The sequence below is a fragment of the Flavobacterium microcysteis genome, from assembly GCF_006385255.1.
GTDB lineage: Bacteria > Bacteroidota > Bacteroidia > Flavobacteriales > Flavobacteriaceae > Flavobacterium > Flavobacterium microcysteis.
This window is the reverse complement of record NZ_VFJE01000052.1, coordinates 288,357-346,027: the sequence shown is the minus strand read 5'-3', so window position 1 is coordinate 346,027 and position 57,671 is coordinate 288,357. Positions and strand designations below refer to the sequence as shown.

Annotated in this window: 48 protein-coding genes (2 of these 48 cut by a window edge); 31 read left to right on the top strand and 17 right to left on the bottom strand. The window is 36.3% G+C overall.

Translation table 11 applies throughout. The features are described 5' to 3' along the window. From rpsA to FJA49_RS07100, 3 genes are all read left to right on the top strand, one after another. On the top strand, window positions 1-777 hold the 3' portion of the coding sequence (gene rpsA / locus FJA49_RS07110; protein ID WP_140000291.1) for a 30S ribosomal protein S1. 996 nt of this gene lie to the left of the window's left edge; only the last 777 of its 1,773 coding nucleotides appear in the window; the start codon falls outside the window, past its left edge; it ends in the stop codon at window positions 775-777. Between the two features lie 147 nt (window positions 778-924). Beyond that, window positions 925-1,488 carry a fasciclin domain-containing protein gene (locus tag FJA49_RS07105; protein WP_140000289.1) on the top strand — a complete coding sequence of 188 codons (564 nt, stop codon included), beginning with the start codon at window positions 925-927 and terminating at the stop codon, window positions 1,486-1,488. Window positions 1,489-1,652: 164 nt separating this feature from the next. Continuing rightward, window positions 1,653-2,216: a fasciclin domain-containing protein gene (locus FJA49_RS07100; RefSeq protein WP_140000287.1), complete on the top strand. Its 564-nt coding sequence runs from the start codon at window positions 1,653-1,655 to the stop codon at window positions 2,214-2,216. An 80-nt stretch (window positions 2,217-2,296) separates the two neighbouring features. Here FJA49_RS07100 and pheT read toward each other — a convergent pair whose 3' ends face one another. Further along, window positions 2,297-4,720: a phenylalanine--tRNA ligase subunit beta gene (pheT, locus tag FJA49_RS07095; RefSeq protein ID WP_140000285.1), complete on the bottom strand. Its 2,424-nt coding sequence runs from the start codon at window positions 4,718-4,720 to the stop codon at window positions 2,297-2,299. Window positions 4,721-4,959: 239 nt separating this feature from the next. On the opposite strand from pheT, the gene FJA49_RS07090 reads away from it, so the two are divergent. Then, window positions 4,960-6,903: a KUP/HAK/KT family potassium transporter gene (locus FJA49_RS07090; RefSeq protein ID WP_233590085.1), complete on the top strand. Its 1,944-nt coding sequence runs from the start codon at window positions 4,960-4,962 to the stop codon at window positions 6,901-6,903. 72 nt (window positions 6,904-6,975) lie between these two features. Here the strand turns inward: FJA49_RS07090 and FJA49_RS07085 are convergent, their stop codons facing one another. Together FJA49_RS07085 and recG are read right to left on the bottom strand one after the other, a co-directional pair. Continuing rightward, complete coding sequence (locus FJA49_RS07085; RefSeq protein WP_140000281.1) at window positions 6,976-7,842, bottom strand: bestrophin family protein; 867 nt, start codon at window positions 7,840-7,842, stop codon at window positions 6,976-6,978. Between the two features lie 22 nt (window positions 7,843-7,864). Further along, a complete protein-coding gene (recG, locus tag FJA49_RS07080; protein ID WP_140000279.1) occupies window positions 7,865-9,970 on the bottom strand; it encodes an ATP-dependent DNA helicase RecG in 2,106 nt (701 codons plus the stop codon). A 158-nt stretch (window positions 9,971-10,128) separates the two neighbouring features. On the opposite strand from recG, the gene FJA49_RS07075 reads away from it, so the two are divergent. Further along, the gene (locus tag FJA49_RS07075; RefSeq protein ID WP_140000277.1) at window positions 10,129-11,823 is read left to right on the top strand and encodes a carbamoyltransferase family protein; all 1,695 of its coding nucleotides are present in this window, start codon (window positions 10,129-10,131) and stop codon (window positions 11,821-11,823) included. Window positions 11,824-11,929: 106 nt separating this feature from the next. Here FJA49_RS07075 and FJA49_RS07070 read toward each other — a convergent pair whose 3' ends face one another. Beyond that, window positions 11,930-12,613, bottom strand: coding sequence for an aspartyl/asparaginyl beta-hydroxylase domain-containing protein (locus FJA49_RS07070; protein WP_233590084.1), 684 nt, complete (start codon window positions 12,611-12,613; stop codon window positions 11,930-11,932). Between the two features lie 3 nt (window positions 12,614-12,616). Then, window positions 12,617-13,117, bottom strand: a complete 501-nt coding sequence (locus FJA49_RS07065) for a hypothetical protein (RefSeq protein WP_140000273.1) — start codon at window positions 13,115-13,117, stop codon at window positions 12,617-12,619. Window positions 13,118-13,229: 112 nt separating this feature from the next. On the opposite strand from FJA49_RS07065, the gene FJA49_RS07060 reads away from it, so the two are divergent. Together FJA49_RS07060 and FJA49_RS07055 are read left to right on the top strand one after the other, a co-directional pair. Then, window positions 13,230-15,299: a M1 family metallopeptidase gene (locus FJA49_RS07060; RefSeq protein WP_140000271.1), complete on the top strand. Its 2,070-nt coding sequence runs from the start codon at window positions 13,230-13,232 to the stop codon at window positions 15,297-15,299. 66 nt (window positions 15,300-15,365) lie between these two features. After that, window positions 15,366-16,262 (top strand): patatin-like phospholipase family protein, encoded by an 897-nt coding sequence (locus tag FJA49_RS07055; protein ID WP_140000269.1) that lies wholly within the window; start codon window positions 15,366-15,368, stop codon window positions 16,260-16,262. Window positions 16,263-16,296: 34 nt separating this feature from the next. Here the strand turns inward: FJA49_RS07055 and FJA49_RS07050 are convergent, their stop codons facing one another. After that, window positions 16,297-16,818, bottom strand: a complete 522-nt coding sequence (locus FJA49_RS07050) for a DUF7935 family protein (RefSeq protein WP_140000267.1) — start codon at window positions 16,816-16,818, stop codon at window positions 16,297-16,299. A gap of 284 nt (window positions 16,819-17,102) precedes the next feature. Between FJA49_RS07050 and FJA49_RS07045 the strand changes: the two genes are divergently transcribed. From FJA49_RS07045 to FJA49_RS07035, 3 genes are all read left to right on the top strand, one after another. Then, window positions 17,103-18,437 (top strand): peptide-N-glycosidase F-related protein, encoded by a 1,335-nt coding sequence (locus tag FJA49_RS07045; RefSeq protein ID WP_140000265.1) that lies wholly within the window; start codon window positions 17,103-17,105, stop codon window positions 18,435-18,437. A 292-nt stretch (window positions 18,438-18,729) separates the two neighbouring features. Beyond that, on the top strand, window positions 18,730-21,063 hold the full coding sequence (locus FJA49_RS07040; protein ID WP_140000263.1) for an ATP-dependent helicase: 2,334 nt from the start codon (window positions 18,730-18,732) through the stop codon (window positions 21,061-21,063). A gap of 22 nt (window positions 21,064-21,085) precedes the next feature. Further along, on the top strand, window positions 21,086-21,706 hold the full coding sequence (locus FJA49_RS07035) for an L-threonylcarbamoyladenylate synthase (protein ID WP_140000261.1): 621 nt from the start codon (window positions 21,086-21,088) through the stop codon (window positions 21,704-21,706). A 212-nt stretch (window positions 21,707-21,918) separates the two neighbouring features. Here FJA49_RS07035 and FJA49_RS07030 read toward each other — a convergent pair whose 3' ends face one another. From FJA49_RS07030 to FJA49_RS07015, 4 genes are all read right to left on the bottom strand, one after another. Further along, window positions 21,919-22,758, bottom strand: a complete 840-nt coding sequence (locus tag FJA49_RS07030) for an OmpA family protein (protein WP_140000259.1) — start codon at window positions 22,756-22,758, stop codon at window positions 21,919-21,921. A gap of 75 nt (window positions 22,759-22,833) precedes the next feature. Next, the gene (locus FJA49_RS07025; RefSeq protein ID WP_140000257.1) at window positions 22,834-23,829 is read right to left on the bottom strand and encodes a glycosyltransferase family 2 protein; all 996 of its coding nucleotides are present in this window, start codon (window positions 23,827-23,829) and stop codon (window positions 22,834-22,836) included. A gap of 12 nt (window positions 23,830-23,841) precedes the next feature. Continuing rightward, the gene (locus FJA49_RS07020; RefSeq protein ID WP_140000255.1) at window positions 23,842-24,285 is read right to left on the bottom strand and encodes a type I restriction enzyme HsdR N-terminal domain-containing protein; all 444 of its coding nucleotides are present in this window, start codon (window positions 24,283-24,285) and stop codon (window positions 23,842-23,844) included. 25 nt (window positions 24,286-24,310) lie between these two features. Beyond that, the gene (locus FJA49_RS07015; protein ID WP_140000253.1) at window positions 24,311-25,069 is read right to left on the bottom strand and encodes a phosphatase PAP2 family protein; all 759 of its coding nucleotides are present in this window, start codon (window positions 25,067-25,069) and stop codon (window positions 24,311-24,313) included. A gap of 265 nt (window positions 25,070-25,334) precedes the next feature. On the opposite strand from FJA49_RS07015, the gene FJA49_RS07010 reads away from it, so the two are divergent. From FJA49_RS07010 to FJA49_RS06980, 7 genes are all read left to right on the top strand, one after another. Continuing rightward, on the top strand, window positions 25,335-26,159 hold the full coding sequence (locus FJA49_RS07010) for a helix-turn-helix domain-containing protein (protein ID WP_140000251.1): 825 nt from the start codon (window positions 25,335-25,337) through the stop codon (window positions 26,157-26,159). Window positions 26,160-26,319: 160 nt separating this feature from the next. Beyond that, window positions 26,320-26,679: a hypothetical protein gene (locus FJA49_RS07005; RefSeq protein ID WP_140000249.1), complete on the top strand. Its 360-nt coding sequence runs from the start codon at window positions 26,320-26,322 to the stop codon at window positions 26,677-26,679. Window positions 26,680-26,880: 201 nt separating this feature from the next. Further along, entirely contained in the window at window positions 26,881-27,885 is a 1,005-nt protein-coding gene (gene holA, locus FJA49_RS07000; RefSeq protein WP_140000247.1) for a DNA polymerase III subunit delta, read from the top strand. A gap of 158 nt (window positions 27,886-28,043) precedes the next feature. Beyond that, window positions 28,044-28,799 (top strand): LuxR C-terminal-related transcriptional regulator, encoded by a 756-nt coding sequence (locus FJA49_RS06995; RefSeq protein WP_140000245.1) that lies wholly within the window; start codon window positions 28,044-28,046, stop codon window positions 28,797-28,799. A gap of 206 nt (window positions 28,800-29,005) precedes the next feature. Then, window positions 29,006-29,494, top strand: a complete 489-nt coding sequence (locus FJA49_RS06990; protein ID WP_140000243.1) for a hypothetical protein — start codon at window positions 29,006-29,008, stop codon at window positions 29,492-29,494. A gap of 98 nt (window positions 29,495-29,592) precedes the next feature. Then, window positions 29,593-30,093, top strand: a complete 501-nt coding sequence (locus FJA49_RS06985) for a hypothetical protein (protein WP_233590083.1) — start codon at window positions 29,593-29,595, stop codon at window positions 30,091-30,093. A 109-nt stretch (window positions 30,094-30,202) separates the two neighbouring features. Then, on the top strand, window positions 30,203-30,697 hold the full coding sequence (locus FJA49_RS06980; RefSeq protein ID WP_140000241.1) for a hypothetical protein: 495 nt from the start codon (window positions 30,203-30,205) through the stop codon (window positions 30,695-30,697). Between the two features lie 178 nt (window positions 30,698-30,875). Here FJA49_RS06980 and FJA49_RS06975 read toward each other — a convergent pair whose 3' ends face one another. Further along, window positions 30,876-36,731 carry a GEVED domain-containing protein gene (locus tag FJA49_RS06975; protein ID WP_140000239.1) on the bottom strand — a complete coding sequence of 1,952 codons (5,856 nt, stop codon included), beginning with the start codon at window positions 36,729-36,731 and terminating at the stop codon, window positions 30,876-30,878. Between the two features lie 1,020 nt (window positions 36,732-37,751). On the opposite strand from FJA49_RS06975, the gene FJA49_RS06970 reads away from it, so the two are divergent. The 9 genes from FJA49_RS06970 to FJA49_RS06930 all read left to right on the top strand — a co-directional run bounded on the left by FJA49_RS06970 (window position 37,752) and on the right by FJA49_RS06930 (window position 45,881). Next, window positions 37,752-38,201 (top strand): T9SS type A sorting domain-containing protein, encoded by a 450-nt coding sequence (locus FJA49_RS06970; RefSeq protein ID WP_158629458.1) that lies wholly within the window; start codon window positions 37,752-37,754, stop codon window positions 38,199-38,201. Beyond that, entirely contained in the window at window positions 38,198-40,330 is a 2,133-nt protein-coding gene (locus FJA49_RS06965) for a glycosyl hydrolase family 28-related protein (RefSeq protein WP_140000235.1), read from the top strand. Before FJA49_RS06970 ends, FJA49_RS06965 begins: the two co-directional genes overlap by 4 nt. A gap of 631 nt (window positions 40,331-40,961) precedes the next feature. Then, window positions 40,962-41,597, top strand: a complete 636-nt coding sequence (locus tag FJA49_RS06960) for a hypothetical protein (RefSeq protein ID WP_140000233.1) — start codon at window positions 40,962-40,964, stop codon at window positions 41,595-41,597. A gap of 22 nt (window positions 41,598-41,619) precedes the next feature. Continuing rightward, window positions 41,620-42,273 carry a hypothetical protein gene (locus FJA49_RS06955; RefSeq protein ID WP_140000231.1) on the top strand — a complete coding sequence of 218 codons (654 nt, stop codon included), beginning with the start codon at window positions 41,620-41,622 and terminating at the stop codon, window positions 42,271-42,273. 498 nt (window positions 42,274-42,771) lie between these two features. After that, entirely contained in the window at window positions 42,772-43,164 is a 393-nt protein-coding gene (locus FJA49_RS06950; RefSeq protein WP_140000229.1) for a hypothetical protein, read from the top strand. A 66-nt stretch (window positions 43,165-43,230) separates the two neighbouring features. Then, window positions 43,231-43,776 carry a hypothetical protein gene (locus FJA49_RS06945; protein WP_140000227.1) on the top strand — a complete coding sequence of 182 codons (546 nt, stop codon included), beginning with the start codon at window positions 43,231-43,233 and terminating at the stop codon, window positions 43,774-43,776. Between the two features lie 41 nt (window positions 43,777-43,817). Further along, window positions 43,818-44,384 (top strand): YdcF family protein, encoded by a 567-nt coding sequence (locus FJA49_RS06940; RefSeq protein WP_140000225.1) that lies wholly within the window; start codon window positions 43,818-43,820, stop codon window positions 44,382-44,384. Window positions 44,385-44,388: 4 nt separating this feature from the next. Continuing rightward, a complete protein-coding gene (locus FJA49_RS06935) occupies window positions 44,389-45,513 on the top strand; it encodes a GyrI-like domain-containing protein (RefSeq protein WP_140000223.1) in 1,125 nt (374 codons plus the stop codon). Window positions 45,514-45,698: 185 nt separating this feature from the next. Continuing rightward, window positions 45,699-45,881, top strand: a complete 183-nt coding sequence (locus FJA49_RS06930; RefSeq protein WP_121377184.1) for a CAL67264 family membrane protein — start codon at window positions 45,699-45,701, stop codon at window positions 45,879-45,881. Between the two features lie 53 nt (window positions 45,882-45,934). Here FJA49_RS06930 and FJA49_RS06925 read toward each other — a convergent pair whose 3' ends face one another. After that, the gene (locus FJA49_RS06925; protein ID WP_158629457.1) at window positions 45,935-46,933 is read right to left on the bottom strand and encodes an AraC family transcriptional regulator; all 999 of its coding nucleotides are present in this window, start codon (window positions 46,931-46,933) and stop codon (window positions 45,935-45,937) included. Between the two features lie 117 nt (window positions 46,934-47,050). Between FJA49_RS06925 and FJA49_RS06920 the strand changes: the two genes are divergently transcribed. Further along, the gene (locus FJA49_RS06920) at window positions 47,051-47,779 is read left to right on the top strand and encodes a siderophore-interacting protein (protein WP_140000219.1); all 729 of its coding nucleotides are present in this window, start codon (window positions 47,051-47,053) and stop codon (window positions 47,777-47,779) included. A gap of 30 nt (window positions 47,780-47,809) precedes the next feature. Here the strand turns inward: FJA49_RS06920 and FJA49_RS06915 are convergent, their stop codons facing one another. Beyond that, on the bottom strand, window positions 47,810-48,139 hold the full coding sequence (locus FJA49_RS06915) for a DMT family transporter (RefSeq protein ID WP_056073199.1): 330 nt from the start codon (window positions 48,137-48,139) through the stop codon (window positions 47,810-47,812). 359 nt (window positions 48,140-48,498) lie between these two features. Then, complete coding sequence (locus FJA49_RS06910) at window positions 48,499-49,062, bottom strand: Crp/Fnr family transcriptional regulator (protein WP_140000217.1); 564 nt, start codon at window positions 49,060-49,062, stop codon at window positions 48,499-48,501. Window positions 49,063-49,502: 440 nt separating this feature from the next. On the opposite strand from FJA49_RS06910, the gene FJA49_RS06905 reads away from it, so the two are divergent. The 4 genes from FJA49_RS06905 to FJA49_RS06890 all read left to right on the top strand — a co-directional run bounded on the left by FJA49_RS06905 (window position 49,503) and on the right by FJA49_RS06890 (window position 54,939). Beyond that, window positions 49,503-50,228, top strand: a complete 726-nt coding sequence (locus FJA49_RS06905; protein WP_140000215.1) for a hypothetical protein — start codon at window positions 49,503-49,505, stop codon at window positions 50,226-50,228. Window positions 50,229-50,402: 174 nt separating this feature from the next. Continuing rightward, a complete protein-coding gene (locus tag FJA49_RS06900; RefSeq protein WP_140000213.1) occupies window positions 50,403-50,852 on the top strand; it encodes a GNAT family N-acetyltransferase in 450 nt (149 codons plus the stop codon). 117 nt (window positions 50,853-50,969) lie between these two features. Further along, the gene (gene ettA, locus FJA49_RS06895) at window positions 50,970-52,664 is read left to right on the top strand and encodes an energy-dependent translational throttle protein EttA (protein ID WP_140000211.1); all 1,695 of its coding nucleotides are present in this window, start codon (window positions 50,970-50,972) and stop codon (window positions 52,662-52,664) included. A 223-nt stretch (window positions 52,665-52,887) separates the two neighbouring features. Further along, complete coding sequence (locus FJA49_RS06890; RefSeq protein ID WP_233590082.1) at window positions 52,888-54,939, top strand: ATP-binding response regulator; 2,052 nt, start codon at window positions 52,888-52,890, stop codon at window positions 54,937-54,939. A 2-nt stretch (window positions 54,940-54,941) separates the two neighbouring features. Here FJA49_RS06890 and FJA49_RS06885 read toward each other — a convergent pair whose 3' ends face one another. The 3 genes from FJA49_RS06885 to FJA49_RS06875 form a co-directional block, all read right to left on the bottom strand. Next, window positions 54,942-55,772 carry an endonuclease/exonuclease/phosphatase family protein gene (locus FJA49_RS06885; protein ID WP_140000207.1) on the bottom strand — a complete coding sequence of 277 codons (831 nt, stop codon included), beginning with the start codon at window positions 55,770-55,772 and terminating at the stop codon, window positions 54,942-54,944. A gap of 48 nt (window positions 55,773-55,820) precedes the next feature. Continuing rightward, window positions 55,821-57,074, bottom strand: a complete 1,254-nt coding sequence (locus tag FJA49_RS06880; protein ID WP_140000205.1) for a DEAD/DEAH box helicase — start codon at window positions 57,072-57,074, stop codon at window positions 55,821-55,823. 162 nt (window positions 57,075-57,236) lie between these two features. Next, a protein-coding gene (locus FJA49_RS06875; RefSeq protein WP_140000203.1) for an efflux RND transporter permease subunit crosses the window boundary here: on the bottom strand, window positions 57,237-57,671 show its final stretch. It continues 2,655 nt past the right edge of the window; 435 of the gene's 3,090 nt are visible here — the last part of the coding sequence; its start codon lies beyond the right edge, outside the window — the gene reads right to left on this strand; it ends in the stop codon at window positions 57,237-57,239.

Sequence of the window (57,671 nt, the reverse complement as noted above, 5' to 3'; positions counted from 1 at the left end):
GAAATGTCTTGGTCAACTCACTTAAGAAGTGCTCAGGATTTCGTAAAAGTTGGTGATGAAGTAGAAGCTGTTATCTTGACTTTGGATAGAGAAGATCGTAAGATGTCACTTGGTATCAAGCAATTGACTCAAGATCCATGGACAGATATCACTGCTAAATACCCTGTAGGTTCTAAGCACACAGGTATCGTTAGAAACTTTACAAACTTTGGAGTTTTCGTAGAACTAGAAGAAGGAATCGATGGTTTGATCTACATTTCTGACCTTTCTTGGACTAAGAAAATCAAGCACCCATCTGAATTCGTAAGCGTTGGTGAAAAACTTGACGTAGTAGTATTAGAGTTGGATGTTGAAGGACGTAAATTATCTTTAGGTCACAAACAAACTACTGCTAACCCTTGGGACAAATATGAGGATTCATTCGCTGTTGGAACTATCCACAATGGAGAAATCTCTGAAATCGTTGACAAAGGAGCTACTGTAGAATTCGGTGATGATATCGTTGCTTTCATCCCAACTCGTCACCTTGAAAAAGAAGACGGTAAGAAATTGAAAAAAGGTGAAACAGCTGATTTCAAAGTTATCGAGTTCAACAAAGAATTCAAAAGAGTAGTTGCTTCTCACACTGCTATCTTCCGTGAAGAAGAAGAGAAAAATGTGAAAACAGCTTCTGAGAATACAACAATGTCTTCAAGCAATGCTACTGCATCTACTTTAGGAGATAACAATGATATTCTTGCTGAATTGAAAGCTAAAATGGAAAAAGGAGGGAACTAATCCTGACTGATTTTAATACAAAAGCCTCACAGAAATGTGGGGCTTTTTTATTTATTTTATAATATAATATTAAAATTTTGTTTACATTTGAAATCCTAAAATAAAGGAATTCTGTTCCCAATACGAATGTATTTTTAAAAACTAACTATGAAGACTAATAAAAATCTGGCAATTATCTTTTTTGCATTAATGTTAAGCGTCGCATCTTTTGCACAAAAAGCACAGAAAAAAGCAAATATGAATGCTGTTAACCCAAAGTTTGACGCAACTAAAAATATTACCGATAACCTTACGGCTTCGCAGAATTATTCTTCTTTAGCAAAGGTTTTTAAAGCTGCAGAGTTTGATCAGTTGCTTCGTGAAGAAGGACCGTATACTATTTTAGCACCAAGTAATGATGCTATCAGCAGATCTTCTGAAAATTTGGAATTTATGACTGACCCAAAAAATATACAACGTACTAAATCTATAGCAGCTTACTATATGATTCCTGGGAAATGGTATGCAGCTGATTTCGGGAAATTAATCCGTATGAGCAAAGGAAGAGGTGAAATTAAGACTGCTGATGGTCAGGTTCTTGTAATCACTCTTGAAAACAGCATTATCTATCTGACAGATGGTAAAGGAAATAAAGCAAAACTGGTATTCACAGATGCAATCCAAAGCAATGGAATAATTCACGGTATTGACAAAACTTTTTCTCCTAACTAAATAGAGAAGAAATAACAAATAAAAAAGCCCTGCATCTTGCAGGGCTTTTTTATTTGTTAGGCTTTAGGCCTAAAGCTTTAAGCATAAAGCCTTAAATCAAAAATATTTAAAACCAAAACAAATGTATTTGCGTAAATGCCTGTATAAACAAAAAACATATAATTATGAAAACCACCAAATTTTTATCAATCGCAATCGTATTTACATTGTTATTCGGAACTGCTGCATTTGCACAAAAAGAAAAAACAGTCATGGTTGGAGGTGCTCCAATGTATCCTTCAAAAAATATTATCGAAAATGCAATGAATTCAAAAGACCACACCACGTTGGTTGCTGCCGTAAAAGCAGCGGATTTAGTAACAACATTGCAAGGAAAAGGACCTTTTACCGTTTTTGCCCCAACAAATGAAGCTTTTGCCAAATTGCCAAAAGGAACCGTAGAGATGTTATTAAAACCAGAAAACAAATCAAAACTGCAATCCATCTTAACCTATCATGTGGTTGCTGGAAAAATGAACTCAGCTGATATTGCGAAAGCCATAAAGAAGGGAAACGGAAAGGCTGTGCTCGCCACTGTTCAAGGTGGTAAATTGACAGCCTGGATGGATAGCAAGACGCTTTACATCACTGATGAAAATGGGAATAAATCAAAAGTTACTATTGCTGATGTGAACCAATCCAATGGAGTGATTCATGTAGTCGATACCGTAGTAATGCCAAAAGCATAATTCAAACTAGATACTATTTTTGAATTGTAAATGAAAAATCCCGATACAATCGGGATTTTTCTATTTTTAAAAAGTAAGTCTTAACGAAGAACAGCGCCAAGCTCTGTTTCAAGATTCTGCTTTAATTTGCCCATAATCTTGTCTATTTGAGCGTCTGTCAAGGTTTTTGAGCTGTCCTGAATAATAAAGCTCACGGCATACGATTTTTTGCCTTCCGGAAGGTTTTTACCTTCATATACATCAAACAGATTGATGTCTTTCAGCAACGATTTTTCAGTCTGGCGAGCAATAGTATAAATAGAGTCAAATGCTACATTCTCGTCTACTAAAAGAGCTAAATCTCTTCTTACTTCAGGATATTTCGGAATGTCGGTAAACTTGATTTTGTTTGAAATCAATTTCAATATTGAATTCCAGTTGAAATCAGCAAATAAAACTTCCTGTTTGATATCGAAATGCTTCAGTACCGATTTTTTAACGGTTCCTAATTCTACAATGATATCATTTCCAACAGCAATAGCAATACCTTCTGCAAATACGTCAGATTCAACAGGTTTGTTATTTGTTTTTTCTATACCCAATCTTGACAGGATTCCCATCACATAACCTTTGAATAAGAAAAAGTCGGAAGGCTTTTGAGGCGTATTCCAGCTTTCGCTCAAACGGTTTCCAGTCGTAAATAAGGTAAGGTGCTTATTTTCTGTATATCCGGATGGTAACTTGTGATACGACTTCCCGAATTCAAACAATTTCAAGTCTGAATTTTTTCGGTTGATATTATAAGAAACAGCTTCTAATCCTGAGAATAGGAGTGACTGTCTCATAGCAGACAAATCATTGCTCAACGGATTCATGATTAATACGTTGAATTCTTCACGAAGCATTTCAGATAACTTTACATATTCCGGAGAAGTCAGTGAATTGGCCATCATTTCATTAAACCCTTGTGAGTTTAATTGTGTCGCAATAATATTTTGCACCTTATAATCTTCAGTTCTTGCTGAGTTAGAAACGGTAGCATTGAATTTTTTTGTGAAGTTTACATTATTATAACCGTAAACTCTCAAAATCTCTTCAATTACGTCAATTTCACGTTGTACGTCTACACGGTAAGAAGGAATAATCAGTCCTAATCCGGCATCCGATACACTGTTTACTTTGATGTCAAGCGAAACCAAAATTTTCTTGATCGTTTCTTTTGATAGTTCCTGTCCGATGATTTTTGTCGCTTTTGCGAAATTTAAGAACACAGGGAAATCTTCTATCTTTTTTGGATAGATATCAATAATATCAGAAGTAATTTCACCTCCAGCAACTTCCTGGATTAATAAAGCAGCACGTTTTAATGCATATTCAGTAATGGTTGGATCAATACCTCTTTCAAAACGGAAAGAAGCATCGGTATTCAATCCGTGTCTTTTAGCAGATTTTCTGATAGAAACTGGGTTGAAATAAGCACTTTCCAAGAAAATAGAAGTAGTGTTTTCAGAAACTCCTGAGTTTTTACCACCAAAAACACCAGCAATACACATTGGTCCGTTTTCGTCACAAATCATCAGGTCTTCTTCATGAAGTGTTCTTTCAACATCATCAAGAGTTGTGAATTTTGTTCCGGCTGCCACTGTTTTTACAACTACCTTATTGCCTTTTATTTTAGCAGCGTCAAAGGCATGTAATGGCTGTCCCAATTCATGCATTACATAATTGGTAACATCTACTATATTATTTTTTGGTGTAAGGCCAATAGCTTTTAGTCGGTTTTGAAGCCATTCCGGAGATTGTTTTACAACAATTCCTGAAATAGTCACACCGCAATATCTTGGAGCCATTTTAGCATCTTCAACCTTGATGTCCATTTTTAATGTCCTTTTGTCAACTCTGAAATTGCTGACAGAAGGCGTAATCAATTCCGTATGCGCATTTGTCTGAAGCATACCCGCTCTTAAATCTCTGGCAACTCCAAGGTGACTCATTGCATCAGCACGGTTAGGAGTCAGTCCTATTTCAAATACTTCATCGTTTTCGATATTGAAAACTTTTGATGCTGGTGTTCCGGGAGCATATTTGTCATCAAGAACCATAATTCCGTCATGACTGTTGCCTAAACCTAGTTCATCTTCGGCACAGATCATTCCATGGCTTTCCTGATCTCTGATTTTGCCTTTTTTGATTTGGAACGAATTTCCATCTTTGTCGTATAATGTAGTTCCTATAGTTGCTACAGGCACTTTCTGTCCGGCTGCTACATTAGCTGCACCACAAACAATCTGTACCGGAGCACCAGTTCCTAAATCTACAGTTGTTACTTTTAGGCGATCTGCATTGGGATGCTGAACGCAAGTTAGGACATGACCAACAACAATACCCTCTAAACCGCCTTTTACAGATTGGTATTTTTCAATACCTTCTACTTCCAGACCCAAATCGGTTAGAAGTGATGCGGTTTCATCGGATTTCAATTCCGTTTTGATAAATTGCTTAAGCCAGTTATATGAAATTTTCATTGTTGTTCTTGGTATTATTTTTTGTAAGGATGCAAAGATAGGTTTTTTTGATTTTTCAAAGAATTTTAAAGCTTCTAAATTAAGGAAAAAAGTCTTAAAATTATTGCAAACACAGCAATTATGGGTTGGAAAATAAACGGCTTTGAAGTTCTAAAAATTTTGTTAAAATAATACATGCCTGATTTTAATTTGGATATGGTAATTATTTGTAATTTTGTATCTTTTAAATTGAACTTTCCGTGGGAAAACATATTCACAAATTATCTGCTGCAGGATTATTAGTTACTTTAGGGATTATTTTTGGTGACATCGGAACCTCTCCGTTGTACGTTCTAAATGCGATAGTTGGGAGCGATCCTATTAATTCCAGAGATATCATCGGTGCCATTTCGGCAATTTTTTGGACTCTGACATTACAGACTACCGTAAAATATGTAATTATAACGCTCCGAGCGGATAACAAAGGCGAGGGTGGAATCTTTTCTTTATATACCTTAATAAGAAAGACGAAAGTAAAATGGCTACTTTTTCCTGCTATTATAGGAGGAAGTACACTTTTGGCTGACGGGATTATCACGCCGCCAATTTCGGTTTCTTCAGCAGTTGAAGGTCTTAGGGTAATCAATCCTGATATTCCAACAATTCCTATTGTTATTGCCATTATTACGGTGCTTTTTGGATTACAGCAATTTGGAACCAAGCTTATTGGTAAATTTTTTGGACCAATTATGCTTACCTGGTTCTCGATGCTTGGAATTTTGGGAGCGATTCAGATGGGTACAAATATTAATGTGCTTTCTGCTTTTAACCCGTATCATGCCTACGAGCTTTTAATGAATCATAAACAGGGCTTCCTGATTTTAGGTGCGGTATTTTTATGTACGACGGGAGCAGAAGCATTGTATTCAGACTTAGGACATTGTGGAAAAGAAAACATTCGTGTAAGCTGGATTTTTGTAAAAAGTATGCTTTTGTTGAATTATTTCGGACAAGGTGCATGGCTGATTTCACATGAAGGAAAAACCCTGAAAGAGGCTGGAGTAACAAACCCGTTTTATGCTATCATGCCAGATTGGTTCCTGCCTTTTGGAATTGGTATTGCGACTTTAGCAGCTGTTGTTGCCAGCCAGGCAATGATTAGTGGTTCGTTTACATTGATTAACGAAGCCATTCGTTTGAATTTCTGGCCAAAAGTAAAAATCAAATATCCTACAGAACTAAAAGGACAATTATATATTCCTTCCCTGAACTGGATGTTATGGATTGGTTGCGTGCTGGTAGTTTTATACTTTAAAGAATCGTCAGGAATGGAGGCAGCTTATGGTCTGGCTATCGTAATGACGATGTTGATGACAACTTCGCTTTTAAATTATTACCTGATATTAAAGAGATACAATAAGATTTTCATTGCGGTATTGATTACTACTTATGCCATAATAGAAATTTCATTCCTGATAGCCAACCTTCATAAATTCTCAGACGGAGGTTATATCACGCTGCTCATTGCAATGATGCTTATGGCGACCATGTTTGTCTGGTTCTTTGCCAGAAAAATCAGAAATCGTTATTTGGTTTTTGTCAAACTTTCAGATTATCTGCCGGTATTAGAAGATTTGAGCAAAGATTTGAGCGTGCCAAAATATGCTACAAACCTGGTTTATTTGACCAGTGCCGATCACAGGACTGAAATCGAATCAAAAATCATGTATTCAATTTTGAATAAACAGCCAAAACGTGCCGATATCTATTGGTTTGTTCACGTTCATGTTGTTGATGAACCATATACAATGGAATATCGTGTAAACGAATTTATCCATGATGACGTAATCCGTATCGATTTTAGGCTTGGTTTCCGTGTGGCACCAAGAATCAGCCTGATGTTTAAGAAGGTGGTAGAAGATATGGTGAAGAACAAGGAAGTAGATGTAACCAGCCGTTATGCTTCGTTAAATAAAAACAATATCATTGGCGACTTTAGATTTATATTGATAGAGAAATTTATTTCTTATGATAACGATTTGCCGTTCTATGAAAAATGGATTTTGGACTGCTACAACATCCTAAAGAAAATGGGTCTTTCAGAAGAAAAGGCATTCGGACTGGATTCCAGCTCTGTAACGATTGAATCGTTCCCGCTGCTGATTACGGCTCCTAGAGAAATTTGCCTGACAAGAGTTGATTAACCTTGATAGAATATATAAATAAAAAAGCCGAAGCAATGCTTCGGCTTTTTTATTGTTAGAGAACGGAGAATATTAATAAATCAATTCTTCTACATTCTTTTGGATGTTTTCTGAAATTTTCTGAGTAGGAAGGTCATTTGGATCATTTCCAAAAGGATCTTCAATTTCCTCTGCAATAAGCTCCAAACTCGCCAGTACATAAAAGATAAAAACAACTACAGGAATGACATAATAGCCCAATTGGAAAACGTAGCCAAAAGGTAATGTCAATACATAAGTAAAGATGAATTTTTTGATGAAGGCACTATAGGAATAGGGAATAGGAGTGTTTTTGATTCTTTCACAAGCACCACAGATATCCGTAAAAGATTGTATTTCTGCATTTAGGACGATCAGTTGGTCGCCGGTAATTTTTCCTTCTTCATAAAGCTCATTAACACGCTGTATCATTGTCTTGGCTATCTGGTTAGGCTTGTGCTTATAATGGTCTTGCGATAAGGTTTTATCATCAAAAAGCTCATGACTGATACTTTCCATTTTTAAATGCAGGTTTAGCACAGAAGCATAGGCAGGAATGATTTTTCTGAAAAAATCCTTATCCTCTTTGTCTTTCAGCATTACGGATAGTTTTATAGCCAGATTACGACTATTGTTGACCAAAGCGCCCCATAATTTTCGGCCTTCCCACCAGCGGTCATAAGCCGTGTTGGTTCTGAAAACCAATAAAAGGGAAATGACAAACCCGAGCATGTTGTGCATTATCGTTATATTTTTGACAAGGCTATTGGCAGACAGGTTCCAGTATACTAGTTCGAGATAGGCAATTCCACCGGAATAGAGGGCGATAAGAATCATTATCCAGAAAAGCTTCCGGAAGGTATCGCCCTTATGAAAGTAGAAGATGAACGAGAGCCATTCTTTAGGATTGTATGAGATCATATATATTACGGTTTTAGGGTTCTTAACTTATATAGTTCCAAATATTTTTCTTTTTTGACATTTCGATAAAGGCCTGACGCAGGTTCTGATGTTCCGGCTTTATCATTGGAGCATCGTCTTTTAATAATTTGACAGCACAATGTCTCGCTAATTGCAGGATTTCCCGGTCTTTTACCAAATCAGCTATCTGCAGGTTCAATACGCCACTTTGCTGGGTTCCCATTATATCACCCGGGCCACGAAGTTTTAAATCAACTTCAGCTATTTCAAATCCGTCATTGGTTCTTGTCATAGTTTCCATCCGAATTTTGCTGTCATTGCTTAATTTATGGCCTGTCATTAAAATGCAATAGCTTTGCTCTGCTCCACGACCTACACGTCCTCGAAGCTGATGTAGCTGCGATAAACCGAAGCGCTCTGCACTTTCGATAATCATTACACTGGCATTGGGCACATTCACTCCGACTTCAATAACGGTAGTGGCCACCATAATATTGGTTTTGCCTTGTGAAAAGCGTTGCATTTCGGAATCCTTTTCGGCTGGTTTCATTTTTCCATGCACAATACTCACGCTGTATTTCGGCAATGGGAAATCTCTCGAAATACTTTCGTAACCATCCATCAAATCTTTATAGTCCATGCTTTCAGATTCCTGTATTAACGGATAAACGATATAAATCTGTCTGCCTTTTTCTATTTCGTCACGGATGAATTTCCATACTTTTAATCGGCTGGAATCATATCGGTGTACGGTTTGAATAGGTTTTCTTCCTGGTGGTAATTCATCAATTACAGAAATATCGAGGTCACCATATAAACTCATGGCTAATGTTCTTGGAATTGGTGTTGCCGTCATGACTAAAACATGGGGAGGAATCTCGTTCTTTTTCCAAAGTTTGGAACGCTGTTCTACTCCAAATCGATGTTGCTCGTCAATGATAGCCAGACCTAAATTATGGAATTTTACTTTGTCTTCCAATAGGGCATGGGTACCAATGAGGATATGCAAACTGCCATTTTCTAATTCTTCATGGATAATTTTCCGATCTGAAGTTTTGGTTGAGCCTGTCAGTAATTTTATGTTTATATTCAAAGGTTTAGCTAATTCAACTAATCCGTTAAAATGCTGGTTTGCCAGAATTTCTGTAGGCGCCATAAGACAGGCCTGAAATCCGTTATCGAGAGCCAATAGCATGCTCATCAAAGCCACAATAGTTTTTCCTGAACCTACATCACCTTGCAACAAACGGTTCATTTGTGCCGGATTTCCCATATCGTTTCGAATCTCTTTCAATACTCTTTTTTGCGCATTGGTCAAGTCAAAAGGCAAATGGTTATTGTAGAAATCATTAAAATAGATACCTACTTTTTCAAAGGGATGTCCTTTGATTTTGTTTTTCCGAATCAGGTTTTTTGTAATCAGTTGCAGCTGTATAAAAAACAATTCTTCAAATTTTAATCGGAATTGCGCTTTGGCCAATAAGTCTGGACTTTTGGGAAAGTGAATATTAAACAGTGCGGTGTTTTTTGGAATCAGCTTCAGTTCTTCCAAAAGATAATTAGGCAGAGGTTCCTTAAAGGCTGTATGCGTCTCTAAAAAAAGCTGTTGCATGATTTTATTTACCGTTCTATTTGAAATGCCTCTCTGGGTCAGCTTTTCAGTAGATGGATAAACAGGTTGCATGGCAGAACGAAGATTTTGCTCATGTTCTGCTAGCAATTCCATTTCAGGATGCGCCATATTGAATTGGCCGTTGAAGGAAGTGCATTTCCCGAAAATGACATATACGGTATTCAGTTTCAGATTTTCCCGTATCCATTTTTGTCCCTGAAACCAAACCAATTCCATTTCTCCTGTTTCGTCAACAAAAGTAGCTACTAGCCGTTTTCCCTTTTTTTGCTCAACGGTTTTGATATGGATAATCTTTCCAATAATCTGGACTTCAGCATTGGTACTCTGTAGTTCGTTTATTTTGTAATAACGAGTTCTGTCAATATATCGGTTGGGAAATAAATTTATAAGGTCTCCATATTTGTGAATGCCTAATTCTTTGCGAAGCAATTCACCGCGGGCTGGCCCGACGCCTTTAAGGTATTCAATAGGAGTTTCTAATAAATTGTTTTGCATTGCTATATTAAAACACGAATATAAGCCATTAATTGAAAACTATAAAATGGTATTTTGATTGAAAAAATAGATTCCTCAATCTCGGTTTTGATTTATAAAAGTAAGATTTTGGCTAAAGAAAATGATATATTTGGAATTCAAAAATCGGAATCAAAATTATGGCAAAACCTATATATATCCTGGGAACAGGTCTTTCACATAATGGATCGGCAGTCTTGCTCAAAGACGGGCGTGTTTGCGTTGGTATCGAAAAAGAACGCTTGAGCCGCAAAAAACATGACGGAGGTAATGACACCTTAGCAATACAATATTGCCTGGATGCCGAAGGAATAGGATTAGACGACCTTGCTCTTGTGGTTCAATGTGCCAATTTTGATATTCCGAATCGGGATAATTTTAAAGGCGAGCGAATTTTTTTAGGAAACGAAAACATCAAGATTGTAGATATTTCTCATCACTTGGCTCATGCTTATAGTGCTGTTGGTACATCGCCTTTTTCGGAATGCAATGTTATGGTAATAGATGGCTGCGGAAGCCCATTAGACCAATTTTTAAAACTTCATCCAGAGCAGAAGGAATATATATCGGCTGAATTTTTAAATGAGGTGCGTATGGTTTGCGAAAAAGACAGTTTTTATCATTTCGACGGACAAAAACTAACGCCTTTGATTAAAGATTTCAGCACTATGTCTAATCAGACCGGAAGTTTTTCACTGCCTACAACCCAACATTCCATTGGAGGTTTTTATGCTGCTATTAGCAACTATGTTTTTGGCGATATGGACGATGTGGGGAAACTAATGGGATTGGCCCCTTATGGAAAGTCCGGCTTATATGATTTTGAAGCTTTTGAATTCCAATCAGGAAATTTATTGGTCAATGAAAACTGGAAGACACAATTTGACAACCCGTCAACAGGATATGATTATTTTAAAGAACATTTTGACTATTACGCAAACATTGCGCGCTGGGCACAAGAACAGGTAGAAAAAGCCGTGCTGCAATGCATCCATAACCGATTGGAAAAGTTTCCACATCCAAATCTTTGCTATACCGGCGGAGTAGCGCTTAATGCTGTAGCCAATGCAAAACTGCAGGATTCCGGAGTGGCTCAGGAGATTTATTTTGAACCGGCAGCTGGTGATAACGGTTTGGCATTAGGCTGTGCTTATTATGGCTGGTTGGAATATATGAAAATGCCAAAAATGTCTCATGACGGAAGTACCTGTTTCGGTAAATCGTATTCTGAAGCCGAAATTGATGCTGCATTTCACAAGGAAGAAAACAAGAAATATACTCCGAAAAAAATAACAGATGAAGAGGAGTTGCTCCAGTATTGTGCTGAAAAGTTAAAAGAAGGAAAAACAATAGCCTGGTTCCAATCAGGTTCGGAGTTCGGGCCTAGAGCTTTAGGCAGGAGAAGCATATTGGCACATCCCGGTATTGAAAAAATGAAAGACCATATCAATCTGGATATTAAGTTTCGGGAAGATTTTCGCCCTTTTGCACCAGCTGTATTGAAATCTAAAGTTGGCGAGTATTTTGAATCGGCTCGTTATAGTCCGTATATGATTCTGGTTGACAAGACACGTGCCATTCATCAGCAAGAATTAAAAAATGTAACACATGAAAACGGTTCCGCTCGTGTACAAACTGTAGAAGAAAGCTGGAATCCCAGATTTGCAAAGCTTATTGAAGCCTTTTATAAACAAACAGATATTGCCGTTTTGCTCAATACCAGCCTGAATAAAAAAGGAATGCCAATAGTTGAAACGCCTGAAGAAGCGCTTTATTTGTTTGGGATAACCGACCTTGATGTGCTGGTTATGGAAAATGTGGTGGTCGAAAAGTAATTAATGTTTGTCCTTTGCGACTCTGCGCCTTTGCGAGATAAAATTGCACGCAAAGGCGCAGAGCCGCAGTTGAAAGCTAATACTTAGAATGAACTTCTCTATAAATTTAACCTAAGTTCTTTAATAACTCTAAAGCAGCAGGAGTATTCATACGTTGCAGTTCGGCTATCATTAATTTTTTTTGCTCGTCGCTTATGGTGGCTTCTGGTTTTATAAATCCTTCAGGCTTGGCTTCTTTGAAAAATAAATCATCTGTCCAGCTATTTCGCAAACCATCGATTACCATGTGAATACGATCTTCATTACCCCGATTGGCAACAGAGTGGGTGAAATTAGCATCAATATACCAGCATTCGCCTTCATTCATCACCAATCGATTTTCGTCTAAAATAAATTCGACTTCGCTATTGGTAATTATAGGAATATGCAATCTAAAGCAGCCATCTTCATAACCAAGACAATTATCGCTATGCGGTTTGACTTCTGCACCAACAGCCAGTCGTAGCAAACGGACAGCCGTTTTTTCAAATAACAAACTATCGAGAATTTCCTGAAAATAGGTACAGGAGTTTAAAATTTCAGTAGGGACAAGTTTTTCAGAAACAGGTGAGGCGTAGATCTGGTCTGATTTTCCGCTTTCAGACATTAAGGCAATAGAATTCCATTCGCCAGTATAATCCTTTGCGTTATAATGGGCTGTCCAGTTTTTATCCATAATCTTACTAAGGTCATTCTTAAGCTTTTCAATATCAAAAAGTATTGGAAATTTTATTGAGCGTACTAATTCCATAATTTATTCTCTTAACCATTTTTCCATTACAGGAAAAGCCTTTTTTCCTTCTTTTATTGCGCGTTCTTTTCCATACGTCAGGCCTGCCCATTCCAATAACGGCAATCCGATATAATTTTCACTGCTGAAATTAGAAATCAGCCATTCCGAATTGTCTTTGTAGCCATTAGGATGAAATACAAAATCTACAGGCAATTCCAGATGTTTTACAGCGGCAAAGGACCAAAGCATAGCGGCAATTTCATCACCTTGTGTTGGCCATTCAGGAGCCATTTGTTCAGTTCCTGCAGCGTTTCTTTCAGCTGGTGTAGTAACGGCAAGATGTCCGGCTTCGTGTAGCAGGTCGCCGGGATATTTTAGTTTTTCGTAATCGACATAAATAGTTCCCGGACCAAGAGACAATCCCGGTAGGAAAGTACTGTCGTCCAGTTTTTTTTCGATTATAGCTATTCCGATTCCTTCCAGGAATCGAACCGTTTTTTGCAGTTCGGGGTTTTCAACCATAATGAGTGTAGGTTTATGCGATACAATATAGTAAATCCATCGGAATCCAAATCAAAAAAGTTCTTGAAAAAGGAACTGTAATTCGTAACTTTGGAATCAAGATATTTTTAAAATGAGACGATTACTATATACTTTCCTTCTTGTTCCTTCTTGTCTTTTTTCACAGCAGTTCCAAAAGGTCGATTTCAAAACGTTAAATGCTACACTTGCTTTAGATGCAGCCCATAAAAAAATATCGGGCCATGTAACCTATACTTTTGAAGTGCTTTCTACAATCGATACCATACGGATTGATGCTAAAAACATGGCTTTTTCAAATTTGAAGATTAACAATACCGTTGCGGAATTTAAAAATTCAGGCAAGGAATTGCAGTTATACAAAGGCTTTAAGAAAGGGAAAAATACATTGATGTTTGATTATGAAGCGACTCCAAAGCAGACCTTGTATTTTATAGGAGAAAAGGATCATCTTCAAATCTGGACACAAGGACAGGGGAAATATACCAGCCACTGGCTGCCAAGTTTTGACGATGTAAATGAAAAAGTGGTTTTTGGATTGAGTATTTCGTATGACAAAGATTTTGATGTCTTGTCTAACGGGAAATTAAAAAATATGTCGGATAATGGTACTCAAAAGCTATGGGAATACCAAATGGACAAGCCTATGAGTTCCTATCTGGCCATGCTTGCTATTGGAAAATTTGCAAAACAGACAGAAACAGCTGCTTCCGGAACACCTTTGGAAATGTATCTTTCAAAAGAAGATGCTCCAAAATTTGAATATACTTACAAATACAGCAAAGCTATTTTTGATTTTTTTGAAAAAGAAATAGGATTCAAATATCCATGGGGAATCTATCGTCAGGTTCCTGTAAGAGACTTTTTGTATGGTGGAATGGAGAATACGACATCTACTATTTTTTCTCAGGATTATGTAGTCGATGAAATCGGTTTTAACGATAGGAATTATATCAACGTAAATGCTCACGAATTGGCTCATCAATGGTTTGGTGATGTGATTACAGCAACATCAGGAAAGCATCATTGGCTACAGGAAGGATTTGCAACGTATTATGCTTTACTAGCTGAAAAGGAACTGTTTGGAGAAGACCATTTTAATTGGGAACTTTATGAAATTGCGGAGAGATTGCAGCAGGCTGCCAAAACCGATACGATTCCGTTGCTGAATGAAAAAGCCAGTTCGCTCACGTTTTATCAAAAAGGAGCCTGGGCCTTGCATGTATTAAGAGAAAACATTGGAGCGAAAAACTTCAACAAGGCGGTCAAAAAATATCTTGAAAAATACGCATTCAAAAATGTGAATACCGCTAATTTTCTAGCGGAAATCAATGCCGTTTCGAATTATGATACGAAGAAATTTCAGGAAGTTTGGCTTGAAAAACCAGGATTTGAAGTGACCGAAGCTTTGGGCATATTAAAGAAGAATAAATTTATCCAACAATACCTGAATGTGCTTTCAATGGCTGATAAGCCTTTGGTGGAGAAACAATCCTTTTTTGAGGAAACTATCCAATCGGATGCTTATTATCCGGTAAGGGAAGAAGTCCTTTTCCAATTGCAATCGGTAGATTTTTCTGAGAAGGAAGCTATTGTAAAGCAGGCAATGCTATCGAAAGATATCAAAGTCAGACAAGCTGTGGCAAAAACGCTTAACAAATTTCCGGAATCATTCAGGCCAGATTTTGAAACTTTTCTGGATGACAAATCCTATGTAACAAGAGAAATTACCTTGAATGTCTTATGGTCACAATTTCCGGATGACCGTACTAAATATCTTGATAAGTCTCGTAATTGGGTTGGAATGAATGATAAGAACCTTCGAATTCTTTGGCTTACAATGGCTTTAGCAACAAAAGACTTTGAGCCTGAGAATAAGCCTGCTTATTATGATGAGCTTTTAAGCTATGCCTCGCCTGATTATGAAAGTTCAATCCGCCAGAATGCCATAACCAATCTTTTGTATATAAATACTAATGATACAAACGTTCTGCGTGCGCTTGTCAATCCGTTGACGCATCACAAATGGCAATTTTCAAAATTTGCCAGAGACAAGATACGTGAATTGGTAAAAAAAGAAAGATACCGACTGTACTTTTTAGAACTACTACCTTCCTTGCAGGACAATGAAAAAGCGATCTTAGAGAAATTGTTAAATCCATAGAATTGTTAAAGTTGGTTTCAATTCAACAGAATAGCATTATTTTTAGAAAAAAATCATAGCAGATTTATGCGAGCATTAGTCATTTCAGGAGGAGGAAGTAAAGGAGCATTTGCCGGTGGTGTAGCCCAATACCTTATCAAAGAAAAAAACATTAACTATGATTTGTTTATAGGATCTTCGACCGGAAGTCTGCTGATTCCGCATTTGGCTTTAAATAGGGAAGACAAGATATTTAAGCTGTATACGAATGTTGATATGGACAAAATTTTCAGTGTCAATCCTTTTATCATCAAGCATAAAAAGAACCAAGAAGTAATTACCATCAATCACTTTAATGTGATTATGCAATTCATGAAAGGCAAACGCACTTTTGGGGAGAGCAAAAGCCTTAAGAGTTATATTGAAGATAATTTTTCTAGAGAAGAATTTGACGAATTGCAGAGCTCTTCAAAAGAAATCATTGTGGCGGTAACCAACATCACTAAAAACTGTGTAGAATATAAATCCATATTAGAATGTTGTTATGAAGATTTCTGCGATTGGATTTGGATTTCCTGCAATTATATTCCGTTTATGAGCCTTGTGACCAAAAACCGATTTGAATATGCCGATGGAGGAATTTCGAATGTAATACCGATACAAGAAGCCATTAATCGTGGAGCTACGGAGGTAGATGTAATTGTATTGGAAACAGAACATAATACGGCAGAAAAAGTCATTGGAAAAAATCCTTTTTCGCTGACCATCGATTTGTTTGGAACGATTATCGACCAGGTAGAACGAAAAGATATTATCATTGGCAGGTTGGCTGCGGCGGCAAAAAACGTCAAGCTTAATTTTTATTATACACCGACCAAGCTGACAGATAATCCATTAGTCTTTAATAAGAAAATCATGCTCGACTGGTGGCACCAGGGATATGAATATGCTAAAAATAAGAGCGAAACCATGAGCCAGATATAAATAAAAAAGCCTCGATTTTCGAGGCTTTTTTATTTTACCAAAGTCCGCCGACTTCGTTTTTGATATACGCTAATGCGTTATTGCTTGGCGATTGCTTTTCTAACAATTCATTCAGGACAGCTTCACGCAGTTTGTTAGCGCTGTCAACTTCAGGGCTTAAAGCCGCTTTTCGGACCATTTGAATCGTAGCATTTTTTGCAGTGGTAATAATTGTCCAGCATTCATCCGATAAATAAATCTGCTGTGTAAGGTTATGTTCAAATTCGTTTTCTATATGTAAAACAACAAGATTTTGGTAATCCATCTTATCGCTTGAATTTGGTGCGATGCGGATTAGCAAATTTGATGGGTTGATTCTTTCTAAAAATAAGGCCATTCTTTCATAGGCTTGCAGTCGGATAGGAAGAGCGTTCTTGCTTGCGTCTCTTTGGATGAGGTATCTGCGTCGTCCTTCTTCGTTTTTGGTATGCAGGTTGAAAAAATAATAAGCTACACCTCCGGTTATAACAGCAGGTAATGTGTAGCTCAACAGCTCGATTATTTTTGTAGTGTCCATAGGATTTTATTTAATGAAGGCAAAAATAGAATAAAAAGCGATATAGTGGGTAGTTGATAGTTGATAATGGTTAGTGGATAGTGGAGTTTTGTACAAAACGAATGGATATACAATTCAATAACTGTCTCTTTTACACATAAAAAAATATAACCTTAGTACCTTAGTTCCTCAGGACCTTAGTACCTCTACAACCAGAGTTTCTGTTAAAAATATAATTTTTTATATGTATTTATATTTTTATATTTGAAAATGTAACTTGAATATAAAAAATAATTTAAATTTTTATGAGAAAAACTCTACAATTTTTAATTTTCGGTTTTATGACAGTAACCGGAATAAACGTTCAAGCCCAAAATACACTTACTGTTTTCGAAGAGATTTTATTTTATGATGGATATGCCGGAGTTGTAAATCATCCGACTCCTGAAGGTGTTATCCGCCATAGAAATGATTTGTATGCCAAAAAGATCGATGGGGGATTGTCGGTTCCATATGGCTCAAATATGACTATTGAGGTAATAATTAAAGCATCATGTGATAATTATGACAGGATAGGAAATGTGAATCTTGCTCTAGTGCCAAAAGGATTAATTGGCTACAGTCCTGACAATGTACAACGAATAGAATTGGCCCGTTTTATTACGCCTTTTATGAATAAGAACAGACAGCCGGATCAGGTTCCTTATACATTTTCTGTCAATAACCTGTCAAAAATATTAAATGACCCTAGCTTAAATGCAGCCTATGATTTTTGGATGGAACTAGAAGTTTTTGGAGTGCCTTATGCCGCAAATACCCAGGTAGCCGGATGTTCTGGAAGAAATGATGTCTTTTTTGGTACTTTGAATCTTATTTCAGATGGTGCGCCAACAGCATCACTGCCAACTTTTTTACTTCCTTTGAATTTCAAGAAAAATTTGAACAATTATGATGAAAACGCTACGGATGTAGTTGGTGAAACGGTAAGAACTATCAATTTTAATATTCCTAATCCTATTACAGATGCAAAGTTGTATCTGATAACTTCAAATCATGGAGCCAATGAAAATGGAGAAGAATACAATAGAAGATTGCATTATATCAGATTTGACAATGTTTCTGTTCTAAACTACCGACCTGGCGAACCGACTTGTGAGCCTTATCGAGTTTATAATACGCAAGCCAACGGAATTTATGGATCTTCACCAAGAACACCAGGCCAATGGCAGTCGTTTAGTAATTGGTGTCCGGGTTCAACAATTCCAATCAGGGAAATCTCTGTAGGTAGCCTGGCTGCCGGACAGCATACATTTAAAATTGAAGTACCAGAGGCTGTTTTTGCAAATGGTGAAGGCTATTTTCCGATTTCTGTATATCTACAAGGATTTGGGCCGGCACTTGATGTAAAAAAGTTTACACCAAATGTGTATAGCTTATTGCCAAACCCTACAAGAAATGTCGTAAACATAGAAACGGATCAGGAAGTTAAGAATTATGCTGTTTTTAATCTTTTAGGACAAGAGGTTACAAAAGGAACTGGTAAAATGGTAGACATTTCAAAAGTTGCTCAGGGTACTTATCTTGTTCAGATAGAATTTACAAATAATGAAATCGCTACTCAGAAAATAGTAAAACTATAAATGACTATCGGGAAGTTTATACCAGACAAGTAAGTTCATTTTTCTATACATTAGAAACTTTGCGGCTCTGTGCCTTTGCGTGAAATAATTGCTCGCAAAGGTGCAGAGCCGCAAAGCAATAAAATATAAACTTATTGAAGTTCGTTTTTGATATAAGATTTCAAATAATCAATAAACTATAAATTGAACAGGATAAATTTCAATAGCATAAACAACCGTCTTTTCTTCCAAAATCCGATTATTTTTCTACAATCTAAATGCGTATTTTTGCACTAGTAAAAGAATAATAAAAATGCAGCACTATATAAGCCAGCTTAATGAAGCCCAACAAGCGCCTGTCCTTCAAAAAGAAGGACCTATGATTATTATCGCAGGAGCAGGTTCAGGAAAGACAAGAGTATTGACAATCCGAATTGCATATTTGATGCATCAGGGAGTCGATGCGTTTAATATTCTGGCTTTGACATTTACCAATAAGGCGGCTCGCGAAATGAAAAAGCGTATCTCTGATATAGTAGGTTCAAGCGAGGCAAAAAATCTTTGGATGGGAACTTTCCACTCTGTTTTTGCTAGGATTTTGCGTTCTGAAGCCGATAAGCTTGGCTATCCGTCTAACTTTACTATTTACGACTCGCAGGATTCGGTACGATTGATAGGCTCAATTATCAAAGAAATGCAATTGGATAAAGATGTTTATAAGCCTAAGCAGGTTTTAGGACGAATTTCATCTTATAAAAACAGTCTGATTACTGTTAAGGCTTATTTTAATAATCCGGAATTGCAGGAACAGGATGCGATGTCAAAAAAACCTCGTCTGGGCGAAATCTATCAAAATTATGTGGACCGCTGCTTTAAGGCCGGTGCAATGGATTTTGATGATTTGCTATTGAAGACGAATGAATTATTGAATCGTTTTCCAGATGTTTTAGCAAAATACCAAGATCGTTTCCGTTATATCTTAGTAGATGAGTACCAGGATACTAACCATTCTCAATATCTGATTGTACGTGCTTTATCGGATAAGTTCCAAAATATTTGTGTTGTTGGTGACGATGCACAAAGTATTTATGCTTTCCGTGGAGCCAATATCAACAATATCCTTAATTTCCAGAAAGATTATGATGGTGTAAAAACCTATCGTCTGGAACAAAACTACCGCTCTTCAAAAAATATTGTGGAAGCGGCCAATTCGATTATCGATAAGAATAAAACGAAACTGGATAAAGTGGTCTGGACTGCCAATTCTGACGGACCGAGGATAAAAGTACACCGAAGCCTTACTGATGGTGAAGAAGGAAGATTTGTAGCCAGTGAGATTTTTGAAAAGAAGATGCAGCTTCAGATGATGAACGGTCAGTTTGCCATTTTGTACCGTACTAATGCGCAATCCCGTGCAATGGAAGATGCCCTTAGAAAACGTGATATTCCTTATCGAATTTACGGTGGTCTATCTTTCTATCAAAGAAAAGAAATCAAAGATGTGCTTTGTTACTTGAGATTGGTTATCAATCCAAAAGATGAAGAAGCTTTGGTACGTGTGATTAATTATCCGGCCAGAGGAATAGGCGATACTACAGTTGAAAAACTAACGATTGCGGCAAATCATTACAAGCGTTCGATTTTTGAAGTAATGGAACATATCGACAAGATTGATTTGAAACTGAATTCGGGAACGAGGTCAAGACTTGAAGATTTTGTAACGATGATCAAAAGTTTCCAGGTCATTGATCAGAGCCACGATGCATTTTATCTGGCGGAACATGTTACGAAAAAGACCGGATTGATTCAGGAATTGAAAAAAGACGGTACTCCGGAAGGTATTGCAAGGCTTGAAAATATAGAAGAATTGCTGAACGGTATCAAAGACTTTATTGAAGGGCAGAAAGAAGTTGACGGAGCGAGAGGAGCATTGTCTGAGTTTTTAGAAGATGTGGCTTTGGCTACTGATTTGGATAAAGATACAGGTGATGATGATCGTGTGGCTTTAATGACTATCCACTTAGCAAAGGGACTTGAGTTTCCATACGTTTTTATTGTGGGAATGGAAGAAGATTTGTTTCCAAGTGCCATGAGTGTTAGCACCCGAAGCGAGTTGGAAGAAGAACGTAGGCTTTTTTATGTGGCTTTGACAAGGGCTGAACATCAGGCATACCTGACTTATGCACAATCACGCTATCGTTGGGGAAAACTAATGGACTCTGAACCTTCCCGATTTATTGATGAAATTAAGGGTGAATATTTAGAATATCTGACTCCAACGGAAAACAATTATCGCTATAAGCCGATGATCGATATGGATATTTTTGGCGATGTAGACAAATCAAAGTTGAGGTTGTCAAAACCTATGAATGGTACACCTCCAAAAAGATATGGAGATGAAGAACCAACACCTAATCACAGTATCCGTAAGTTGAAGCCAGTTGCTTCGAATGGACCTTCAAGTGCAAGTGCTGTTTCTGATACTAAATTAAACGTAGGCAATATTGTTATGCATGAACGTTTTGGAAAAGGGCAGGTGCTTAATATTGAAGGAGCCGGTGCAGACAAAAAAGCAGAAATCAAATTTGAAGTAGGAGGCATTAAGAAATTACTGCTTCGCTTTGCAAGGCTTGACATATTGTCGTAACTTTAAAATAAAATGATAGCTAATGGCTCAGTTTATTAAAATATATCCTCAAAATCCAAATGAAAAAGAAATCGCCAAAGTAGTCAAAGTACTGCAAGATGGTGGATTGGTAATTTATCCTACTGATACGGTTTACGGATTGGGATGCGATATCACAAATACAAAAGCTTTGGAGCGCATTGCTAAAATCAAAGGTATCAAATTAGAAAAAGCGAATTTTTCTTTTGTATGCCATGACCTGAGCAATATTTCTGATTATGTGAAACAGATTGATACTTCTACTTTCAAGCTATTGAAAAGGGCATTGCCTGGGCCGTATACGTTTATTCTTCCGGGAAATAATAACTTGCCAAAGGAATTTAAGAAAAAAAGTACCGTGGGTATTCGTGTGCCCGATAATTCAATAGCACTTGAAATTGTAAGACAATTGGGAAACCCTATAGTTTCTACCTCTATCCATGATGATGATGATGTGATTGAATACACCACAGATCCGGAACTGATTTTTGAAAAATGGCAGCATCTTGTTGATGTGGTGATTGATGGCGGTTACGGAGATAATCAAGCTTCTACTATAATTGATTTATCTGGAAGCGAACCTGTAGTTGTAAGGGAAGGAAAAGGCAGTATTGATATTTTATAGTCCGTATTAGTTTTTTCGCAAAACTTTGGCTGTTGCAATAAATAATGCTAAATTAGCAATACCAATTATTAAGAATCCTACTAGTGATAACGATTTATACCATATGCTATTCTTAATTTAAATATTTAATTGGTTATTAATAAAAAAAATTAGGGATACATAAAAAGCAGGCTTTTGGGCCTGCTTTTTCATTTACTCTTTATTATGTTGGCTTATTGTTTTGCCGCCATGTTTTTCATTTCTTTTTCAATCATATCATAGAACTGATCAATTTTTGGCAACACCACGATTCTAGTTCTTCTGTTGATTGATCTGTTTTCAGCTGAATTGTTATCAACTAATGGAATGAATTCGCTTCTTCCCGCTGCAATCAATTGTTTTGGGTTTACGTTTAATTCTTGTAACACACGGATGATTGATGTAGAACGTTTTACGCTCAAATCCCAGTTGTCAAGCAAAACTCCATTTGATTTGTAAGGAACATTATCAGTGTGTCCTTCTACCATACATTCAAAATCAGGCTTGCTGTTTACTACTTTAGCTACTTTAGCCAATACTTCTTTAGCTCTGTCGCTTACAACATAGCTACCACTTTTGAAAAGAAGTTTATCTGCAATCGAGATGAAAACCACTCCTTTTTCAACATTAACCTGAATGTCCGGATCGCTGATTCCCACTGAACTTTTTAGGCTGGTTACCAAAGCCAATGTTACAGAGTCTTTTTTCGTTAAAGCATCTTGAAGGCGTGTAATTTTTAAGTCTTTTTCTTTCAGGCTCTCCAATGATTTTTCAAGATTTTCAGCTCCTTTTGAAGATAAGGTCGTTAGGTTACCCATATTGTTGATCAAATCAGAATTGTTCTTTTTCAAGAAATCGATTTGATGTGCCAATGCATCTCTTTCTGTCAAGCAAGTATTCAGTTTTACTGTGGCAGTGTTTAGTAAATCTTGAATTTCTTTGTTTTTCGCTTCTAATTCAGCAATCTTCTTTTTTGAACCACACGAAGTCAGCGTAAATGCTGCGATCGAAAGTATAAAAATGACTTTTTTCATAGGTCTCGGTTTTAAAATTTTAACAAATTTAAGGATTAAAAATAGGGTTTCAAGTTTAACAAGTATAAACTATTGTTAAAATTTGTTTTCAAAAACCTTGCCTTTTTTGACAAAATAGTGGTAAGTAATACTTTTAATTTTGTAGTAATTGTCGTATTGTTTTGATTCTCTTTTATTTAGAAACTTAAATAATTTCAAATAAAAATAAAAATGTGCTTTAAGTATGGCCCATAGGTGTGTGAACTTGCCTTCAGTCATAAATTTGATTCCGGCGAGTCCGTCTTGTGAAAGACGCACGAAAAGGACAGGGAACAGGCTTTTTTTTGGTAGATTCTTAAGCATCATCCAAAGGGAATTGCGGAAATTCAGGAATGTTTTATGTGGATTAGACTCTTTTAATGTAGCACCGCCCACATGGTATACTGTAGATTTTCCACAATATTTCACTTTTAGATTTTGATTGAAAGCACGCCAGCATAAGTCGATTTCTTCCTGATGTGCAAAAAAGTCTTCATCAAAGCCGCCTAAATTTCTATAGATTTCTTTACGTATAAAGAAACAAGCACCAGATGCCCAGAAGATATCAATACTATCATCGTATTGACCATTGTCTTTTTCAAGTGTTTGAAATATCCTGCCTCTGCAAAAAGGGAAACCATATTTGTCGATAAATCCACCACCAGCTCCTGCATATTCAAACAACTGTTTGTTTTTATAGTCTAATATTTTGGGCTGCACGATAGCCGTTTCCGGTTCGTTGTCAAACAATTCTATAATAGGCTGTAGCCAGTTTTCGGTTACTTCAATATCAGAATTGACCAAAGCATAATATTCTTCCTCTACAAATCGGAGGGCCTGGTTATAACCTTTAGCAAAACCAAAGTTATCCGTATTCTGTATGATCTTGACCGTAGGGAATGTTCTTTTTATAAAAGAAACAGAATCATCTGATGAGGCATTATCGGCTACATAAATTGTAGCTTCCGAAGAAAACCGCACAACAGAAGGCAGAAATTCTTCAAGCAGTTTCTGACCATTCCAATTTAGTATGACGATTGCTGTTTTTTTCATTACGGGTTTTATCTAATTAAAATCAGGAAGCTCCTTCAGGAAATTGTATTTTTCGCTTTGGTAGTCCATTTGGCAAAAATAGTGATTCAGGCCATTGGTTACCATCAAATATTCTGATTCAAGCGCCATATTATAACGTGCTATCTGGTCGAAAGTAGTTTGGTTGATGACAATATCGGCTGATTTGCATTCTACCAGCAGAAACAATTTGCCATTGGGCTGGAATACTACCACATCATAACGTTTTATAAGCCCGTTGAGTTTGATGACTTTTTCTACGTTGATATACGATTTAGGATATTTTTTTTCTTGCAGCAGGTACTGTACCACATGTTGCCGAACCCATTCTTCAGGAGTCAATATGATAAATTTCCGACGAATTTCATCGAATATAGAAATCTTACCTTCTGTATTTTTGAACCGAAACTGATAAGAGTTGAAATTGAGCTGCTGCATGAATGCAAAGTAACAAAATTCTGATTTAAAAATTCATTACAAATCCGGCTCCCAGCTGTTTTCCGTTATAAAACGGAGCCATCATTACCGTTGATTTGGTTTCTTTTTCTCCAAAGAATGTTTTTTTGATAAAGGGATGTAGCCAATAAGCCACCTTGGTACTCAGAATTCCGATTCCAGCTCCGGCAGCAACATCCGTAAGCCAATGGCGGTCATTATAAATACGGAATAATCCGGTTCCGGTAGCTATTGCATAACCTGTAATACCATACCATATAGATACATCTTTGTATTCCTGCCATAAGAATTCAGCTCCGGCAAAAGCAGTAGCGGTATGTCCGGAAGGAAAAGAATTGTTAGAACTCCCATCAGGTCTTTCAACCTTGGTAATGCCTTTTAGGCTCAATACGGTTCCACTCATCAGAAGATAGGAAGTACCCATAATAATTGAACGGTCTTTGAAGTTATGCTTTCCTTTAATCCCTAAAGCGTTCAATCCGTACACAGAGGCAAAAGGCGCATATTGCGTAAAGTCGTCTATGGTTATTTTTTTATCAATGTCTTCATTGACTTCTTCCTTGATTTCAGAATTGAACCCTTTGAGCCAGTCGCTTTCTAGCCCAATAACACCATATCCTATAAGGGCTCCGGGAATGATTAATGCTTTGTAGTTGAATTTCAGACTATCTGGTTTTAAAGCAGGAATAGAATCTGTTGCGTTTTGTTGGGCATAAGTCGCTATCGTATTGCAGAAAATACATAATAGCAGGATTTTTTTAGACATAGTTTATTCAATGAATGTTATTTTCAGATTTAACGCAGTAGAAGTATTTTAATTGAGGACTTAGGGCTTATTTAATCAAATCTTAAGGATAGCATTCAGGAACTTTTTTGGCTCGCTATTTTATAATCTTAAATATTTGTACATTTGACATTGAAATCGAATATTACCTACAAGAAGTGTGAAATATTTTGAATACTATTGAGGTATGTGGTAAAAGTAGGGCAGCCCAGCCTGCAGGGAATAAAGAATAAAGCGGTATATAACTATGAATTATAAGCAATATCCAGTACATCCGGCTCTTAAAAATTGGATACGTTATTTCTGGAGTTATGATGTCTGTACTTCAACTGTAGAGGCATTGCATATTCGTTCTTTTGCTGACCGCTATCCAAGGCTTGTTTTTCAGGATATTTGCTCCTTTTCGCCAATCAAGGATGCTAAGGGAACTGTCAAGCCTATCTGTTATTTGAGTGGCGTGGACACGGAGCCTTCTGATGCATTTTGGGACAGTCAATTTTCTCATTTCGGAGTTAGTTTTCAACCCCATGCCCTGCATCTTCTTTTTGGGATAAACGCTGCTGAACTGACAAACCAAATGCCAGACATCCAACTGCTAGACAAGACTGAAATTCCTACCTTATTGCTGAATGCGAAAAGCCATATTGAAAGAGTATCAATACTTAGCGACTATTTTTATAAAAGAATATCGACTGCAAAAGGTGATATGGTTATTGATCATCTTTTTCAAGGTGATTGGGCCGACCGTTTGGGAAATGAAAAAAATCTGGCGGCAATTGCTTCGCATTATCAGATTTCTGAGCGACAGCTGCAGCGCAAGTTCAAACAAAATGTGGGCGTATCTGCCCGTAAATTTGCAAGGATTGCAAAATTTGAGAAATCACTACCGGCTTTATCTTCGGCAGACTATGGTAGTCTTACCCAGTTGGCCTATGATCTTGAATATGCAGACCAGTCGCATTTTATAAAAGATTTTAAATTATTCTCTGGATTTTCTCCCTATGAATTCGTCAAGCAATCCAGCCTGGGTTCTGAAAGCGCTTCATTTATTTATACAGAAGAATTGACCTGATGTCGTTCTGATACAATTCTGTTAGCATTTCTGATTTTAATTTTGGAAAAGATTTAAGATCTATTCCAGTAATAGATTATCTAAACAATCTTAACGATTAAATCATTAATGCACTATGAAAACAGGAAAAAAGAAAATTACTAGTTTGTTTGTTTTAACCATGATTGCCCTTGCTTTTACAGGATGTTCCAGTGATGATGGAGGATCAGGTACAACACCAATTGCTGGCACACATAAATTGGTTTTGAAGGCAGAAACTTCGGGCTCAACTATCCATCACATTCTTTATGGGTATGATGATGAAATGACTTCGGTATCGGGAATAAGTGAGACTTCATGGACGAGTCCGGAAATCACTCTGCCTGATAATGCAAGTGTAGCGAATTTTACTGCCAACGCAGTAGGAGCAACTGATGCTTCAACATTAAAATTACAGGTATTTGTAGACGGTGTTTTAAAAAAGGAAGAAGTGGGAACGGGTACGATTCTGTCCGTTCGCACCCACCACAACCTCAGATAATCTCATCGTTTTAGTTGGCAGCTACCTACACTGTCATGGTTTTGGAACTTATTGCTATTTTTAGCAATAAGTTCTGTTTTTTTGGACACTACTTAAAATCATTAGAAGAATATTAAATAGCGGAGCTATCGCATTTTTATTTGATAGTTCTGCTATTAAAGCCTTATTTTTGGGTTTTGATAAATACCAAATATAAAAGCAGTGGATGAGGTTGTAAAAATTGTCAACGATATCAAGGCCGGAAACATAAAGCCAGTTTATTTTCTGATGGGTGAGGAGCCTTATTATATCGATAAGCTTACGGAATATATGGAGGCAAATCTTCTTTCAGAAGAAGAGAAAGGTTTTAATCAAACCGTGCTTTACGGACGAGATGTGACTATAGATGATATTGTTTCTACAGCAAAACGTTATCCTATGATGGCAGAGCGCCAGGTTGTTATTGTGAGAGAAGCACAGGAACTTTCGCGAAGCATTGATAAGCTGGAAACCTATGCTGAAAACCCGATGCCTACTACGGTTCTGGTTATTGCCTATAAATATAAGACACTAGACAAAAGAAAGAAGCTCGTTAAGTTTCTGGATAAAAAAGGCCTGGTGTATGAAAGCAAAAAACTATATGAAAATCAGGTTGGTGACTGGCTTAAGCGTGTGCTTGCCGGGAAAAAACTAAATATTGAGCCAAAAGCAGCAGCTATGCTGGTTGATTTCTTGGGCACAGACTTAAGCAAGATTGCAAATGAGCTGGACAAATTGGCTATAATATTACCACAAGGCAGCACCATAACTCCAGAGCTGATTGAAGAAAATATCGGTTTTAGCAAAGATTTTAATGTGTTTGAGCTTCGTAAGGCTATTGGCGAACGCAATGTGAAAAAAGCCTATCAGATAGCGCAATATTTTGCTGACAATCCGAAAGACAATCCGCTGGTACTAACAGTTGGACAGACTTTTGGTTTTTTTGTACAGTTGCTAAAATACCATGGTTTGAAAGATAGAAATCCTAAAAACGTAGCTTCTGCTTTAGGTATTAATCCTTTTTTTGTGAAGGAATATGATGTGGCAATTAAGAATTATCCAATGAAAAAAGTAAGTCAGATTGTAGCTTCCCTTCGCGATATTGATGTAAAAAGCAAGGGAGTTGGGGCTAATGGATTACCACCCGGTGATTTGATGAAAGAAATGCTGGCAAAGATATTCGGTTGATAGAATAGCAACTGTGTTGCCAGATATACTATATAAATGCGTTTCAGTCAGAAACGCATTTTTTTTGCAATTACTTTGAAGATAGGCTGCATATTTCTTTTTTGTTTTTATCTGTTTTTCATTTATTTTATGTTAATTTGTTTAATAAACTTCAATAAATGGAAGCTGAAATACAAAATCTTCACGATGTCTGGCTTCCTAATCGAACTGCAGGAACGACACAGTCACATCAAATTTCGTTTGATGACTTGACGAATTCAATTGTCAGCGCCGGGCCGTTTTATTTTTATATTATTGATTTTTTCGACATGTCACTTTCACATATCAGTCCAACTCTTTATGATATGCATGGCTTTGATCCGGAAAATACATCATTTAACGATATATTGGCCTCGATCCATCCAGACGATTTGGAGTTTGTCATAAAAGCAGAAGATTTCCTGACTCATTTTTTTTCAGAAAACATAGACCGTGATAAATTGATGAGCTATAAAGCCAGTTATTGTTTTAGGAGCAGGCTGCATAATGGAGATTATGCCTTATTCAATCATCAGGCTCTAATGCTCACGATGGATGACAATGGAGGATATGGAAAATCGCTAAACATCCATACTCGTTTGGATCACATCACTAATTTCAGCACATATAAAATATCGCTTATAGGTCTGCACGGAGAACCCTCTTTTATGAATATCAGCCTTACTGAAAATAAAAGCGCAAGCATAGAGTTTTCAAAACGAGAAATTGATATTATCAGGCTCTTAAGCAAAGGACTAAATAACACAGATATTGCTAAAAAATTGTTTATCAGTCCGCTGACTGTAAAAAAACATCGAATGAACATCTTAGCCAAATCCGACTCAAAAAACACAGTTGAGCTTATAAAAAATAGCATTCTCCAGGGATTAATTTAGATTTTGTAATAGTTAAGAATACTCCTTTTGGAGTATTTTACAAACTTTATATTTATGCTAGTTTTGTTAGAAAGATGGTGATGTAAATGTAAAACCAGATCACACTTCTTTCTTCTTCATCACACAAAACCAGAACATATAAAAAACAATTAAAATCTAAACTTAATACCCCCCACATTATGAAAGCTAAAATAGTAGTAATTCTATTGGTTGCATGCTCATTCAACCTTTATTCGCAAAGCAGATCAGAAATCATTAAAGAGATAAATAGTCTGCTTCAAAATGTAAAAAACGTTCGTATAAAGACTAGTGAAAGCGATCCGACACACATCCGACATACCTACATGAATTTTTCGGAACATGCCAGTAAAAAAGGATGGGTTTCATTTACTAGTACAACATCATGGGGGAGTGGTTATGAAGACCTTACTCTTACATATTCTTTTGATCCTAAAAAATTAATAGATATAAGTCTAAACGATGAAGTCGACAAAGAACGAGGCAACAAGGCATTTCTAATGGGACTTGAATTAGAAGGGAATGATGATGTAGAGGTAACTTCGGTACAGGGCGGTAATACCACACGAGACAAATCAGAAAGGGTGGTCATGTATATTATGATGAAAGGCAGTGATGGGTATGAGATTTATGACAGGTTAGGGGAACTCTTTCAAAAACTTTATGAAATTTCTTAGATACTAATGATTTAAGTATTTTAGCTTGTTCATATCATATCCAAAAATAGCATTGGAGAAAGAAAGTAAATGATTCAGAAGTATAATCAGTATCAAGGATGATGAAACTTAAAGGACAAGAAAAATATTTTTGGTGGCACTTTGGACATATTACAGACTCCAAGGACATTCCTACTGAATTGCCTGCTTTCACCAGTATAGATTCATTAGTTGATGATGAGTATATAGGCATGCTTGCAGCAAAAGTTTCTGTCGTTAAGTATATTTATTTAAAAGAAACAAGAATTACTGATGAGGGCGTGAGATTGATTAGTGGTTTTAAGCAACTGAAGAGCCTGACACTTATGAAACATGAAAATATTACCAAAGATTGTCTGCCTTATTTAAATAAATTGACCGACCTGGAATATCTTGATGTTTGGAAAACCAAAATCCGATTAGAAGATTTAGGGGCTTTAACCAATCTTAAAAATCTTAAAGAACTTTATGTATCGCCTAACGATGAAGAAGATGAGTCGGATCGGGATACTATTTTGGAAAAGATAATCAAGGCTGAAGAAACGTTACCAAACTGTGCTATACGCACTTATTATATATAACATAGTTTTTGCTTTCTGAAGTGGAAGAAGAAAAATTAAATACAGAATGGTGAAAATCATATCCTAAAAAATAAGGATAAATAATTTCTGCAAATCAAACTTACTGGATGTGCACTTAAGAGGAAAAGAAAAACATTTTTGGAAATGTAACTTTGGCATTTCTAAACTGGCTGATATTCCGTTAGAGATTAGTGGCTATAAATCTATTGATTCTGAAATAGATGATCAGTTTTTGTTTTACCTGACTTCCCGAGTACTTATAATTCATGGAATTTACCTCAAATTCACCAACATTACTGATGAAGGAGTAAAACACATCAGTACAGTTACTGCTCTTTCAGAACTTACCTTGAGAGATCATAAAGGCATCACAAACGAATGTTTGCCTTATCTGAACAAATTGACTGATTTGAAATATCTGGATATTTTAAAGACAAAAATAACTTTAGAAGAACTGCCTGCTTTATCGCAACTTCAGAATTTAAAAGAACTGCATGTTTCTTCTGAACACACAGATGAAGAATATCTTTTAGGAAAGGTTATTTCCATAAAAAAGATACTTCCTAATTGCATCGTATATATCAATTATAAGTCTTACGAGTAGGGGATTGACATCCTCTAAAAAAGAAAACACTCCAGGTTTTCCTGGAGTGCTTCTGGGCATTAAGATCTACTACCACCGCGATCTTAATAAGTGGGCATATATAGAAAGAAAAGTTCCCTATTTTAACTAAATCCGTTATATATGCCCGATTAAAAGAAACCTAAACTAATCCACCTTATTAATCTTGTTTGATTATCTTGATAGTTTTCACGGCATTATCTGCTGTTACTTTAACCATATAAGTACCGGAAGGCAGACCAGACATATCAATCTGTCCTTTATCATCGTTTATTGTTCTTGTCATCACTTGCTGTCCAATAAGGTTGAATACGGCAACATCTGTAATGTTCTTGCTATAAGAAAGGTTCAAGATGTTTTTTACCGGGTTCGGATAGGCCTTAAAGGCTGTAGCATCGAAATCAGGGTTAGATAAAGCTGTATCAATAGAGATGTTGTCTACATAAATCTGCGCTCTGTTTGTGATTGAATAAGCATTGAAACCAATATAATACACACCACTTGTTTCTACTGTAAACGTAGTAGAAGATTCAATTAGAGCATCGTTTGTAATAGACGGATAATCTACCAAATTTCTTGTCATTGCATTAAAATCAGCAGAAGCTCCTATGTTCACTTTCATACTTTCAACCCAACTAGTGTTACCGCTGTTGGCATATTGGAATTTCAATACATAGTTGGTTCCTGGCTCAAGCTGTATACCGTTTGTGTAGAACCAAGCATTGGCTGGGTTAGATGAATTATAACCATAATTCAATACTTTAGAATTGAATCCTCCTCTGCTAATAGCATCTGTTTTCCAGTTATTTCCAGTACCAGCATTTTGAATTGAAGTACAAGACGGCATTTCAGGTGTTGTTACATCTTCAAAATCAATTAAGTAAGGAACTGTTTGAGTGCCACATGCTGTTCTGAAAGCAAATGGTCCAGCCCAGTTGCTCTTACCGTCAGCTCCGCAGTCTCTACGTACAAAGAATTGGTAAGGAGTATTAGCAGAAAGTCCTGAAACCGTATGTTGATTAGCTACTCCTGCAGCCATCGTTCCTGTACCTTGTGTAAATCCTCTTGGTCCATATTCAATGTCGAATAAAGTTCCACCGCTTATCCATGATAATTGTGCTGTTGCAGTTGTAAGGCTTCCGGCTGTTCCACCTGTTGGAGCTGGACATGCTGGAGGAGTAACAACTTCAAAAGTATAATCTTCTGCTTCTCCATTTCCTGAATTAAAACTACAAGCGTCAGTAGGAGTACTGTTGTTATAATCCATACGGATTCTCATTCTGTAGTTTCCTACAGGAGTCAACGCCGGAACAGTAATTGTTCCAGTTGCAGAAGAACCATAAGCAGTTGTACTGAATACTCTTTCAGAAGCCTCGAAAGCCATGTTGTTGTTCCAATCAATCCAGATTGCAAAACCAGAGCTGCCAATATAAGTTGCGCTAAAATCGATAGAAGCGCCTTCATATTGCTGTACTTTCATAGCAGTATGGTTAGAATAACCACCTGTTCCTATAGTTGTACCTGTATTGCTGATATTTGTTGCACCGCCAGTAGTCGTAAAGCTGCTGATATAGTAGCTTGTTGAAGTGGCAGCAGGCGTACAATAAGCCGTTGTAAAACGGAATGGTCCAGCCCAAAGACTCTTGTCACCAGATCCACAATCTTTACGTACATAAAACTGGTAAGCAGTATCAGCCGTTAAGTTTGTAATGCTTAGTGGGTTCGCTACTCCTGTGCGTGTAGTTCCTGTTCCTTGTGTGAATCCTGCTGTTCCGTATTCTACATCAAACAATGTACCGTCACTAGTCCATGAAAGCAGCGCTGATGTTGAAGTCATGCTTGCAATTCCCAAGTTGGATGGTGGGATACAAGATGGCGGAGCAATTACTTCGATTGTATAGTCTTCTGCTTCTCCGTTTCCTGAATTAAATCCACAAGCATCAGATGGACTGCTGTTGTTATAGTCCATACGGATTCTCATTCTGTAACTTCCTACTGGAGTTCCAGCCGGAACGGTAAAGGTTCCTGTTGCTGCTGCTCCATATGCTGAAGTGTTGAATACTCTTTCGTCAGCATCAAAAGCCATGTTTTTATTCCAGTCTACCCAGATAGCGAAACCTGAACCGCTGCTGTATGCTGCGCTAAAGCTGATTGATCTGCCTTCAGATTGCTGTACTTTCAAAGTAGAGAAGTTTGAATAACCTCCAGTTCCTATTGTAGTACCTGTATTGACGATGTTTACATATCCTTCTGTAGTAGAGAAATCTCTGATAAAGTAAGAAGTTGATGTAGCAGTCGGCATACAGTATCCTGTTCTGAAACTGAATGGTCCAGCCCATGGACTCTTATCACCTGAACCGCAATCTCTGCGTACATAATATTGATAATTTGTATCTGATGTCAATCCTGTAGCGTTATATGGATTTCCAACAGAAGAAACGACAGTTCCTGTTCCTTGTGTGAATCCGGTAGGTCCGTATTCTACATCAAATGCAGTTCCTTCGCCCAACCAAGAAAGTTGTGCTGTTGTAAAAGTCATATTTCCAGCACCCAAATCTGTAGGAGGCATACAAGTTGGAGGAGTGGTTACTTCAAAAGTATAATCTTCTGCTTCACCACTGTAATATACGTCTCCCCAATCCCAGTCTTCATATTCAACAAATTCACATGGATTGTTTGGAGAGCTTGTATTGTTATCCATCATTATTCTCATTCTGTAGCTACCTAAAGCAGTACCTGCAGGAACAGTAATCGTTCCGGTAGCAGCAGCTCCATAAGCTGTAGTATTGAATACTCTTTCAGAAGCTTCAAAAGTCATGTTGTTGTTCCAGTCTACCCAGATTGAAAACCCAGATCCGGTGCTATAAGCAGCACTAAAGTTTACAACTCCACCAGTAAATTGCTGTACTTTCATAGCAGCATAGTTAGAGTAACCTCCAGTTCCGAAGCCAGTGTTTAGATTGTTGATGTTTATAAAGCCACCCGTTGTTGTGAAGTTCTTTATAAAATAACTAGTAGTGTTAGCCGCTGGTTTACATGGTCCCGTAAAGAAACGGAAAGGGCCAGCCCATGGACTCTTATCACCTGCTCCGCAATCTCTACGTACATAGTAGTGGTAGGCAGTATCTGCTGTCAGTCCTGTAGCATTGTAAGGATTAGCAACAGAAGAAACGATAGTTCCTGTTCCTTGTGTGAAACCTGCTGGTCCGTATTCTATGTCAAATAGAGTTCCTTCGCTCATCCATGAGAATTGTGCTGTTGTATATAATATATTTCCAGCTCCTAATTGTGTAGGAGGCATACAAGTTGGAGGAGTAACTACTTCAAGTGTATAGTCTTCTGCTTCTCCATTACCTGAATTAAACCCACAAGCATCAGATGGACTGCTGTTGTTATAATCCATACGGATTCTCAAACGGTATTCGCCAACTGGAGTTCCGGCTGGTATAGTGAAGCTTCCTGTTGCAGCAGCACCATAAGCAGTTGTGTTATATACTCTTTCGTCTGCGTCAAAAGCCATGTTTTTGTTCCAGTCAATCCACATTGCAAAACCAGAACTACCGCTATACGCTGCACTGAAGTTAACTACCCCAGTTTCGTAGTGACGCACTTTCATTGTAGTGAAGTTTGAATAACCTCCAGTTCCAATAGTTGTATTTACATTGTTGATATTGGTAATTCCGCCAGTAGTCGTAAAGTCTTTTATAAAGTAACTTGTTGATGTAGCAGCCGGAACACAGTATCCTGTATAGAAACGGAATGGTCCAGCCCAAGAGCTTTTGTTTCCACCACAAATTTTACGTACATAATATTCGTATGAAGTTTCAGGAGTCAATGCTGTAGCATCATAAGGATTTGCTACAGATGAAGCCATGGTTCCAGTTCCTTGTGTGAAACCAGCAGGACCATATTCTACGTCAAATTGAGTTCCATCACCTAGCCAAGAAAATTGTGCTGAAGTAAAGGTTGTATTTCCTACTCCAAGATCAGTAGGAGGCAAGCAAGATGGTGTTGGTACAACTTCAAAAGTATAATCTTCTGCTTCTCCATTACCTGAATTAAACCCACAAGCGTCAGATGGGCTACTGTTGTTATAATCCATACGGATTCTCATACGGTAGTTTCCTACAGGAGTTCCCGCTGGAACGGCGATAGTTCCTGTAGCAGCAGCTCCATAAGCAGTAGTATTGAATACTCTTTCATCAGCATCAAACGCCATATTTTTGTTCCAGTCTACCCAAATAGCAAAACCAGAACCGCCACTATATGCTGCACGGAAGCTTACAGATCCGCCTTCGAAATAGCTTACTTTCATTGCGGCATTGTTTGCATAATTGGTATAACCGCCTGTTCCAATACTGGTGTTTGTATTATTGATATTGCTAAATCCACCTGTAGTGACAAAATCTTTTATAAAGTAGCTTGTCGATGTTGCAGCCGGAACACAGTATCCTGTATAGAAACGGAAAGGTCCAGCCCATGGGCTCTTGTTTCCTGCTCCACAATCTCTTCGTACATAATAATGATAAGCGGTGTCAGGAGTCAGCGCTGTAGCATCATAAGGATTTGCTACAGATGAAGCCATGGTTCCAGTTCCTTGTGTGAAACCAGCAGGGCCGTATTCTACATCAAACAGAGTTCCATCGCCCAACCAAGAAAGTTGTGCCGTTGTAAAAGTAATGTTTCCAGCTCCAAGATCAGATGGAGGCATACAAGACGGAGGAGTAATTACTTCAAGCGTATAATCTTCCGCTTCTCCATTACCTGAATTAAATGTACAAGCATTTGACGGGCTGCTATTGTTGTAATCCATACGTATTCTCATACGGTAATTGCCTACTGGAGTTCCAGCCGGAACGGTAAAACTTCCTGTAGCAGCAGCACCATAAGCAGTAGTATTGAATACTCTTTCATCAGTATCAAATGCCATGTTATTGTTCCAATCTACCCAGATAGCAAAACCGGAACCAGAGCTATAAGCAGCACTGAAGTTGATTGTTCCGGTTTCAAACTGCTGTACTTTCATAGCAGTATGATTAGAGTAACCTCCGGTTCCAATACCCGTATTTGTATTGCTGATATTGGCACCAACTCCTCCAGAAGTAGTGAAATCTTTTATAAAATAACTTGTTGAGGTAGCAGCTGGAAGACAGTAACCAGGATAAAAGCTGAAAGGTCCTGCCCATACACTTTTATCGCCTGCTCCGCAATCTCTGCGTACATAAAACTGATACATTCTATCTGAAGTCAATCCAGTAGCATTGTATGGATTTGCAACAGATGAAGCCTGTGTTCCTGTACCTAATGTAAACCCTGAAGGACCGTATTCTACATCAAATACTGTTCCTTCGCCCATCCATGAAAGCTGTGCAGAAGTAAGAGTGATGTTTCCAGCTCCAAGATCAGTTGGAGGCATACATGAAGGTGGATCACCCACTTCTAAAGTATAATCTTCTACTTCTCCGTTTCCTGAATTGAAAGTACATGGATTGTCTGGATTAGATTTGTTATAATCTGCCAAGACTCTCATACGATAGCTACCGTTAGCAGTAGCTGCAGGAATTGTAATTGTTCCAGTTGGAGTAGAACCGTATTCTGTAGTGTTAAACACTCTTTCAGAGGCTTCAAAGGTTGTATTTCCATTCCAATCAACCCATATAGCTAAGCCATAAGTTCCAGAACTGTAGGTCGCTGCAAAGTTAAAACTGCCTCCAGCTGCTTGACGTACAATTTGTGTAGTAGAATTGGAATAACCTCCGGTTCCTATTCCGGTATTCATATTTGTAATGTTAAGAAAACCTCCGGTAGTGCTAAAATTCTTAATATAATAGCTTGTTCCAGTTCCTGAAGGTGTACAATAGGCTAGTGAACCTGGTGCAACAGTTGTTTTTTCAGGCTGTAGCATTCCTGGCCCTGAGTAGGCATAAAGAAAAATGCCCATGCCTAAGCAATACAGCAATGTCAGCCATTGCTTGGTCCGGAATTTCTTCCGGTGGGGATGTGTAAAGTTTTTCATTTTTTAAGTATATTTGATTAAATTAAACAGGCGCTATCACAGCGCTATATTTTGATATTTTTATTATGTATAAAAGCCATAACAGAATGAGAATAGTTCATATCTGTATGGCATAGGTATTTCTTAATCTTACTCCACAAAGCTTTATGCTAAAAAGTAAGGCGCTCTCCAATTTTAATAGTGTATAACGCAATAATTTTTCATTTAAATAAACTATGATGATTTAAAAATTTTTTATGAAAAATGTTCGGAGAGCAGCCTTAACATCTTAGCCGACCTCTTATAATTTAACCCAACTAACAAAATTTAAATCTATACCCCCGTATGGCAAATCTCATTGTTGATTATAAGAGGTCATTATCTTCCAGAGTGTTTTGGGCTTATTATTAAAAAGCACTTCCCTTATTATATTCATAAAACTAAACGATGAAAAAAGGAGGGAAGCACTTTATAGTAGCAAAAGAAAGCTGCTCTTTCATTTTTTTAGGAAATTAAAGTTGCTGTTAATCAAAATAACTAAATCTGAAAAAAATTACCCAAGCAGCTGTTCTAACTTTATTTATGTGTTTTCATTCTATAATTTATAATTAGTCTTGAATTTCCAATCAAATGTTTTTAAAGTGCCTCTAGGCTTTATTTTGTATTAACTAAACCTAAGTTTATGAAGAAAACTTGCAGAGGCACTTATTAAAAAAAATTAGTATTTAGTATTTAATTAATTTTCACTGGTTGATTATAACAAGTCAAAGATTGTTTTTTGTCACCTATAAGACAACACGAAAAAAGTAAATGACAGTTATGAATGAGAATTTGATTGATATGATTCAATAAATGTATTTTGGAGTAAGAGGTGAAGGGTTACTGATAGGTAATAGATGTAAGATTATACAGTACTATTAATAGTAAGCAAGCCTTACAATTTTTAAAATTTAAAAGCTATTAAGATTTATTTTGTAGGAATTTATTTTAGATTGAGAAAATAATTATATTTGAACATATCTTCTTGTAAATTAAATGTTTATGATAGGCAATAGAAAAAATCTGTTAACATTGATAGCGTTGGGATTATATTCCAGCATGTTTTCACAGTCAGAGGGTATAGTTGGCAGTTCTGCTAATTATTCGGGTTACATGAGTTTTAATACGGGAGAAGTTTTTGTGGTTTTCAAAATTCAAAATGAAGACATAGTATCAAAATCTATAGAAATTATTCCAAAAGAACAGGAGAATTTGCTTGAGGATGTTGATGATATTATTGTATATCCGAATCCTGTATCAGCCATTTTAAATATAAGTTCTATAAGTGGAAAGCCCGTAGGAGAAATATTTATTTTTTCTTCAGAAGGCAAGATGGTTTTAAATCAAGAAGTGGTAAATAACCAAATAGATTTATCTCGTTTGGCACAAGGAACCTATATACTAAAAACAGATATTTCCAGTTCAAAAACTTTTAAAATTATTAAGCAATGAGAAAAATAGTTTACTTTATATTTTTAGTGAGTTTTAATGTGTTCTCACAAACGCCACCACCACAAGGAATAAGCCATAGAGGAACAGTATACAGGTCTAATGGGCAGATTGTTAGTAATGCTAATGTAACAATCAAAGTTGAAATACTAGATTATACAACCAATCCATTTTTAGGCACGCCAATATTCACGGAAACATTCTCTCCGATACATACGAATGTATATGGACAGTATAGTATTAACATAGGGAATTCTACTCCAGCCAATAATGTCTTATTCAGCCAAATTAATTGGGGAAATAATACTAACAAATACTTGAACATTTTAATCGATCCTGATGGAGGTACTAATTTTACCATATCAGGAGGAAATCAATTATTGAGTGTCCCTTACGCCTTGTTTTCACAAACTTCTCAAAATACCAATACAGCAATCAGAGTATATAATACGATAAGCGAGTTAAGAACAAAAGTGGGAAGTCCAGGTGAAATTGTTTACATAAAAGGACATAGCAATTATGGTGATGGTGGTCAGGGAAATTTTATCTGGCGTGATCTTCTCGCAACCGATAACAAATTTCCAGACAATGACGGTACCATTGTTAGACCTGCTGGAGTTGCTACCGGTGGCTGGTTTAGGCTTATTGATGGAAGGATTAACATTAGATACTTTGGTGTCATTGGTTTTGACATACAAGATGGTGAAAGAATTCAAAAAGCCATTGATTTTGCAGCTAAAAATGCCGAAAATTCAAATGAAAATGGTGCATACTACACTAACAAAACCTACGCTGGATCTGTAGTGTACATACCTACAGGGAATTATTTAATTAAAAACCCTTTAATATTAAAAAGTGGTGTCAGTATTGAAGGAGAAAGTACAGCAACTACCATCTTAACTGCATCAAATGATCAAAAAAATGGGAATATGATTGAAATGGATTCAGGAAGGATTTTAGGTGTAAATATTTCAAATTTAACCCTAACAGGTGGAGTTAAATACGATGAAAATAATACAAAAAATGCTATATATTTAAAAGCAAAACCCGGAGGGACTAATAATGATGGTGGACTATGGAACGCTACGTTTAAAAATATACGCATCAACCAGTTCAATGGATCTGGGATAATATTAGAAGGAGGTGGTGGAGCAAACTATAATTATAAGCTTCCTAATCAAGATCTTATATTTGAGAATGTCAATATTGCACGTCAGACAGATGCTTCAGCTTGTTTATTGATTCAGGGGCAGCAAGGACAGATGACTTTTATAAATTGTGGTTTTGATGGACGCTACGTAGGTTTTGATAATCCGAATGCAACATCAATGACCATGAGTAAATATTTTAATGTTGTAATTGAAAGTAATGCCCATGTTCAGTCTTCCGTGGTAAAATTTATTACCTGTACTTTCCAGTATTCGGAATATGGCGCTTTTATAAAATTTGGTGAAAATATTACTTTTGATAATTGCTGGTTCGAGATGCTTGATCGTGCAGTTGGTATAGTCCAAAGTAATACGGTACCGCCTCTTCCGAGTAGAGGAATAAATATTATTAATAGCCGATTCGCAAATGCTTCGGGATTTGGATCGTATTACAATAAGGTAACTACAGCAAATGTTATAGGCGGTATTCCTACAGGAAGTTGTATCTATACGGAAGGTGCCCAGGTAAATGTGCAAGGAAACTATGTTGCCGTTACCGATATTTATAATGAAAACAATTTATTTATTAGAAACTACAGTGTCGATTCCCAAATAAATGCATCTAATAATTCTTTCCAAATTCCGCAATTAGGGATGACTTATGGGATTGATAATAATATTATCAATAGCACAGCAAATGCAATCAATGCGGGTGGATATAGATTTGTAACAGTTAATAGTTCTGCTTTACAAATCAATGAAATAAAGTCAGTTTTGAGCGCAGGTGAAACCGTAACAATACGATCCAATGGCAATTATGTGAAGTTTGATACCTCAAAAAATATCTTATTGACCAAAGCAAGCCCAGTTTCTCTAGGTTATGGCGAAACAGCTACTTTTATAAAAGTAGATGGGACTTTTGTAAATGGAGGTGTTACCTATAGAGAGTTTTGGCAGCTGATTAGTATTAATAAGGTTAATTAAAAAAACACTATTTCATACGTTTAAAAACTGCAAGTCAATCTTGCAGTTTTTTATTATTTTTAAAACCCAAACTCATTCCTCCCAATCAAATAGAATATATTTGCGGCAAGAGATAAATTGTCAATTTTGTCCAAGCTAAGGTCTCAACTCTGAATTATGAGCATCTACAATTTTATATATTGCTTTTTTTATAAGTTCTGGGAAAAAAGAGGTAGTGACGGCCGGTTAACAGGTAGTATACATGTTTTGTGTGCACTGTTAATTCAACTACTTTTAGTAAGAGAGATTGTTAGAAGCATAACAGGAAGTATAATCTATAAGCTACCGAATTATGGTGAGTATGGAACCAATAAAACAACCTACCTCTTATGGTGTATACCTATGACCATTTGTTGTTTTTTATTTTACAATAAAAACAGAACAAAGAGATTGTTGAAGAAATATTATATTGAATATAAGGATAATAAAAAAAAACACTATAAGGATTCTCTGCTATTTTGTATTGCCTATACTAGTGCTTATAGCTCTTGGAGTAATTAGGCAAAAATTCTAAAAGACAGTCTGGTTATAGGCCGATGGGTTAGGAACCCTTTTTTTATAGATATAAGAATTACGAACACAAAAATTAAGAATGAATCAATTTACTTTTAATGTATATAAACAATCAAGAGTTTTATGGTGTCTTTTTTTATCCCCATTTTTGTTTATTGGTTCTATACTTATTGCGTCCCATTTTAATTCCTTTTTTATTGCCTTTTTACTATTTCCAATCTTTTTGATAGTGTTGTATTATTATGTGGTTGGACACATAGTTATAACCGTTAAGGATGAAAAACTAAATTTTGAATGGAAAAGAAAAACATTATTTAATTATAAGGATATAGAAGTCGTTAACCTTGAAGATATCAGAGTTATGGTTATTGATGAAGGAAGATTATTAAAAAAGATTAAAACTTCTGATCGGGTTATTTATATAAATAATTCAAAAATTGGCTCCCGGGATGCATCTGATTTTATTACGTATCTGAGAACAATTACGAAGCCATATAGTCCTGAAATAATTGATAGTTGGGATGAATTTGCTAGAAAAGGATATTTAAAATTAGCCTATAAGCTAACTAACCTTGTCCTGCTTTTTTCAATAATAGCAATCGTAATATCCATACTATGTAATGTGTTTAAAGTACAATTTCTTTTTATCTGTTTGATGTTCATTCCTCAGATGCTACTGCATAAAACGTACATGAAAAGTAAATTAAAAGAATAAATCTACTGCATAAGAAAAAGCAATGAATGAAAGATTAATAAATATAGAGAAGCTCAATTTTATAGAAGCTCATAAAATTATCCTGCAATTATGTGAAGATAAAATTCATCTTTCTTTAGATGACATAAGCTTTATTTTAAATTTAAAAGAGAAAGAGCTTGTTGAATCTTTTTTAAAAGAATATGCTCATTTCCATCAGAAAGAATTATTGTACATCGAAAATTTTATCAATTCAAATCTGGAACATGAAAACAAAGAGTTTTTGTCTGATTTAATCTATTTTGCAACAGATTTTGGTTTGGATATTAGCTACAGTAAGATTCTCGAACTTTTAATAATCGATGCGGAAGACAATAATTTTTTAGTTTTGGCATCCTTACAGTATTTAAACAAAAACATTAAGTTTTTATACATAGACGCTCTATTGGAAAATTTAACCTATATAAGAGATCATGAAGTTTATCATCAAAACGAACAATTACTGGCAAGCTTAATTCTATTTAGAATCACCCATAAACCCGATTATTTAGCTTTTGTAAAAGAGCTGATTGAATATGATGAAAGTAACCTGGAGTTTTTTAATAATAGTATTAAAGTTGATATGTATGATGGAAAATATTTTAATATAGAATCTTTTTTAGGAATTTTAAAAACGGGTAATCTCTCTTTAGATTAACATGAACATTTATAATTTTATTTATTGTTTTTTTTTATAGATATTGGGAAAAACGTAATAGTGATGGAAGAATATCTGGGAGTATTCACGTGTTTCTTACTGCTTTTATCCACTTTCTTATACTACTAAAAATTATATTGAATATAATGGGAATCTATGCTGTGAGATTTGATTTTGGACGGTACGGAACAAGTAAGTCTACAAATTTAATATGGTCCGTTCCTACACTAATACTATTTATTCTGTTTTATAACCGAAAAAGAACAAAACGATTATTAAAAGAATTTCATCAGAAATATGATAATAATAGGAGAAAGAAAATTATTAATCTTTTCTTATATCTAATAGCACCGTTTATCGTTCTTTTGATACTTTTAAGATAATTGAATGAATTATTTTTGAAAATTAAAACGGATATTCACTTTCAGCGCATAAACAATCAAGAATTTTGATGAGTTTTCTTTAAGCTCATTTTAATCCTAATAAATCAAAATATAAATGAGAATTGTAGATTTTATTTTTTATAGGTTTTATAGAATGCAACTTTCGGTAAACAATTTCACCACACCGGTTGGTTCAACAATTATAGGTGTTGGAGGAGCATTATTATTTAATTTGATGTGTTTATCCTATGTTCTGTTTGATTGTATTACTGGTAATATCCCCAAAAAAATATTATCACCAATCTATCCGATAGTATTATATTTTCTATTATTAGTTATCCTGTCATTTACTTTTCTATATAAAAAAAGATACAAGCAAATAATTGAACGGTATGAAGATGAAGCAGATTCAGCAGTAATAAAAGGAAATATTTGCATAATAGCTTATTTGGTTTCTACAATTCTTTTCCTAGGAATAACTTTTTATATAATAGCACAAAATCATTAGCAACTGCAACAGATTAGACAATAGCTATTGCTGAACCCACACTTGCATAAAGGAGGAAAAAAGGAAATGCAGGAAGAAGACATTATAAATAATTTAAAATATACTATGGAGCTGATAGACATAAAAATTAGCAGAAGATCAAAGTTGATTACAGGTGTTAAAATAAAAGAAGGAAATCAATGGGTTTTAGTGAATCATAATCTTGTAGATTATGTATTAGACGGATATTCTTTTATTAATAAAAAATATATAAAGAAAGTAGTAGAAGTATCTGAAGAATTGATTGATTATAAGATAATTAAGATGAGGTATGATGAGAAAATATCAGATTCCTTTTCCGATTTACTACTTGAAAGTTATCAAAGTTTACTTTTAAGCTTTTTAAATACTTCAAAATTAGTTGCATTTGAATTTGAAAGTAGTGAATACTGTATTATAGGGTTAATTACTAAAATAAATGAAAAATCATTTAGAATAAACAAGTTGAGTGTCAAAGGTGTATTTATAGGAGAAGAAAATTTTGAATTTAACTCTATAAGGATAATTGATATTGAAACGGATTATTTAAATGCTCTTGAGGGGTTTTTAAATGAAAGTAAGAATGAAAAATAAGCTAACTGAAAGGATAAGTTATTCATAATTTGATGTACCTCATGAACTACAAAAAAATAATAAAACTATTCAGTATTCTTCTTTTTTTATGGTTCAGCATACACATTATCTACATCATCACTGATGGAAACAAAGACGAAGGAAAGTCAGCCGATATAGCAGTAATTTTAGGGACAACAGTAAATACGGATGGTACTTTGTCTGAACGATTGGAGAAACGAATGGAATGCGGCCTGAAGCTATACCAAGACGGACGGGTAAAAAAGATTATCGTCAGCGGCGGACTAGGAAAAGAAGGTTTTTTGGAAGGTGACAAGATGAAAGACTATCTGTTAGGAAAAGGAATGCCGGAATCTTTGATTATTGTAGACAATAAAGGTAATAATACTACTGCTACTGTGGCAAATACACTTCAAATGAAAGACAGCCTGCATTACAACAGTATTATTGTTGTTTCCCAATACTTTCACCTAACGAGAACCAAAATGCTGTTCAAGAAAGAAGGTCTTGAAAAAGTAAGCAGTGTAAGTCCTGATTATTCGGAATACAGGGATTTTTATTCGCTGTTCAGAGAATTTTTTGCTTATTATTACGACCGATTAAAATAAGGATATGGAGCCTATACTAAAAACACTTCCCTTAACACGTCTTGTTGGAATACACAAGGAAATGTCGTTAGCCAATAACCAAACATTTGCACTTTGGAGCGCTTTTATGCCCAGACGAAAGGAAGTTATAAACAGCCTGAATACGGACTTTTTTTCCATGCAGCTATATGATACTACCTATTTTGAAAACTTTAGCCTAGACAGGAAATTTACAAAATGGGCAGCTGTTGCAGTAGATAATTTTGAAGCCATTCCTGATGGCATGGAAAGCTATACCATACAAGGCGGAGAATATGCTGTTTTTACACACAAAGGCGGACCCGAAACCGGAGCAGAAATATTTGGATATATTTTTAATACCTGGCTTCCTAATTCAGACTACATGCTTGACACCAGAGAACATTTCGAATTGTTAGGCGACAAATACAAACAAGGCAGCCCGGAATCAGAAGAAGAAATCTGGATTCCCGTGAAACCTAAAACAATTGATAAAACAAAAATAGCAGTAGCCCTTTTTGACAAACTAGCGGATAGATATCAGGATAAATTTATGGATGTAGGATTATATGCTGATTCCCTAAACCTGTTTTGCGATAACATTCTAAAACCCAATGCCTCAATCCTGGAACTTGCTTGCGGTCCAGGCAATGTCACAAAATATTTACTCGAAAAACGTCCGGATTTTAGAATACTGGCTACTGATCTGGCTCCAAGAATGATTGAATTGGCAAAAGCCAATAATCCATCTGCAACATTCGGACTGATGGACTGTCGGGATTTGGGCAAAGACTCTAAAAACTACGATGGTATTGTAGCTGCATTTTGCTTGCCCTATCTTTCCAAAGAAGAAACCCAAAAACTCATTGCAGACGCATACAACAGACTAGAGCAAAATGGCCTACTTTTCATAAGTACTATGGAAAATGACTATGAAACATCAGGATGGGAAAAAGGAAGTTCCGGCGATGCCATATACATGCATTATTATCCAGCTGATTTTTTACTGACAACATTACAAACAAACGGATTTACCATCATTGACGAACGCCGTAAAAAGTACAAAGGACCAACAAATAATCCCGTAACCGACTTACTGTTAATTGCGAGAAAAGAGGAGAAAAGTAAATAAGGTAGAAAGGTAAAAAGGTTCTAAGGTACTAAGGGAAAACCTTAGCGCCTTAGCACCTCAGCGCCTCAGTACCTTTATTCCCTCAGAACCTCAGAACCTCAAAAAAACATTTTCCTTTCGGCAATCCGAATATTTTTCCCGACCTTTGCAATTCACTTTTTTTAAAAGAATAAACAAATATATTTATGGGAATGAATAAAAACACCATACTAGGCTGGGCAACCTTTGTCATGGTCTTGATGGGACTGCTGTTGATTGGTTTAGGCATATTTCGTTATGACGACGTAGCCGGCTGGGGTTTTGCAGCAGTAGGAATTGGCTTTTTTGCCATTGCATGGGTTTTCAGCTCGCTCAAAGGCCGCGTATAAAAAGCATACGTAAGCTATCGATAAAAAAGAAATCCGCTAAAAAGCGGATTTTTTTATGAATGGGCCAGTTTACCTGGCGTAATGCCAAACTTATTCTTAAAGGCAGTAGTGAAATGTTGCACATACTGATAACCGCAATACGCAGCAACCTCTTTAACTGGTTTATTCTCTTCCAATAACATACGCTTTGACTGCTGCATACGGATTTCATGCAGATAACCAAAAACAGTAGTGCCAAAAATCATCTTAAAACCCTTTTTGAGTTTAAAATCGTTAAGCCCCACTTTATGAGCGAGTTCCAACAAGGAATAAGGCTCAGCTATATTCTGTTCTAGCAATTTTTGAGCATGGTAAATCTTTTCAACATCTTCCTTTTTAAATTTTTCTGAAGAAGGAGTTGCCTGTGCGCTTTCAAACTGCTCAATCTGGAGCATGAAAAGCTCTAAAATCTTAGATTCCAGAAATAATCGCTTTAAAACACCTTTACGTTTGCATTGGTTAATCTCCGAAAGAATAAGATTCATTTGGGCTGTAATAGGCATATTCTGAGGACTCAGGCAATTGCTAATTTCTTGTTTGTCAATTTCTTTAAGAAACCGGTCAATTGTCTTGCTTTCCATATCCGCAAAACGGTTGAAATAATTTTCTGTAAAATGGATTTCAAAAACTTCATTAGGCATTTCCTGCTTGCCACCACGAAACTTTCCTTCAAAATTACTCGAATAAAAAAAGTTATGCTGCTGAGGTCCAAAAGAATAATCAAACTTGCTATTAAGCGATTCGACTTCTGCACTTCCTGTTAGTGAAAAATGCATTTCAAATACAGAACTATCACTTTTGGCATTTAGGCAGACCTCCTGATTTAATTTTGAACGGCGACGTAAAGTATGTACGCCATCAAACCATATTTCTGAAATATCGGTATATCCAATCCTGTTATCGAACAATTGTGTATCCTGCTCAATAATATCCGTTAGGCCATCATAGGCTGCATGGAAATCTTTTTCAAAAAGAATCTCATCCAGATCGCTATCATTTATGGTAATTCTCATACTTATCCGTTTAACGTAAAACAACATCCGTCTTGCGTAACTAAAGTAAGCAAGAAAGACAGACATTTGTACAAAGATAATTATTTAGAATCAATCTAAACAAATAAAAAATCAAAAATGACGACAGTACCAAAATGGCTGGGAGATACCATGGAAGTTGTGTATCAGCGGTTCATGCATGAAATGATTATAACCGATATAGAATATTTAGATAAAAAATTAAAAAGAGTACGCTTTGAAGGCGATTTCAGGAAAATAAAATTTGCACCAGGAAATGTAATCAAAGTGCGGGTAAACGATACAGAATACCGCCATTATACCTTGTCAGCCTTTGATGCCAAAGCAGGATTTTGCGAAATAGTTTTCTATTTGCACGGTCTGGGGCCGGGAAGTCTATGGGCAGAAGGATTGAAAATGGGAGATAAAGCAAAACTATTAGGGCCGGGAGGAAAGCTGCATTATTCAGAAAACCGGGAAAATCATTTCTTATTTGGCGATGAAACTTCCTTGGGTTGGATGAAATGTATGGAAGAAGAAGCCGAACGCAAGGGAGAGTTTTTCTTTGGTTTTGCAGAACTTGATGAAGCTCATCGGGATTGGGCCAGCAAATTGGGAAGCTCAGTAAAAATTGTAGACAAATCAACAGATTCGCCTGCACAGCCTGTTATTGATATCATAAAAGAATGGGAAGAAGATTTCTGGGTAACAGCCGGAGACACGGTTTTTTACCTGACGGGACGCACCAAGTCCATTCAGGCTTTCCGCAAATTCTTGTTGTCAAAAGGAATTAGAAGTAAAAAAATAATAACAGAACCCTATTGGGCAGAAGGAAAAAGCGGACTATAATAGCCCGCTTTTTTTATTCATTAAATTTAATTAGTGAGCAGAAACGGCTTTCAGACCCACAATTGAAGCAATCAATGTCACGATAAAAAAGATCCTCCAAAAATTAGCAGGGTCTTTAAAAACAAATATTCCAAGCAATACTGTTCCTACGGCACCAATACCTGTCCAAACAGCATAGGCCGTTCCAAGTGGAAGATTTTGGGTAGCTTTAATCAACAGCGACATACTGATAATACACGCAACAAGAAATCCGCCATACCAGGCATAGGCTTCATTACCTGTGGCTTCTTTAGCTTTACCTAAACAAAAGGTAAAAGCAACTTCAAACAATCCTGCAATGATTAAGATAATCCAGTTCATAAACTTTTTTCTTTAAAAATTCTATGCAAAGGTCGTTTCTTAGAATGAAACCTTTTTTTACAAATGATAAAAAATATTAAAAAGGTACTAAGTGACTGAGGTACTAAGTTTATGAAAAAAGGTACTAAGTTGCTAAGGCACTGAGATGCTAAGTTTTTGTGTTTTTATGTATATGAGGAAGTCACTGAAAGGAGTTTCTTATACTATTCTTTCATTTGGTATAGACTCCTTAAATCAGTGTAATTGTTCTAATCTGTGGCTGGAATAAAAAGAGGTACTAAGGTTATATATTTTGTGAATAAAAGAGAAAGTTATTGAAAGTAGATTTTGTTCATCTTCCGTTATTTGATAGGGTACTCTTATTTTATTTCAGCTCTGATTCGGCTTAGGCTGACTTGAGTGATTCCTAAATAAGAAGCAATATAGCCAAGCTGTATTCTTTGCACAAAATCAGGATTGTCTTTCAACAGCTCCAGATAGCGCTCTTTTGCCGATTTGAATAATTTGGAAATAAGACGCTCTTCGGTTTGTACCAAAAGGATTTCTGCAAATTTGCGTCCCCAATTGGCTATGCTGATATCTTCAAGAAAAAGCTGTTGAAGGTCTTTGTTTTTGATTTCATACAATTCACAATCTTCTAACAATTCTACACATTCATAACCAGGAAGGTTGGCAACATAACTCTTCATAGAAACAATAGGACTTCCTTCTTTGCCAAACCAAAAAGTGATATCTTTTTCTTCCTTGGGAGCAAAGGCCCTGACCATACCTTTTTTAATAAAATAAATAGAAGTCTCTGTCTTATCAGCTTCCAGGAGAATATGTCCTTTTGATAATCGAATTTCAGTGCTATATCCCAAGATTTTTTGTGCCGCTTCTTGAGAAAGCGGATGTATATGATTCAGTATTTCGAGAAGTTTCATTCAGGATAAATGTTTCTGCAAGGTAAGTTTTTTTCTGAAAAATGGAAAGAGGTTAGGAGAGGTACTAAGGTGCTAAGGTTCTGAGGTGCTAAGTTTATGCAGAAAAGGTGCTAAGAGGCTAAGGCACTGAATTTCTAAGTTTGTGTGTTTTATATGTGTATGAGAAAATCATTGAAAAGTAATTTTTGTATCTTCTTTCATTTGATGTGGACTTCTGAAATCTGTGTAATCATTTTAATTTGTGGCTGAAATAAAAAGGTATTAAGTTGCTAAGGTTCTAGGACTTTTCCTTAGTTCCTTAGCACCTTAGTTCCTATATTTTTATAAAATAACATAAAGAAGTTAATTTTGTTGTAAAAGAATAGTCCTAAATCCAATAATGAAAGAAAAAGATTATTTTTGAAAGGCTTGTATAACTTTTTTTAATCACTCCCTAATTGATGAAAATTACTTCTCTTGTTGCGCTATTTTTATTTGCAGTCCAGTTTGCTTTCAGCCAGTCTGAAAAACCAGTTCAGGGAAAGGTTACCACTGATGGTTTTCCAACTGGAGGCATTGAAGTTATCAATCAGACAAACGGTTCAGTGGTTGTGACAGACGTTTCTGGAAAATTCTCTATTCCGGCAAAAGTTGGCGATGTACTGATTTTTGCAGGAAAAAATTATACAGCCAGAAAAATTACCCTTAATCAGAAAGATTTTGGAAAAACGGGTGTTGAGACAAGCATGAATCAGGAAGCAATACAGTTAGTAGAGGTAGAAATTACTAAAGAAGTAGATGATGTGAAGCTTGTGCCTCCTATAGTAGAGCCATTAAGGTCAGTAGATAATATATTGAATAATTCTCCAAATAATATGATGGTGTATAATGGCTCCATAAAAGACGGACTTAATTTTGTAGCTATTGGTAAAATGATTGGAAAACTCTTCAAAAAGAAGAAAGACAAGGTCATAACCCACGTAGAAATGAAGGAATATGTTTCAGATAATTTCAACAAAGACTTTTTCCTCAATACTTTAAAATTAAAGGAGGATGAGATAGAAATTTTCCTTGAATTCTGTTATGCTGATCCTAAAATGGCAACTCTTGTGAATGACAACAATGTGTTGGAAACAAGTGATTTTTTGATTTCAAAAAAAGAAGAATTCAGAAAACTAAAAAACTAGATTAGCTTCATAAGCAAAAGTTTTCCCGACCTTATTTAAGTCGTACAGCTTACCATAATAAATATCTTTGCGGCTCTGCGCCTTTGCGAGCGATATTTTCATGCAAAGCCGCAGAGTCGCAAAACAAAAACGTATAAATGTATCGTTTCGATAATCAATAAATTAAAATTTAAAATGAGAATACTATCAGTAAGGCAAGAGCCTGAATATAAAGATATAGCCATAAAATACCTTCAGCAAAGCTGGTCTGAAGTTTCACCAATTATATATGAAGACTGTGTTTCAAACTGTATTGATGCGGAACAATTTCTGCCACAATGGTATCTGTTGGAAAAAGACAATGAAATAATAGGCTGTGCCGGATTGATAACCAATGATTTTATCAGTAGGGGAGATCTATATCCTTGGCTTTGCGCCTTATATATTGATGAAGAACACAGAGGGAATGGCTATGCAGCCTTATTTTTTGAAAAAGCAAAGCAGGATACCAAAACAGGCGGATTCAAATACCTGAATTTATGCACAGACCATGTTGGCTACTATGAAAAATATGGTTTTCGCTATATTGGGCAAGGCTATCATCCATGGGAAGAAGAATCGAGAATCTATCAGATAGAAGTATAAAGAATAGGAAGTATTTTCCTGAATGAATTTCTATTGAGCTAGTCTTTGCTTTATTTTTATTTCCGACTATCTTTGTAGCTTGTGAACACGAATTAACGTATAAAATAAATAAAACTCATGTCAGACGATAAGAAGGTAATTTTTTCGATGCAGAAAGTAAGCAAGACTTACCAAAGCAGCGACAAGCAAGTATTAAAAAACATATACCTTAGTTTCTTTTACGGAGCTAAAATTGGTATTCTTGGACTTAACGGTTCTGGAAAATCATCTTTATTAAGAATCATTGCCGGGGTTGATAAAAACTACCAAGGTGATGTGGTTTTCGCACCAGGCTACACAGTAGGTTATTTGGAACAAGAGCCTCAATTGGATGAAAACAAAACCGTAATTGAAATCGTAAGAGAAGGTGTGGCTGAAACCATGGCTGTTTTAGATGAATTCAACAAAATCAACGACCAGTTCGGATTGCCTGAGGTTTATGAAGATGCAGACAAAATGCAGAAATTGATGGATCGTCAGGCAGAGCTTCAAGATAAGATAGACGCTTTAGGTGCTTGGGAAATTGATACCAAGCTAGAAATCGCTATGGATGCTTTGCGTACTCCGGAACCAGATACACCAATAAAAGTACTATCAGGAGGAGAAAGAAGGCGTGTGGCATTATGTAGACTTTTATTACAGCAGCCAGATGTACTTTTGCTTGATGAGCCTACTAACCACTTAGATGCAGAATCAGTATTATGGTTGGAGCAGCACCTTGCGCAATATTCAGGAACTGTAATTGCCGTAACGCACGACCGTTATTTCTTGGATAACGTAGCCGGATGGATTTTGGAATTGGATAGAGGCGAAGGTATTCCATGGAAAGGAAACTATTCTTCTTGGCTTGACCAGAAATCTACAAGAATGGCGCAAGAAGAAAAAGTAGCTTCTAAAAGAAGAAAAACATTGGAACGAGAGTTGGATTGGGTACGCCAGGGAGCCAAAGGCCGTCAGACCAAACAAAAAGCACGTTTGCAAAACTATGACAAGCTTTTAAATGAAGACCAAAAACAACTGGATGAAAATCTGGAAATCTATATCCCTAATGGACCTCGTTTGGGAACAAACGTAATCGAAGCAAAAGGCGTAGCCAAAGGTTATGGCGATAAACTTTTGTATGAAGATTTGAATTTCACTTTGCCACAGGCTGGAATTGTTGGTATTATCGGGCCAAACGGTGCTGGTAAGACCACTATTTTCAGAATGATTATGGGTGAAGAAACTCCGGATAAAGGAGAATTTACTATTGGAGAAACCGTTAAGATTGCATACGTAGATCAAAGCCACTCTAATATTGATCCTAATAAATCGATCTGGGAAAATTTCTGTGAAGGACAGGAATTAATTATGATGGGAGGAAAGCAGGTAAACTCAAGAGCTTACCTAAGCCGATTTAACTTTGGAGGAAGCGACCAAAACAAAAAAGTAAGCACACTTTCCGGTGGTGAAAGAAACCGTCTGCATTTAGCTATGACACTAAAAGAAGAAGGAAACGTATTGCTTCTGGATGAGCCTACCAACGATTTGGATATTAACACGCTTCGTGCTTTAGAAGAAGGTCTTGAGAATTTTGCAGGTTGTGCGGTAGTTATTTCCCACGACCGTTGGTTCCTGGACAGAATTTGTACGCACATTCTTGCGTTTGAAGGAAACTCTGAAGTTTATTTCTTTGAAGGAAGTTTCTCTGATTATGAGGAAAATAAGAAAAAACGCTTAGGAGGCGACCTGACTCCAAAACGTATCAAATACAAAAAATTAATACGAAATTAAAAAACAACAAAATCTCGGTTCATACCGAGATTTTTTTATTATATAAGTTATATTTGGATAAAAATTATCTATGCCCCGAAGTAGAATAATTTCATATGTTCTTATCCTGTTATTTTTTTGCAATCTGTCCTTTTCACAAGAAAAGGATTCATTAAGGAAAGTAAGGGTTCAGATATATGATCTCATATGCAAAGCCGATGGCCTACTCATAGACCTAAAATACATGGAATCGTTACAGGTTTCAAAACAGGCTCTAAATTTGGCTTACAAGAACAAGCAATACGACTATGTTGCGATGTCCTACAATACTATTGCCGGTTGTCATGAGGAACTTCTTAATACAAAAATGGCACTTGCCTATTATAAAAAGGCACTCCAATACTCCGAAAAGACCAAAAATGACACTATAAAAGACTGGATTCACAATAATATCGGTAATCTTTATAATTTTATGATTAAAGATTACGATAAAGGAATCTACCATTATAAAAAATCATTGCAATACGCTACTAAAGGCGAAGACACTACTGAGATTATCTTTACGGAAATGAACCTGACCTGGGCTTATTTCAATAAAAAAGATTTTGAACAAGGATATCCTTATCTCAAAAATGTCGAAAAACATCTTGACAAATACGGCGACATTGAGTCGAGAGTAATTGTAAACAATCTTTTGGGAATGTATTACAGCAATAAGGGCAATAACAAGCAGGCCAGCTTTTATTTCAAGACTGCGATTGATTACGGAATCCGGTACAAACAGCAGAACGCTCTAGCAGACACCTATGCTGAATATTCAAAACACCTCTTTAAGGTCAAGGATTATAAAAATGCCTATCTGAACAAAGTCGATTATGAAAAGCTGAAAGACGATTTGCACAATCATGAAAAGATGAAAAGTGCTCAGATAGCAGGAGTCCAGATTGAATTGGATGAATCCAGAAGAAAAATTGACAAGATTGAACTGGAGAAATATGCACAGCAGGAAAATCTTAAGAATTCCAAAATCATCGTTATTCTGTTTTTGGCCATACTTATTATTCTACTTCTATTACTGTATACTTTCTACAAAAACAGTATCTATAGAAAAAAGGTCAACCAGCAGCTTTTAGAAAGCAATTCCGAGTTAAAAATTGCAAAAGACAAGGCGGAAGAATCTTCAAAACTGAAAAGCCAGTTTATTTCTACCGTAACCCATGAATTAAGAACGCCTTTATATGGGGTTATTGGAATAACAAACCTGATTCTGGATGAACACAAAGAATTAGAAAATAGCCAGCATATTAATTCCTTGAAATTCTCAGCACGTTATCTTCTCTCGCTTGTCAACGACCTGTTGCAGATTCACAAAATAGAAGATAAAAAGATTGTCCTTGAAGAATTGCCACTCAACATTATAGACGAAATCGAAAAAGTCAAAGAAGCCTTGCAGTTCATTGCTATCAAAAACAATAACAAGGTCATGATTGATGTAGGCATAGAAATCCCGGAATACTTAATAGGCGATAAGTTGCGTCTGTCCCAGATTTTGGTAAATCTTACCAGCAATGCCTTAAAATTTACGCAAAACGGAACCATACGATTGTCAGCAGCATTGGAGAAAAAAATGGGCAATATCCATTATGTCAAATTTGAAATTGTAGATAACGGTTGCGGTATTGCCATAGAAAATCAAAATAAAATCTTTGAAAAATTTGTGCAGATTGACAGAAAAGAAGGCGATTATCAGGGAACCGGACTTGGTTTATCTATAGTAAAACGACTTTTAGAACTTTTAGGAAGCACAATCCAGCTGGAAAGTAAAGAAGGCGAGGGGACAACCGTAACCTTTACGATTCCTTTTGAATACGATGCAAAAGCAACACAATCTTATATAGAAAATATTGACGTGGATACTACAAATACTTCTTCCTATAAAATTCTTGTCGTTGAAGACAACAAGATTAACCAGATGGTAACTAAAAAAATCATCGAGAAAAATAATTACCAATGTGTTGTTGTCGATGACGGTTATGCAGCTCTTGAAATTCTTGACAAAGAAAACTTTGATGTTATTCTGATGGATATCAATATGCCGGTTATTAACGGATTTGAAACGACACGTATGATTCGGGATAAAGGCATACAGATTCCGATAATTGCGCTTACGGCATTTGATAAGGACGAAATTACAGACGAAGCAAGATTGTCGGGTATGGATGATATTCTAATCAAACCATTTGAACCGCTGCGTCTGTTCCAGATTATTAACAGCCAGATTGCAAAGCATAACTAGCCTTATTTCAGAGTGATTTCAGCATAAACTGGAAAATGGTCTGACGGATAACGGCAATTTTTAGAATCGCTTAATGTGGCAAATTTGGTCACTTCCATTTTATTTTTATTGATAAAAATATAATCGATTCTTGTGGTTACGGGTTTGTTGAATTCAAAAGCATTAAAAGTACCTTCCGGCCCAAATACAATTCCCCTACATACTTTTTGCGCATCCTCCATTTGTTCCTTAATAAACTGTAATGGTCGTGTATCAGCTTCAAGGTTAAAATCGCCTGTAAGAATAACGGGCAGGTTATCTCTATTGATTTTTCTGATTTTTTCTAAAATAAGCTTTGCGCTTTCGGCTCTGGCAATATCTCCAACATGGTCAAAATGGGTATTGAATACCCATACTTTCTTTTTCGTTTTTTTATTTTGAAACAGGCCATAAGTGCATACTCTGTTATAGGCCGCATCCCAGCCTTTTGAAGGTTTTTCAGGAGTTTCAGACAACCAGAATGTATTTTCGTCCAGAAGTTTGAATTTATCAGAATTATAGAAAATAGCACTATGTTCTCCTTGAGATTTCCCGTCATCACGACCTTTTCCAATAAAGTCATAACCTGTAAGCGTGCTATCAATATAGGTCATCTGTCCTGGCAACGCTTCCTGTACGCCCATAAAATCTGGAGTATAGAATTTCACCTGATCCGTCAGGAATTCTTTTCGCTTTGACCATTGGTTATCCCCATCGCTTTGAGTATCAAGCCTAATGTTATAGCTCATAATTTTAAGGTCTTGCGAAAATACGGCCTGACCAGCAAGCAGAAGAAAAAGGAAAACAGATTTCATGGTAGAGGGATTTTATCCGAACTACAAATTTAGAACAAAAAACGCTGGTTAATACCAGCGTTTCTTATTCTTTTTTGAAGCATCCGATTTTCTCGAATTATTTTCTTTGGGCTTGTTTTTATGACGGAAGTCAGGTTTTGCATTCGGATTAGGTTCTTCCTCGTCTTTCCATGGATAAGGATGTTCACCAATCGTTTTGACATTTACCTTAATTAAGCGCTGTATGTCTTTCCAATAAACTTCTTCGTCTTTGGAACAAAATGATATAGCAATACCGCCATTTCCAGCACGTCCGGTTCTTCCAATCCTGTGCACATAGGTTTCAGGAACGTTAGGAAGGTCAAAGTTGATGATATAAGGTAGCTTGTCAATATCAATTCCTCTTGCTGCAATATCAGTAGCTACAAGAACACCTACTTCTTTGCTTTTGAAACTATCCAACACACGTTGTCTGGCATTTTGTGATTTGTCACCGTGAATGGCTTCTGCGGCAACTCCTTGTTTACGCAGCGCCTTAACTACATTATCAGCACCGTGTTTGGTTCTTGCAAAAACCAAAACATCAGAAATTTTTTCATTTCGGATCAAATGGTAAAGCAGTTTTCGCTTGTCGCTTTTATGAACGAAATAAACATGCTGTTCTACGGTTTCTGCCGTACTAGATGGTGGCGAAACGGAAACATATTGTGGGTCATTCAAAAAAGTGTCAGCCAATTCACGGATAGCCATAGGCATAGTAGCCGAAAATAAAAGTGTCTGTCTGTTTTTTGGCGTAAGCTTTACAATCTTTTTCACATCATGAATAAAGCCCATATCCAGCATCTGGTCAGCTTCATCCAAAACTAAGGTATGTAAATGATCAAGGTTGATAAAACCTTGTTTGTGAAGATCTAATAATCTTCCCGGTGTAACGATAAGTATATCAACGCCTTCTTTTAAAGCCTCTACTTGAGGCACCTGTGAAACACCACCAAAAATGGTTAGTTGTACAAGGTTGGTATATTTTGCATAGGCATCAAAACTTTGCCCTATCTGTACTGCCAATTCTCGGGTAGGCGTAACTACCAAAGCTCTGATCTGTTTTGTTTTTTTAGTTGAGCCTACAATACGGTGTAGATGATGAACGATTGGAATAGCAAAAGCACCGGTTTTTCCGGTACCGGTTTGAGCACAGCCTACCAAATCATTTCCAGCCAGAATAATCGGGATCGATTTTTCCTGAATAGGAGTGGCTTCTAAATAGCCAAGTTCATGGACGGCTCTTTGTATACTTTTAGAAAGAGATAAATCTTCAAATAACATAAAATCAAATTTAGTATTTGCATGAATTGCAAATATGGCGCAAAGATAGTCTTTATTATTAAATGGATTTGTTATGATTTTTTACTGCTAAAAAAGAACAAAGCTCCAAATAAATGGAGCTTTGAACGCTATTAACCAAAAATAAAACAAACCAACATGCAACTACTCATGTTTTCTTCTATAAGCAATATAAAATACTTGCGGCAGGACAGTTAATGAAAAAATCATACAGAAGAGCAGGCCGCCTACGATCATAATGGCTAAAGGTTTTTGAATTTCAGAACCCATCCCTGATGAAAGCGCCGCAGGCAATAGACCCATAGAACCCATCAGCGCAATCATCACGATGGGACGAATTCTGCTGTAAACACCTTCGGAAATGGCTTTTTTCAAAGGCATTTTTGCTCGAAGATTATCTTTCATGACGGCAATCAATATGATTCCGTTAATTGTATTTACTCCAAATAGAATAATAAAGCCAATACCTGCGGAAATTCCAAAGATGGTTCCTGTCATCCAAAGCGAAAGGAAACCTCCCGCAAAGGCATACGGAATAGTACTGGTTGCAATCAACGTGTCTTTCATATTTCCAAAATT

What these genes read in the sequence shown, in the direction of transcription:
- FJA49_RS07105 (WP_140000289.1), top strand. Translation starts at nt 925, where the DNA reads ATGAAGACTAATAAAAATCTGGCAATTATCTTTTTTGCATTAATGTTA.
- FJA49_RS07100 (WP_140000287.1), top strand. Translation starts at nt 1,653, where the DNA reads ATGAAAACCACCAAATTTTTATCAATCGCAATCGTATTTACATTGTTA.
- pheT (WP_140000285.1), bottom strand. Translation starts at nt 4,720, where the DNA reads ATGAAAATTTCATATAACTGGCTTAAGCAATTTATCAAAACGGAATTG.
- FJA49_RS07085 (WP_140000281.1), bottom strand. Translation starts at nt 7,842, where the DNA reads ATGATCTCATACAATCCTAAAGAATGGCTCTCGTTCATCTTCTACTTT.
- recG (WP_140000279.1), bottom strand. Translation starts at nt 9,970, where the DNA reads ATGCAAAACAATTTATTAGAAACTCCTATTGAATACCTTAAAGGCGTC.
- FJA49_RS07075 (WP_140000277.1), top strand. Translation starts at nt 10,129, where the DNA reads ATGGCAAAACCTATATATATCCTGGGAACAGGTCTTTCACATAATGGA.
- FJA49_RS07070 (WP_233590084.1), bottom strand. Translation starts at nt 12,613, where the DNA reads ATGGAATTAGTACGCTCAATAAAATTTCCAATACTTTTTGATATTGAA.
- FJA49_RS07065 (WP_140000273.1), bottom strand. Translation starts at nt 13,117, where the DNA reads ATGGTTGAAAACCCCGAACTGCAAAAAACGGTTCGATTCCTGGAAGGA.
- FJA49_RS07060 (WP_140000271.1), top strand. Translation starts at nt 13,230, where the DNA reads ATGAGACGATTACTATATACTTTCCTTCTTGTTCCTTCTTGTCTTTTT.
- FJA49_RS07055 (WP_140000269.1), top strand. Translation starts at nt 15,366, where the DNA reads ATGCGAGCATTAGTCATTTCAGGAGGAGGAAGTAAAGGAGCATTTGCC.
- FJA49_RS07050 (WP_140000267.1), bottom strand. Translation starts at nt 16,818, where the DNA reads ATGGACACTACAAAAATAATCGAGCTGTTGAGCTACACATTACCTGCT.
- FJA49_RS07045 (WP_140000265.1), top strand. Translation starts at nt 17,103, where the DNA reads ATGAGAAAAACTCTACAATTTTTAATTTTCGGTTTTATGACAGTAACC.
- FJA49_RS07040 (WP_140000263.1), top strand. Translation starts at nt 18,730, where the DNA reads ATGCAGCACTATATAAGCCAGCTTAATGAAGCCCAACAAGCGCCTGTC.
- FJA49_RS07035 (WP_140000261.1), top strand. Translation starts at nt 21,086, where the DNA reads ATGGCTCAGTTTATTAAAATATATCCTCAAAATCCAAATGAAAAAGAA.
- FJA49_RS07030 (WP_140000259.1), bottom strand. Translation starts at nt 22,758, where the DNA reads ATGAAAAAAGTCATTTTTATACTTTCGATCGCAGCATTTACGCTGACT.
- FJA49_RS07025 (WP_140000257.1), bottom strand. Translation starts at nt 23,829, where the DNA reads ATGAAAAAAACAGCAATCGTCATACTAAATTGGAATGGTCAGAAACTG.
- FJA49_RS07020 (WP_140000255.1), bottom strand. Translation starts at nt 24,285, where the DNA reads ATGCAGCAGCTCAATTTCAACTCTTATCAGTTTCGGTTCAAAAATACA.
- FJA49_RS07015 (WP_140000253.1), bottom strand. Translation starts at nt 25,069, where the DNA reads ATGTCTAAAAAAATCCTGCTATTATGTATTTTCTGCAATACGATAGCG.
- FJA49_RS07010 (WP_140000251.1), top strand. Translation starts at nt 25,335, where the DNA reads ATGAATTATAAGCAATATCCAGTACATCCGGCTCTTAAAAATTGGATA.
- FJA49_RS07005 (WP_140000249.1), top strand. Translation starts at nt 26,320, where the DNA reads ATGATTGCCCTTGCTTTTACAGGATGTTCCAGTGATGATGGAGGATCA.
- FJA49_RS06995 (WP_140000245.1), top strand. Translation starts at nt 28,044, where the DNA reads ATGGAAGCTGAAATACAAAATCTTCACGATGTCTGGCTTCCTAATCGA.
- FJA49_RS06985 (WP_233590083.1), top strand. Translation starts at nt 29,593, where the DNA reads ATGATGAAACTTAAAGGACAAGAAAAATATTTTTGGTGGCACTTTGGA.
- FJA49_RS06975 (WP_140000239.1), bottom strand. Translation starts at nt 36,731, where the DNA reads ATGAAAAACTTTACACATCCCCACCGGAAGAAATTCCGGACCAAGCAA.
- FJA49_RS06970 (WP_158629458.1), top strand. Translation starts at nt 37,752, where the DNA reads ATGATAGGCAATAGAAAAAATCTGTTAACATTGATAGCGTTGGGATTA.
- FJA49_RS06965 (WP_140000235.1), top strand. Translation starts at nt 38,198, where the DNA reads ATGAGAAAAATAGTTTACTTTATATTTTTAGTGAGTTTTAATGTGTTC.
- FJA49_RS06960 (WP_140000233.1), top strand. Translation starts at nt 40,962, where the DNA reads ATGAATCAATTTACTTTTAATGTATATAAACAATCAAGAGTTTTATGG.
- FJA49_RS06955 (WP_140000231.1), top strand. Translation starts at nt 41,620, where the DNA reads ATGAATGAAAGATTAATAAATATAGAGAAGCTCAATTTTATAGAAGCT.
- FJA49_RS06950 (WP_140000229.1), top strand. Translation starts at nt 42,772, where the DNA reads ATGAGAATTGTAGATTTTATTTTTTATAGGTTTTATAGAATGCAACTT.
- FJA49_RS06945 (WP_140000227.1), top strand. Translation starts at nt 43,231, where the DNA reads ATGCAGGAAGAAGACATTATAAATAATTTAAAATATACTATGGAGCTG.
- FJA49_RS06940 (WP_140000225.1), top strand. Translation starts at nt 43,818, where the DNA reads ATGAACTACAAAAAAATAATAAAACTATTCAGTATTCTTCTTTTTTTA.
- FJA49_RS06935 (WP_140000223.1), top strand. Translation starts at nt 44,389, where the DNA reads ATGGAGCCTATACTAAAAACACTTCCCTTAACACGTCTTGTTGGAATA.
- FJA49_RS06930 (WP_121377184.1), top strand. Translation starts at nt 45,699, where the DNA reads ATGGGAATGAATAAAAACACCATACTAGGCTGGGCAACCTTTGTCATG.
- FJA49_RS06925 (WP_158629457.1), bottom strand. Translation starts at nt 46,933, where the DNA reads ATGAGAATTACCATAAATGATAGCGATCTGGATGAGATTCTTTTTGAA.
- FJA49_RS06920 (WP_140000219.1), top strand. Translation starts at nt 47,051, where the DNA reads ATGACGACAGTACCAAAATGGCTGGGAGATACCATGGAAGTTGTGTAT.
- FJA49_RS06915 (WP_056073199.1), bottom strand. Translation starts at nt 48,139, where the DNA reads ATGAACTGGATTATCTTAATCATTGCAGGATTGTTTGAAGTTGCTTTT.
- FJA49_RS06910 (WP_140000217.1), bottom strand. Translation starts at nt 49,062, where the DNA reads ATGAAACTTCTCGAAATACTGAATCATATACATCCGCTTTCTCAAGAA.
- FJA49_RS06905 (WP_140000215.1), top strand. Translation starts at nt 49,503, where the DNA reads ATGAAAATTACTTCTCTTGTTGCGCTATTTTTATTTGCAGTCCAGTTT.
- FJA49_RS06900 (WP_140000213.1), top strand. Translation starts at nt 50,403, where the DNA reads ATGAGAATACTATCAGTAAGGCAAGAGCCTGAATATAAAGATATAGCC.
- ettA (WP_140000211.1), top strand. Translation starts at nt 50,970, where the DNA reads ATGTCAGACGATAAGAAGGTAATTTTTTCGATGCAGAAAGTAAGCAAG.
- FJA49_RS06890 (WP_233590082.1), top strand. Translation starts at nt 52,888, where the DNA reads ATGGAATCGTTACAGGTTTCAAAACAGGCTCTAAATTTGGCTTACAAG.
- FJA49_RS06885 (WP_140000207.1), bottom strand. Translation starts at nt 55,772, where the DNA reads ATGAAATCTGTTTTCCTTTTTCTTCTGCTTGCTGGTCAGGCCGTATTT.
- FJA49_RS06880 (WP_140000205.1), bottom strand. Translation starts at nt 57,074, where the DNA reads ATGTTATTTGAAGATTTATCTCTTTCTAAAAGTATACAAAGAGCCGTC.